52 protein-coding genes (2 of these 52 cut by a window edge) are annotated in these 57,218 nt (G+C 68.1%); 27 read left to right on the forward strand and 25 right to left on the reverse strand.

The genetic code is table 11. From position 1 onward, the window contains the following. A protein-coding gene (gcvPB, locus tag BW41_RS01105) for an aminomethyl-transferring glycine dehydrogenase subunit GcvPB (protein WP_037530455.1) crosses the window boundary here: on the forward strand, positions 1–990 show its 3' portion. 588 nt of this gene lie to the left of the window's left edge; only the last 990 of its 1,578 coding nucleotides appear in the window; its start codon lies beyond the left edge, outside the window; it ends in the stop codon at positions 988–990. Between the two features lie 51 nt (positions 991–1,041). On the opposite strand, the gene BW41_RS01110 is transcribed toward gcvPB, so the two are convergent. Continuing rightward, positions 1,042–1,263, reverse strand: coding sequence for a hypothetical protein (locus BW41_RS01110; RefSeq protein WP_037530458.1), 222 nt, complete (start codon positions 1,261–1,263; stop codon positions 1,042–1,044). 84 nt (positions 1,264–1,347) lie between these two features. On the opposite strand from BW41_RS01110, the gene BW41_RS01115 reads away from it, so the two are divergent. Genes BW41_RS01115 through proS form a run of 3 tightly spaced genes read left to right on the forward strand, consistent with a single transcriptional unit; the run spans position 1,348 to position 3,826 of the window. After that, complete coding sequence (locus BW41_RS01115; RefSeq protein WP_037530460.1) at positions 1,348–1,854, forward strand: CcdC protein domain-containing protein; 507 nt, start codon at positions 1,348–1,350, stop codon at positions 1,852–1,854. A 45-nt stretch (positions 1,855–1,899) separates the two neighbouring features. Further along, complete coding sequence (locus BW41_RS01120) at positions 1,900–2,241, forward strand: hypothetical protein (RefSeq protein WP_037530462.1); 342 nt, start codon at positions 1,900–1,902, stop codon at positions 2,239–2,241. 55 nt (positions 2,242–2,296) lie between these two features. Further along, the gene (gene proS, locus BW41_RS01125) at positions 2,297–3,826 is read left to right on the forward strand and encodes a proline--tRNA ligase (RefSeq protein ID WP_037530464.1); all 1,530 of its coding nucleotides are present in this window, start codon (positions 2,297–2,299) and stop codon (positions 3,824–3,826) included. A 146-nt stretch (positions 3,827–3,972) separates the two neighbouring features. On the opposite strand, the gene trhO is transcribed toward proS, so the two are convergent. Further along, positions 3,973–4,896, reverse strand: a complete 924-nt coding sequence (gene trhO, locus BW41_RS01130; RefSeq protein WP_037530465.1) for an oxygen-dependent tRNA uridine(34) hydroxylase TrhO — start codon at positions 4,894–4,896, stop codon at positions 3,973–3,975. A gap of 79 nt (positions 4,897–4,975) precedes the next feature. Here trhO and BW41_RS01135 point away from each other — a divergent pair, with 79 nt between their 5' ends. From BW41_RS01135 to BW41_RS01145, 3 genes are all read left to right on the forward strand, one after another. Continuing rightward, positions 4,976–7,315: a ribonuclease R family protein gene (locus tag BW41_RS01135; protein WP_037530466.1), complete on the forward strand. Its 2,340-nt coding sequence runs from the start codon at positions 4,976–4,978 to the stop codon at positions 7,313–7,315. After that, entirely contained in the window at positions 7,312–7,641 is a 330-nt protein-coding gene (locus BW41_RS01140; RefSeq protein WP_037530468.1) for a hypothetical protein, read from the forward strand. The genes BW41_RS01135 and BW41_RS01140 overlap by 4 nt, the downstream gene beginning before the upstream one ends. A gap of 164 nt (positions 7,642–7,805) precedes the next feature. Further along, positions 7,806–10,325 carry a TonB-dependent receptor gene (locus tag BW41_RS01145; protein WP_051583154.1) on the forward strand — a complete coding sequence of 840 codons (2,520 nt, stop codon included), beginning with the start codon at positions 7,806–7,808 and terminating at the stop codon, positions 10,323–10,325. A gap of 65 nt (positions 10,326–10,390) precedes the next feature. On the opposite strand, the gene rpsI is transcribed toward BW41_RS01145, so the two are convergent. The 3 genes from rpsI to BW41_RS01160 form a co-directional block, all read right to left on the reverse strand. Continuing rightward, positions 10,391–10,936 carry a 30S ribosomal protein S9 gene (gene rpsI / locus BW41_RS01150; protein WP_037530471.1) on the reverse strand — a complete coding sequence of 182 codons (546 nt, stop codon included), beginning with the start codon at positions 10,934–10,936 and terminating at the stop codon, positions 10,391–10,393. Further along, positions 10,936–11,415 (reverse strand): 50S ribosomal protein L13, encoded by a 480-nt coding sequence (gene rplM / locus BW41_RS01155; protein WP_037530473.1) that lies wholly within the window; start codon positions 11,413–11,415, stop codon positions 10,936–10,938. The genes rpsI and rplM overlap by 1 nt, the downstream gene beginning before the upstream one ends. A 136-nt stretch (positions 11,416–11,551) precedes the next feature. Beyond that, entirely contained in the window at positions 11,552–12,589 is a 1,038-nt protein-coding gene (locus tag BW41_RS01160; RefSeq protein ID WP_037530476.1) for a COX15/CtaA family protein, read from the reverse strand. A 430-nt stretch (positions 12,590–13,019) separates the two neighbouring features. Here BW41_RS01160 and BW41_RS01165 point away from each other — a divergent pair, with 430 nt between their 5' ends. The 9 genes from BW41_RS01165 (at position 13,020) to BW41_RS01205 (ending at position 27,661) form a co-directional block, all read left to right on the forward strand. Then, positions 13,020–14,087: an NAD(P)H-dependent flavin oxidoreductase gene (locus tag BW41_RS01165; RefSeq protein ID WP_037530478.1), complete on the forward strand. Its 1,068-nt coding sequence runs from the start codon at positions 13,020–13,022 to the stop codon at positions 14,085–14,087. Between the two features lie 141 nt (positions 14,088–14,228). Continuing rightward, the gene (locus BW41_RS01170; protein WP_081792820.1) at positions 14,229–17,246 is read left to right on the forward strand and encodes a TonB-dependent receptor plug domain-containing protein; all 3,018 of its coding nucleotides are present in this window, start codon (positions 14,229–14,231) and stop codon (positions 17,244–17,246) included. A gap of 201 nt (positions 17,247–17,447) precedes the next feature. Beyond that, positions 17,448–19,931, forward strand: coding sequence for a glycoside hydrolase family 9 protein (locus tag BW41_RS01175; RefSeq protein ID WP_235199450.1), 2,484 nt, complete (start codon positions 17,448–17,450; stop codon positions 19,929–19,931). Continuing rightward, positions 19,931–22,027, forward strand: coding sequence for a right-handed parallel beta-helix repeat-containing protein (locus BW41_RS01180; RefSeq protein ID WP_037530480.1), 2,097 nt, complete (start codon positions 19,931–19,933; stop codon positions 22,025–22,027). Before BW41_RS01175 ends, BW41_RS01180 begins: the two co-directional genes overlap by 1 nt. Before the next feature lie 74 nt (positions 22,028–22,101). Further along, a complete protein-coding gene (locus tag BW41_RS01185) occupies positions 22,102–23,217 on the forward strand; it encodes a Gfo/Idh/MocA family protein (protein ID WP_037530482.1) in 1,116 nt (371 codons plus the stop codon). 111 nt (positions 23,218–23,328) lie between these two features. After that, positions 23,329–23,973 carry an energy transducer TonB gene (locus BW41_RS19905; protein ID WP_081792821.1) on the forward strand — a complete coding sequence of 215 codons (645 nt, stop codon included), beginning with the start codon at positions 23,329–23,331 and terminating at the stop codon, positions 23,971–23,973. A gap of 106 nt (positions 23,974–24,079) precedes the next feature. Continuing rightward, positions 24,080–26,386, forward strand: coding sequence for a GH92 family glycosyl hydrolase (locus BW41_RS01195; protein ID WP_037530483.1), 2,307 nt, complete (start codon positions 24,080–24,082; stop codon positions 26,384–26,386). Between the two features lie 89 nt (positions 26,387–26,475). Next, entirely contained in the window at positions 26,476–26,943 is a 468-nt protein-coding gene (locus tag BW41_RS01200) for a sterol desaturase family protein (protein ID WP_037530485.1), read from the forward strand. 7 nt (positions 26,944–26,950) lie between these two features. Continuing rightward, positions 26,951–27,661, forward strand: coding sequence for a fatty acid desaturase (locus BW41_RS01205; protein WP_037530486.1), 711 nt, complete (start codon positions 26,951–26,953; stop codon positions 27,659–27,661). A gap of 6 nt (positions 27,662–27,667) precedes the next feature. On the opposite strand, the gene BW41_RS19910 is transcribed toward BW41_RS01205, so the two are convergent. From BW41_RS19910 to BW41_RS01220, 3 genes are all read right to left on the reverse strand, one after another. Continuing rightward, positions 27,668–28,684 carry an MlaA family lipoprotein gene (locus BW41_RS19910; RefSeq protein ID WP_051583157.1) on the reverse strand — a complete coding sequence of 339 codons (1,017 nt, stop codon included), beginning with the start codon at positions 28,682–28,684 and terminating at the stop codon, positions 27,668–27,670. A 132-nt stretch (positions 28,685–28,816) separates the two neighbouring features. Further along, the gene (locus BW41_RS01215) at positions 28,817–29,446 is read right to left on the reverse strand and encodes a hypothetical protein (RefSeq protein ID WP_037530488.1); all 630 of its coding nucleotides are present in this window, start codon (positions 29,444–29,446) and stop codon (positions 28,817–28,819) included. A 29-nt stretch (positions 29,447–29,475) separates the two neighbouring features. Beyond that, positions 29,476–29,781, reverse strand: coding sequence for a hypothetical protein (locus BW41_RS01220; protein WP_037530491.1), 306 nt, complete (start codon positions 29,779–29,781; stop codon positions 29,476–29,478). A 152-nt stretch (positions 29,782–29,933) separates the two neighbouring features. Here BW41_RS01220 and BW41_RS01225 point away from each other — a divergent pair, with 152 nt between their 5' ends. Further along, positions 29,934–31,127 carry a DUF2252 family protein gene (locus BW41_RS01225; protein WP_200870315.1) on the forward strand — a complete coding sequence of 398 codons (1,194 nt, stop codon included), beginning with the start codon at positions 29,934–29,936 and terminating at the stop codon, positions 31,125–31,127. A gap of 3 nt (positions 31,128–31,130) precedes the next feature. Here the strand turns inward: BW41_RS01225 and BW41_RS01230 are convergent, their stop codons facing one another. From BW41_RS01230 to BW41_RS01240, 3 genes are all read right to left on the reverse strand, one after another. Beyond that, a complete protein-coding gene (locus BW41_RS01230) occupies positions 31,131–31,481 on the reverse strand; it encodes a thiol-disulfide oxidoreductase DCC family protein (RefSeq protein WP_037530494.1) in 351 nt (116 codons plus the stop codon). 100 nt (positions 31,482–31,581) lie between these two features. Next, positions 31,582–34,659: a TonB-dependent receptor plug domain-containing protein gene (locus tag BW41_RS01235; protein ID WP_037530497.1), complete on the reverse strand. Its 3,078-nt coding sequence runs from the start codon at positions 34,657–34,659 to the stop codon at positions 31,582–31,584. A 221-nt stretch (positions 34,660–34,880) separates the two neighbouring features. Further along, on the reverse strand, positions 34,881–37,931 hold the full coding sequence (locus BW41_RS01240; RefSeq protein WP_051583158.1) for a glycosyl hydrolase family 28-related protein: 3,051 nt from the start codon (positions 37,929–37,931) through the stop codon (positions 34,881–34,883). 212 nt (positions 37,932–38,143) lie between these two features. Between BW41_RS01240 and BW41_RS01245 the strand changes: the two genes are divergently transcribed. Then, entirely contained in the window at positions 38,144–38,680 is a 537-nt protein-coding gene (locus BW41_RS01245; RefSeq protein WP_081792822.1) for a gluconokinase, read from the forward strand. 98 nt (positions 38,681–38,778) lie between these two features. On the opposite strand, the gene BW41_RS01250 is transcribed toward BW41_RS01245, so the two are convergent. Together BW41_RS01250 and BW41_RS01255 are read right to left on the reverse strand one after the other, a co-directional pair. Next, complete coding sequence (locus tag BW41_RS01250; RefSeq protein WP_037530502.1) at positions 38,779–39,456, reverse strand: FadR/GntR family transcriptional regulator; 678 nt, start codon at positions 39,454–39,456, stop codon at positions 38,779–38,781. 21 nt (positions 39,457–39,477) lie between these two features. Further along, positions 39,478–40,824 carry a GntT/GntP/DsdX family permease gene (locus BW41_RS01255; RefSeq protein WP_037530503.1) on the reverse strand — a complete coding sequence of 449 codons (1,347 nt, stop codon included), beginning with the start codon at positions 40,822–40,824 and terminating at the stop codon, positions 39,478–39,480. A 332-nt stretch (positions 40,825–41,156) separates the two neighbouring features. Between BW41_RS01255 and BW41_RS01260 the strand changes: the two genes are divergently transcribed. The 9 genes from BW41_RS01260 (at position 41,157) to BW41_RS01300 (ending at position 48,390) form a co-directional block, all read left to right on the forward strand. Continuing rightward, entirely contained in the window at positions 41,157–41,429 is a 273-nt protein-coding gene (locus BW41_RS01260) for a response regulator transcription factor (protein WP_081792838.1), read from the forward strand. A gap of 58 nt (positions 41,430–41,487) precedes the next feature. After that, positions 41,488–44,487 (forward strand): glycosyl hydrolase family 28-related protein, encoded by a 3,000-nt coding sequence (locus BW41_RS01265; protein WP_235199452.1) that lies wholly within the window; start codon positions 41,488–41,490, stop codon positions 44,485–44,487. A 198-nt stretch (positions 44,488–44,685) separates the two neighbouring features. After that, complete coding sequence (locus BW41_RS01270) at positions 44,686–45,768, forward strand: catalase family protein (protein WP_037530504.1); 1,083 nt, start codon at positions 44,686–44,688, stop codon at positions 45,766–45,768. 104 nt (positions 45,769–45,872) lie between these two features. After that, a complete protein-coding gene (locus tag BW41_RS01275) occupies positions 45,873–46,442 on the forward strand; it encodes a type 1 glutamine amidotransferase domain-containing protein (protein ID WP_037530506.1) in 570 nt (189 codons plus the stop codon). After that, a complete protein-coding gene (locus BW41_RS01280; protein ID WP_037530508.1) occupies positions 46,442–47,203 on the forward strand; it encodes an SDR family NAD(P)-dependent oxidoreductase in 762 nt (253 codons plus the stop codon). The genes BW41_RS01275 and BW41_RS01280 overlap by 1 nt, the downstream gene beginning before the upstream one ends. 251 nt (positions 47,204–47,454) lie before the next feature. Continuing rightward, positions 47,455–47,691: a YozE family protein gene (locus BW41_RS01285; protein ID WP_037530868.1), complete on the forward strand. Its 237-nt coding sequence runs from the start codon at positions 47,455–47,457 to the stop codon at positions 47,689–47,691. Further along, a complete protein-coding gene (locus BW41_RS01290; protein WP_235199453.1) occupies positions 47,688–47,945 on the forward strand; it encodes a hypothetical protein in 258 nt (85 codons plus the stop codon). The genes BW41_RS01285 and BW41_RS01290 overlap by 4 nt, the downstream gene beginning before the upstream one ends. After that, positions 47,942–48,208, forward strand: coding sequence for a hypothetical protein (locus BW41_RS01295; protein ID WP_037530511.1), 267 nt, complete (start codon positions 47,942–47,944; stop codon positions 48,206–48,208). The genes BW41_RS01290 and BW41_RS01295 overlap by 4 nt, the downstream gene beginning before the upstream one ends. Beyond that, the gene (locus tag BW41_RS01300) at positions 48,205–48,390 is read left to right on the forward strand and encodes a hypothetical protein (protein WP_037530512.1); all 186 of its coding nucleotides are present in this window, start codon (positions 48,205–48,207) and stop codon (positions 48,388–48,390) included. The genes BW41_RS01295 and BW41_RS01300 overlap by 4 nt, the downstream gene beginning before the upstream one ends. 71 nt (positions 48,391–48,461) lie before the next feature. Here the strand turns inward: BW41_RS01300 and BW41_RS21330 are convergent, their stop codons facing one another. The 12 genes from BW41_RS21330 to BW41_RS01355 form a co-directional block, all read right to left on the reverse strand. Then, positions 48,462–48,626: a hypothetical protein gene (locus tag BW41_RS21330; RefSeq protein WP_161773107.1), complete on the reverse strand. Its 165-nt coding sequence runs from the start codon at positions 48,624–48,626 to the stop codon at positions 48,462–48,464. A gap of 55 nt (positions 48,627–48,681) precedes the next feature. Continuing rightward, positions 48,682–49,083: a hypothetical protein gene (locus BW41_RS01305; protein WP_037530516.1), complete on the reverse strand. Its 402-nt coding sequence runs from the start codon at positions 49,081–49,083 to the stop codon at positions 48,682–48,684. After that, positions 49,080–49,664 carry a lysozyme gene (locus tag BW41_RS01310; RefSeq protein WP_200870316.1) on the reverse strand — a complete coding sequence of 195 codons (585 nt, stop codon included), beginning with the start codon at positions 49,662–49,664 and terminating at the stop codon, positions 49,080–49,082. The genes BW41_RS01305 and BW41_RS01310 overlap by 4 nt, the downstream gene beginning before the upstream one ends. Beyond that, positions 49,651–49,923, reverse strand: a complete 273-nt coding sequence (locus tag BW41_RS21410; protein ID WP_051583161.1) for a DUF7940 domain-containing protein — start codon at positions 49,921–49,923, stop codon at positions 49,651–49,653. The genes BW41_RS01310 and BW41_RS21410 overlap by 14 nt, the downstream gene beginning before the upstream one ends. Positions 49,924–49,962: 39 nt before the next feature. Continuing rightward, positions 49,963–50,217, reverse strand: a complete 255-nt coding sequence (locus tag BW41_RS01320) for a hypothetical protein (protein WP_037530519.1) — start codon at positions 50,215–50,217, stop codon at positions 49,963–49,965. Continuing rightward, entirely contained in the window at positions 50,214–50,483 is a 270-nt protein-coding gene (locus tag BW41_RS01325; protein WP_152542037.1) for a hypothetical protein, read from the reverse strand. Before BW41_RS01325 ends, BW41_RS01320 begins: the two co-directional genes overlap by 4 nt. 64 nt (positions 50,484–50,547) lie before the next feature. Then, a complete protein-coding gene (locus BW41_RS19915; protein ID WP_051583162.1) occupies positions 50,548–52,056 on the reverse strand; it encodes a hypothetical protein in 1,509 nt (502 codons plus the stop codon). 37 nt (positions 52,057–52,093) lie between these two features. Then, entirely contained in the window at positions 52,094–52,828 is a 735-nt protein-coding gene (locus tag BW41_RS01335) for a hypothetical protein (protein WP_037530524.1), read from the reverse strand. Continuing rightward, positions 52,828–53,133, reverse strand: a complete 306-nt coding sequence (locus BW41_RS01340) for a hypothetical protein (protein ID WP_037530526.1) — start codon at positions 53,131–53,133, stop codon at positions 52,828–52,830. Before BW41_RS01340 ends, BW41_RS01335 begins: the two co-directional genes overlap by 1 nt. After that, on the reverse strand, positions 53,130–56,261 hold the full coding sequence (locus BW41_RS01345; protein ID WP_037530528.1) for a phage tail protein: 3,132 nt from the start codon (positions 56,259–56,261) through the stop codon (positions 53,130–53,132). Before BW41_RS01345 ends, BW41_RS01340 begins: the two co-directional genes overlap by 4 nt. Then, the gene (locus BW41_RS01350) at positions 56,262–56,654 is read right to left on the reverse strand and encodes a DUF6950 family protein (RefSeq protein ID WP_037530529.1); all 393 of its coding nucleotides are present in this window, start codon (positions 56,652–56,654) and stop codon (positions 56,262–56,264) included. Continuing rightward, positions 56,651–57,218, reverse strand: partial view of a hypothetical protein gene (locus tag BW41_RS01355; RefSeq protein ID WP_152542039.1) — the 3' portion only. Its footprint extends 8 nt past the window's final position; the window shows 568 of its 576 coding nt (coding positions 9–576); its start codon lies beyond the right edge, outside the window — the gene reads right to left on this strand; its stop codon occupies positions 56,651–56,653. The genes BW41_RS01350 and BW41_RS01355 overlap by 4 nt, the downstream gene beginning before the upstream one ends.

The following is a 57,218-nucleotide window of genomic DNA, read 5'->3' on the forward strand; positions in this document are numbered from 1 at the left end:
GCGCACGGCACCAACCCCGCCACCGCCGCCTTCGCCGGCTTCGCGGTCGAGGACATTCCCGCCACCGCCGACGGCCGTGTCGACACCGCGGCGCTGATCGCGCGGCTCGGGCCGGACGTCGCCGGGGTGATGATCACCAACCCCAATACCTGCGGCCTGTTCGAACGCGACCTCAAGACGATCTCCGACGCGGTGCATGACGCGGGCGGCTACGTCTATTGCGACGGCGCCAATTTCAACGCGATCGTCGGCCGGGTGCGGCCGGGCGATCTCGGCGTCGATGCGATGCACATCAACCTGCACAAGACCTTCTCGACGCCGCACGGCGGCGGCGGGCCGGGCTCGGGGCCGGTGGTCTTTTCCGAGGCGCTGACGCCGTTCGCTCCGCTGCCGTTCGTCGAGAAGCAGGGCGAGCAATTCGTGCTGATCGAGGAGGAGAATGCCGGCGAGCATCACGCCGGCAGCTTCGGCCGGATGGTCGCCTTCCACGGCCAGATGGGCATGTTCACGCGCGCGCTGACCTATATCCTCAGCCACGGCGCCGACGGCCTGCGCCAGGTCGCCGAGGATGCGGTGCTCAACGCCAATTACGTGCTGCGCTCGCTGGAGGGCACGCTCGACGCGCCCTTCGCCAAGGCCGGACCGTGCATGCACGAGGCGATCTTCTCCGACGCCAATCTCGCCGAGGGCTTTTCGACGCTGGATGTCGCCAAGGGGCTGATCGACGAGGGCTTCCACCCGATGACGGTCTATTTCCCGCTCGTCGTCCACGGCGCGATGCTGGTCGAGCCGACCGAGACCGAATCGAAGGCGGCGCTCGACCAGTTCGTCGGCGCGCTGCGCTCGGTGGCGGAACGGGCGAAGGCGGGCGATGCCAGCCTCAAGACCGCGCCGCATTTCGCGCCGCGCGCGCGCCTCGACGAGACGCAGGCGGCACGCAAGCCGGTGCTGGTGTGGAAGGACGCGCCGCTCGCCCAGGCGGCGGAGTAGCATCCGGTCCCCCGCCCGGGCGTGACGGGCGGGGGCGACCGTATCGGGCGGTCAGTCGGCGGGCTCGGTTTTCTCGACTTCATATGAATAGAGCCGCATGATCATGCCGATGATCGAGGTCGTCGCGCCGCAGACGAGGCACAGGGCGAGCGCGGAATCGCGGCTGGCGCTGCGCCAGGAGACGATCGCCAGAAGAACGACGCTGAAGGTCGAAATGACGTAACCGGTCGCTTTGATTTTTGCGCTGCGGGGCAGGGAAGGCCAGGCTGTCATCGTCCGGCGCTAGCTAATGGGTTGCTTCATGTCGCCGATGTGCAGGCGACTGAACTCAAGTTTGGACTGGCGGGGCGGAGAGCGATGGACTGGATCAACTATGCCCTGCCGCTCGTCGTCGTCGCGGTGGTGATGGCGATCCGCTGGCGGCGGATGAAGCGGGTGCGGCCGCTCAAGCTCGAACATCTCTGGGTCCTGCCCGCAGTTTATGCGGCGGTGATCGCCGTCACGTTCAGCCGCTTTCCGCCGCGCGGCCTCGGCTGGCTGTTCTGCCTCGTCGCGCTGGCGCTCGGCGCGGCGCTCGGCTGGCAGCGCGGCAAGATGATGCGGATCACGCTCGATCCCGAGACGCACCGGCTCGGCCAGACCGCGTCGCCGGCGGCCTTGCTGTTCATCGTGCTGCTGATCGTCGTGCGCAGCGGCGCGCGCGGCGCGATGACATATGCGGGGCCGGCGGGGCTCGATCCGATGGCGATCACCGACCTGTTGATGGCGCTGGCGCTCGGCCTGTTCAGTGCGCAGCGGCTGGAAATGTATCTGCGCGGCAAGCGGATGCTCGCGGCAGCGGGAAATCGGACGCCGCCGATCTGAGCCCCCGGTGATCTTTCTATAAGAGAGAGATCGACTGGGGGGACTATGTTCATCACTTGGGGATCGAAGACGGTCAGCCGCGATCTGGGGCCGGACGGGCGCAGACATTGCCCGACCTGCGAATGCCAGCGCGGTTTCTACAAGCATCTGGCGTATCGCGTGCATCACATCATGTGGCTGTTCCGCTGGCCGACCGGGGTGCGCTACGCCAGCCGGTGCGATCAATGCGGCCATGGCGCGCCGATCGATGCGGTGCAGGTGCGCGCGGATCTCGGCAAGTCGCCGGTCGCGTGGATCGATCGCTACGGCTGGCTGCTCGGCATCGCCGCGGTCGCCGCCTTCTTCCTGTGGGCGATCCTGTCGGACCCGCATCCGCCGGTGCGCTGATCCGCGATCGTGCAGGGGGTGACGGACGCGGCGGCTTTGGCTAGGCGTCCCACGCATGAAGCACGCTCTCTCCGTCACCCGCGCACAGGATTTCGCCGCCTGGTATCAGACCGTCATCGCCGAGGCCGACCTCGCCGAGGAATCGGGGGTGCGCGGCTGCATGGTCATCCGGCCGTGGGGCTATGGCATCTGGGAGCGGATCCAGCGGCTGCTCGATGACCGGATCAAGGCGACCGGGCATGAGAATTGCTATTTCCCCCTGTTCATCCCGCTCTCCTATTTCGAGAAGGAGGCGGAGCATGTCGAGGGCTTCGCCAAGGAGATGGCGGTGGTCACGCACCACCGGCTGATCGGCGACGGCAAGGGCGGGCTGGTGCCCGATCCCGCCGCCAAGCTGGAGGAGCCGCTGGTCGTGCGCCCGACGTCGGAGACGGTGATCGGCACCGCTTTCTCGCGCTGGGTCCAGTCGTGGCGCGATCTGCCGGTGCTGATCAACCAATGGGCCAATGTCGTGCGGTGGGAGATGCGCACCCGCATGTTCCTGCGCACCAGCGAGTTCCTCTGGCAGGAGGGCCATACCGCGCACGCCACCGCCGACGAGGCGCGTGACGAGACGCTCAAGATGCTCGAAGTCTATCGCAGCTTCGCCGAGGAGTGCCTCGCGCTGCCGGTGGTCGCGGGCGAGAAGCCGGAGAACGAGCGCTTCCCCGGCGCGGTCGCGACCTACAGCATCGAGGCGATGATGCAGGACGGCAAGGCGCTGCAGGCGGGCACCAGCCATTTCCTCGGCACCAACTTCGCCCGCGCGCAGAACATCCGCTTCCAGAACGCCAGCGGCGAGCTCGAACTCGCGCAGACGACGAGCTGGGGGGTGAGCACGCGGATGATCGGCGGCGTCATCATGGTGCATGGCGATGACGACGGCCTGCGCGTGCCGCCGCGGATCGCGCCGTGGCAGGTGGTGATCGTGCCGATGCTGCGCGACACGCCCGAGGACGAGGCGCTGATCGCTTATGCCAAAGAGGTGCAGGCGGCGCTCGCCGGCCTGTCCGCGCTCGGCGAGCCGGTGCGCGCGCTGCTCGACCTCAAGCCCGCCAAGGCGGCGACCAAGCGCTGGGGCTGGGTCAAGAAGGGCGCGCCGATCGTCGTCGAGATCGGCGGGCGCGACATGGCGGGCGGCAACGTCTCGGTGATCCGCCGCGACCGGCTGTATCGCGAGGACGGCAAGCTCGATTCGCAGGTCCTGCCGCGCGACGGTTTCGTCGCGGAGGTGCCGGCGCTGCTCGCCGCGATCCAGCAGGCGCTGCATGACGAGGCGCGCGCGCGGCTGACCGCGGCGATCGTCCCGGCGGCGGATTTCGCCGCGGTCGAGGCGCATTTCGCCGAGGGGGCGGTCAACCCCGGCTGGGTCGAGGTGCAATGGTCACGTCCGACCGGCGCGGCGCTCGACGCGGTGGTCGAGCGGTTGAAGGCGCTCAAGCTGACGATCCGCAACGCGCCGTCCGATGCGGCGGCGGCGGACGGGACGTGCCTATTCACCGGCGCGCCGGCGGTGGAGCGGGTGTTGCTGGCGCGGGCGTATTGAGGGGCTTTCGCTAACGTCCCGCTCCCGTCCTCCCCCTTCGCGGCTACGCCGCTTTTCCCCCTCCCGCCGGGAGAGGGAAGAGGTCGCGCAGCGACCGATAGGGTGAGAGCAGGGCGTGACGCTTGTGGCCTTAACCGCCCTAAGCCCTACGCTTCGTATGTCGCGCCGACGTGCGCCTCGCCCCGTGCCTCGGCGAGCTGGACCTGGCGGTGGCGTTCGGCGGCGCGCGCCCTGGCGGCGTCGTCACGCGTGGCGTGGCAGCGCGGGCAGCTCACGCCTTCCGCATAGAGCGGCGACTGGCGATCGTCGGCGGAGACCGGCATCCGGCACGCCCGGCACAGGCCGTGGCTGCCCGGCGCGAGACCGTGGCCGACCGCGACGCGCTCGTCGAAGACGAAACATTCGCCCTGCCATGCGCTCTGCGCGGCGGGTATCTCCTCCAGATAGCGCAGGATGCCGCCCTTGAGGTGGAAGACGTCGGCGACGCCCTCCGCCTTGAGGAAGGCGGTCGCCTTTTCGCAGCGGATGCCGCCGGTGCAGAACATCGCCACCTGCTTGCCGCCGGCAAGCAGTTCGTCGCGATGCGCGCGGAACCAGGCGGGGAAGTCGCGGAAGCTGTGCGTCTGCGGATCGATCGCGCCGGCGAAGCTGCCGACCGCCACCTCGTAATCGTTGCGCGTGTCGATCACCACCGTCGCCGGATCGGCGATCAGCGCGTTCCAGTCGGCGGGCTCGACATAATGGCCGGCGGCGAGCGGATCGACATCTTCGACGCCCATCGTCACGATCTCGCGCTTGAGCCGCACCTTGGTGCGGTGGAACGGCATCGTCTCGGCGCGCGCCTCCTTGACGTCGAGCGTCGCACAGCCGGGAAGCGCGCGGATATGCGCGAGCACCGCCGCGACCCCCGCGTCGGGACCGGCGATCGTACCGTTGATCCCCTCGGGCGCGAGCAGCAGCGTGCCCTTCACCCCGGCGGCGAGACAGGCGTCGAGCAGCGGGCCGCGCAAGCCGGCAGGATCGTCGAACGGGGTGAAGCGATAGAGCGCGCAGACGCGGAACGGCGACATGGCGGCGCTGTAGCGGCTCGCGCCGCCCGGCGCAAAGTTGGGGCATGACGTTGCCGGGTCCAATCCCTATCTTCGCTGCGTGAAACATAAAAACAGACCCGGTCTGCCGACGCAGGCGCAGATCCTCCAGTTCATCGAAACCTCCGACGTGCCCGCCGGCAAGCGCGAGATCGCCAAGGCGTTCGGGCTCACCGCGCAGGAGAAGATCGCGCTGAAGGCCTTGCTCAAGGACATGGCCGACGAGGGGCTGATCGACAGCGCGCCCGGCCGCGCCTTCCACAAGATGGGGGGCTTGCCCAAGGTGACGGTGCTGCGCGTCGCCGACGTCGATGACGGCGGGACGGTCTGGGCAGTGCCCGATCGCTGGGAGGCAGAGACGCCGCCGCCGCGTCTGCGGGTGCGCGAGCGCAAGCGTGGCGCGCTCGGCATCGGCGAGCGCGTGCTGGCGCGCACCGAGCAAGCAGGCAACGGCTGGATCGCGCATCCGATGAAGGTGCTCGCCAAGGCGTCCGAACAGGTGCTCGGCGTGCTGCGGCGCGAGGGGGAGCGCTTCTGGCTGACCGGGGTCGAGAAGAAGGACCGCCGCGAATTCCCCGTCTCCGATACCGGCGGTGCCGAGGCGGGCGATCTGGTGATGGCCGAAATGACCGGCCGGCCGCCGCGGATCAGCGTGCGCGTCGTCCAGCGGCTCGGCGATCCGTTCGCACCGCGCAGCTTCTCGCTGATCGCGATCCACAAGCTTGGCATCCCCGACGTGTTCACCGGCGATACGCTGGACGAGGCGGCGCGCGTCTCCGAACTGCCGCTCGGCGACGATCGCGAGGATCTGACGCACCTGCCGATCGTCGCGATCGATCCCGCCGATGCGCGCGACCACGACGATGCGGTGTGGGCCGCGCCCGACGACGATCCCGCCAACAGCGGCGGCTGGCAGGCGGTGGTGGCGATCGCCGACGTCAGTTTCTACGTGCGGCCGGGATCGGAGATCGACCGCGAGGCGCGGCGTCGCGGCAATTCGGTCTATTTCCCGGATCGGGTGGTGCCGATGCTGCCCGAGATCCTGTCGGCCGAGGTATGTTCGCTCAAGGAGGGCGAGGATCGCGCGGCGCTGGTGTGCCATCTGCAGATCAGCCGGTCGGGGGCGCTGAAGAGCTGGCGGTTTACGCGCGCAAGGGTGCGGATCGCGGCGAACCTGGCGTATGAAGAGGCGCAGGCGATTTCTAACTCATTCCTCCCCGGCACGGGGAGGGGGACCAGCGAAGCTGGTGGAGGGGGGGCGCCATCAGCGACACCGCCCGAGGAAGCGCCCCTCCACCACGCCGCTGCGCGGCGCGGTCCCCCTCCCCGTGCCGGGGAGGAATTGCGCGAATCCCTCCGCCACCTCTGGGACTGCTGGCGTGCGCTCGCCAAGGCGCGCGACGCGCGCGAGCCGCTCGATCTCGATTTGCCGGAACGGCGGGTGGTGCTCGACGAGATGGGGCGGATCATGTCGGTCGCGCCGCGCGAGCGGCTCGATGCGCACCGGCTGATCGAGGATTATATGATCGCCGCCAACGTCGCCGCCGCCAAGGCGCTGGAGGTGAAGAAGGCGCCGGTGATGTACCGCGTCCACGAGCCGCCCAGCCGCGAGAAGCTCGTCGCGCTCAAGGACTATCTCGAAACGTTCGACGTGCCGCTGGCGCTCGGGCAGGTGATCCGCCCGGCGACCTTCAATCACGTGCTGGCGCGCGTCGGCGATGCCGACTTTCGGCCGCAGGTGATGGAGCAGGTGCTGCGCACCCAGACCCAGGCCTATTACGCGCCCGCCAACCAGGGGCATTTCGGCCTGTCGCTCGGCTCCTATGCGCATTTCACGTCGCCGATCCGGCGCTATGCCGATCTGCTCGTCCACCGCTCGCTCGTCGCCGCCTATCGGCTCGGCGAAGGCGGGCTCGGCCAGACCGACGCGGCGGCGATGGACGTGATCGGCGAGACGATCAGCGGCTATGAGCGCCGGGCGATGGAGGCGGAGCGCGATACGATCGACCGCTATGTCGCCGCCTTCCTCGCCGAGAAGGTCGGCGAGACGGTCGGCGCGCGGATCACCGGCGTACAGAATTACGGCTTCTTCGCGACGGTGGAGGGGATCGGCGGCGACGGGCTGATGCCGGTGCGCGATCTCGGCGGTGAATATTTCCGCTTCGACGAGGCGTCGCGCACGCTGGTCGGCGAGCAGAGCGGCGAGGCCTATACGCTCGGCCAGCGCGTCGAACTGCGGCTGGCGGAGGCGAATCCGGTGTCGGGGGCGCTGCGCTTCGAACTGCCCGGCGGCAAGGGGGCGGCGCCGGGTGCGCGGCACGTCTCGTCATCGCGCAAGGACCGCGTCATCAAGCACCGCGGCCGGCCGGCGAACATCCGCCATCAGGGCAAACGGCGGTGACCGCGCGGCTGACGCGTGAGCCGTCGCGCGGCACGGTGCGCGACCGCTATCTCGTCCGCGGCAGCATCGCGCCGCAATTCGTCGCGGCGCATGCGGTGACCGCGGACGATGCGATCGCCTTCACCCCGCGCGACGCGCGCGAGGCGCGCGCCTTTGCGGCAATGATCGCCGACGGATCGATCCGCATGCCGGCGGCCGGGCGCTTCTGGTTCGACATGGATGCCTATGAGACCGCCGCGGCGGCGAGGCGGGCGCGGCGCGTCCCGGTGCTCGTGCTGGTCGCGCTGCTGATCGCGGGCGTGGCGGTGGTATTCTATCGCGGGTGAGTGGGCATTCGGTCGAATCGCCGCCTGCCGATGCCACTAAGTAAGTGAATCCGTACGGCTTCCGAAGAGAACCTATAATTGCTGGCGCGATCTTCCCAATTCTGCCTACGATAAGAGACTGCCGATAGTCGGGCAGGGGCAACAAAGCTCTTGGGGAGGGGCGGATGCGGCGGTGGTTCATCGGGGGAATCGCGCTCGCGATACCGGGCGGCAGCGCGGCACAAACCGCAGCGCATGCACCGCCCGGCGATATCGTCGTCGTCGGCGAGAAGCTGCGCGGCTCGGCGATCGGTGACAGCGCGCCGGTGGCGGTGCTCGATGCGCAGGCGATCAAGGCGCTCGGCGCGAGTCGGATCGACGATCTGCTGCGGCTGCTCAAGCCGCTCACCACCTCGAACAGCGGCGCCGATCCGGTGTTCCTGCTCAACGGGCGGCGCATCTCGGGCTATGAGGAATTGCAGACGCTGCCGCCCGAGGCGATCGAACGTACCGAGATCCTGGCGGAAAGCGACTCCGCGCGTTTCGGTTTTCCGCCGACGGTACGGATCACCAACTTCATCACCAAACGCCGCTTCCGTGCACTCGAGGCGAGCGAGGACTCGTCGACCACGACAGAGGGCGGCGGCAGCGCGGCGACCTTCCTGCTCGGGTCGACCCGGCTCGACAAGGATCGCCGCACCTCGGTGACCCTGTCGTACGAACGGCAGGATCCGCTCCTCGCATCGCGTCGCTCGCCGGCGCCCGACCCCGGCGTGCTCTATGATACGATTGGTACGATCGCGGCGCCGGCGGGCGGATCGGTCGATCCGGCGCTCGATGCGCTCGCCGGACGGCCGGTGACGAGCGTGTCGGTGCCGGGCGATCCGGGCGCGCGGGCCACGCTTGCCGGTTACGCCGCCGCGGCGGCGGGGCCGCGGCGGATCACCGATCTCGCGCCCTATCAGTCGCTCACCAGCCGCGACCAGCTGCGCGTCAATGCGACGCACGCGATGCCGATCGGCAGGACGGTGACCGGATCGCTCAACCTGTCGATGGATGCGCAACGCGGGATGGGCCTCGCCGGCCTGTCGACCGCGGCGCTGCGCGTCCCCGCCGGCAATCCTGCCGCGCCCTTCGCCGGCGACGTGCTGCTCTACCGCTATCTGCCCGAGGCGGGGGTGCTGGCGCAGCGGACGCGCGCGCTGACGCTGCACGGCGGCGCGACGTTGCAGGGCAGCCTGCGGCGCTGGCTGTGGTCGGTGACCGGCAGCTACGACCGGAGCCGGACCAGCGCGATGGTCGATCTCGGCGTCGATACCGGCGCGGCGCAGGCGGCGATCGATGCCGGCGCCGATCCGTACCAGCCGTTCGATGCGGCGTGGCTGCGCCAGCGCGAGGTCAGCCGCAGTCGCACGCTCGCGCGGACCGTATCGGCCAAGGCCAACGTCACCGGGCCGCTGCTCGCGCTTCCCGCCGGCGATGCGCGCGTCACGCTGACCGCCGACGCCGCCCGCACGTCGAGCGCGGGGCGCTCCACCGCCGCCGCGACGCCGCCTTTGCGCCGCGATACGGAGAGCGCCAACGTCGCCTTCGAGCTGCCGCTCGCCTCGGCGGAGCGCGGCATCCTGTCGCCGCTGGGGACGCTCACCGCCAATGCCGGCATCGGTATCGCTGCCGTGTCCGATTACGGCAGCCTCGCCAGCCGCAACCTCGGGCTGATCTGGGCACCGCGCAAGCGGGTGCAGATCACCGCCTCGACCAGCGTCAGCCGCACCGCGCCGGAGATCGCGCTGCTCACCCAGCCGGTGGTCGCGGTGCCCAATGCCCCCTTCTTCGACTTTCTCACCGGCACCAGCCCGCTGGTCACCGTGGTCGCCGGCGGCAATCCCGCGCTCGGCCCGCAGCGGCGGCAGATCGATACCGCGGGTATCGGCTGGCAGCCGTTCCGCGGCAAGGAGTTGCGGTTCAACCTCGACTATATCGAGACGACGACCGACGGCCAAGTCAGCTATCCGGTCGGCGGCACCGATGCGTTGCAATCCGCCTTCCCCAACCGGTTCGAGCGGGATGCCGCCGGCCGGCTGGTGCTGGTCGACCTCCGCCCGCTCAATCTGGCGCGCGAGCGCGAGCGCAAGCTGCAGGCGCGCGTCTCGCTGTGGACGATGCTTGGGGCGAAGCCGCCCGAGCCACCGCCGCCCGCCAAGGAAGCGCCACCGCCTCCGCCGCCCAAGCCGCGACCGTCGCTCTATACGTTCGTCACTGCCACCGCCCGGATCGATGATCGCCTACTGCCCCGGGTGGGACAGCCTGAGCTCGATCTGCTCGCGGGGGAGTCGGTCACCGGTAACGGCGGACGAACGCGCTACGAGGTGCAGGGCACGCTCGGTGGCTCGGTGGGTGCGGTCAACGGCGGCGTGTTCGGCATGTGGCAGGGGGCGACGCGCATCCGCAGCCCGATCGCCGCGTCGGACCTGTCCTTTTCGGGACGGACCTTCCTGGCCCTCTACAGCACGATCGATGCGCAGAAGATCGCGAACGGCGCGGCCTGGGCGAAGAGCCTGAGCTTCCAGTTCAACGTCAACAACCTGCTCAACACGCGCACCGTCGTGCGCGATCGCAACGGCATGACGCCCTATCGCTATCAGCGCGCCTTCCTCGATCCCTATGGCCGGATGGTCAAGCTGACGGTGCGCAAGCTGTTCTGAGCGGCCACGAAAAAGGGCGGCCCGTTGCCGGACCGCCCCCTTCGAACCCCAAAGGGCCGGATCGCTTAGCGCTTCGAGAACTGGAAGCTGCGACGCGCCTTGGCGCGGCCGTACTTCTTGCGCTCGACGGTGCGGCTGTCGCGGGTCAGGAAGCCTGCCGCCTTGACCGGCGCACGCAGCACCGGCTCGAAGCGGGTCAGCGCCTGGCTGATGCCGTGCTTGACCGCGCCGGCCTGGCCCGACAGGCCGCCGCCCTTGACGGTGCAGACCACGTCATACTGGCCCTCGCGCTCGGTGATGCCGAACACCTGGTTGATGACGAGGCGCAGCGTCGGCCGCGCGAAATAGACTTCCTGATCGCGACCGTTGATCGTGATCTTGCCCGAACCCGGCTTGAGCCAGACACGTGCGACGGCGTCCTTGCGGCGGCCGGTCGCATAGGCGCGGCCGTATTTGTCGAGCATCTGCTCACGCAGCGGCGTGACGGGCAGCACCTGCGTCGGCGCGGCGGGGGCGTCGCCCTCAGCAGCGGCGGCGGGCGCACCGGTGGTCGCCGGAGCGGCCTGGGTCAGCGACGCGAGGTCGGAAAGCGACTGGCGATTGTCGGTCATTACGCGCCCACCTTGTTCTTGCGGTTCATGCCCGCGATATCGAGAACGTCCGGGTTCTGAGCTTCGTGCGGATGCTCGCTGCCCTTGAAGATGCGCAGGTTGCGCATCTGCTCACGGCCGAGCGGGCCGCGCGGGATCATGCGCTCGACGGCCTTTTCGAGCACGCGCTCCGGGAAGCGGCCGTCGAGGACCTTGGCGGCGGTGACGCCCTTGATGCCGCCGGCATAGCCGGTGTGCTTGTAATAGACCTTCTTCGCGGCCTTGTTGCCGGTGAAGCGGATCTTGTCGGCGTTGATGACGATGACATTGTCACCGCAGTCGACGTGCGGGGTGAACGACGTCTTGTGCTTGCCGCGCAGGACGTTGGCGATGATCGTCGCCGCGCGACCGACCACCAGGCCGTCGGCATCGACGATATGCCACTTCTTCTCCACCTCGTGCGGCTTGGCCGACTTGGTGGTCTTCATGAGCGCCTTCATGGCGTTGGACCTTTCGGTTTGAAACGAGGCACGCCGCCCGTCGCCGGGCGGCGTGATTGGTCGCGCTACTGCTGGAACGACCCCCAAAAGTCAAGCAAAGCGCGGCTTTGCTGACGGGTAAAATGATACCTGAGGGTCAGGCGGGGCGGCGGCCGACCGCGTGGGCGGCGCAGACGGTGGCGATCAGCAGCAGTGCGGCATTGGCCTGATGCGCGACGGCGAGGTCGATCTGCACGCCGCTGAGCAGGGTCGCGATGCCGAGCCCGATCTGCAACGCGACGAGGCCGATCACCCAGCGTCCCGCGCCCGAGCCCATCCGGATCGCGCGCACCGCGAGCCAGACCAGCCCGGCGGCGGCGGCGAACGCCCACCAGCGATGGATGAACTGGACGACGACCGGATTGTCGACCGCGTTGCGCCAGCCGGGATCGACCATCGGCACGCCGGCCGGAAACAGCGCGTCGCCCATCAGCGGCCAGCTTGCGAAGGCATAGCCGGCGTCGAGCCCGGCGGTGAAGGCGCCATAGATCAGCTGGACGACGAGCAGCGCAAGCGCGACCGCCGCGATCCGCGTCAGCCGGGCCGGTCGGGCGAGCGGGTTGTGGTGCAGCGCGATGAGGTCGAGCGCGGTCCACACGATCCCTGCGAGGATGGTGAGCGCGGTGAGCAGGTGCACCGCGAGGCGGACGTGGCTGACGTCGGTCCGCACCGACAGGCCCGAGGCGACCATCCACCAGCCGATCGCCCCCTGCAAGCCGCCGAGCGCGAGCAGCGCGACCAGCCGCCAGCCGTAACCGGCGGGGATGCGCCGCCGGATCGCGAACCACAGCAACGGCAGGCCGAAGGCGGCACCAATCACCCGGCCGAGCAGGCGATGCGTATATTCCCAGAAGAAGATGCGCTTGAACCCGTCAAGCGTCATCCCCTGGTTGAAGGCGGCATATTCGGGAATGCGCTTGTAGCCGTCGAACTCGGCCTGCCATTGCGCCTGCGTCAGCGGCGGGATGATGCCGCTGATCGGCTTCCACTGGGTGATCGACAGGCCGGATTCGGTCAGGCGGGTGATGCCGCCGACGACGACCATGGCGACGATCAGCGCGGCGACGACGATCAGCCAGCGCGCGACGCTGCGCGGCCGGACAGGCGAGAGGAAGGCGGCGCTGGGTTGAAGCATGGCAGCGTCATACGCCTTTTGGCGGCGGCTCGCCAGCAGCGATCGGATTGATCGCGCGCGATCGGAGCAGGCCTTCAGACCCGAGCGGTGCTTCCCCCGGCGATGGCATGCTGTAAGACAATCGTCCGCATCTTGGCGGCGGCGGCCGTGGGTCGGCGGGGTGCCCGTTGCAGATTGGTACGAGGCGACGGCGGCGCTCCCTCGCCATGCCGAAGCCGTTCCCGCATCCACGGTTCGGCAAAAGCACAAGCCGTTGATTGCGCGGCGCAGTGGACCCCGGAACACGCCCGGGGTGACGATTGGTCGAGGGGCGCGCACACGTCGTTGAGATTCCCATGGTGGCAGACGGTTGGCACCGCACCCGCGTCGATGCATGGCGCTAGCGCAACCGCGATGATAACCGTGACCGGCAAGTGCGGGAGGACGAGCGATGACGTGGTTCGATCGGTTCGGCTGCTCGGTGCCGCTGATCCAGGCACCGATGGCGGGGGTGGCGACGCCCGCGCTCGCCGCCGCGGTAAGCGAGGCGGGTGCGCTGGGATCGATCGGCGTCGGCGCGACCGATGCCGCCGGGGCCCGCGCGATGATCGACGCGATACGCGCCGCGACCGATCGGCCGTTCACCGTCAATCTGTTCGTCCACCGCACGCCCGACGCGGATGCGGCCCGCGAGGCGGCGTGGCTCGCCGCGCTGGCGCCGGTCTTCGCCGCCTATGACGCCGAGCCCCCCGCGCGTTTGCATTCGCCGTATCGCAGCTTCGCCGATGATGTGGAGATGCTCGCGATGCTGGTCGAGACCGCGCCGCCGGTGGTCAGCTTCCATTTCGGCCTGCCGCCCGCGGCGGCGATCGCGGCGTTGCGCGCGGCGGGCAGCGTGCTGCTCGCCACCGCGACCAGCCTTGCCGAAGCGCGCGCGATCGAGGCGGCGGGGATCGACGCCGTCGTCGCGCAGGGGATCGAGGCGGGCGGCCATCGCGGCAGCTTCGATCCCGCCGCGCCGGACGATGCGCTCGGCACCGTCGCGCTGACCCGGTTGCTGGTCCGCGACGGCGGGCTGCCGGTGATCGCCGCCGGCGGTCTGATGGACGGCGCGGGCATCGCCGCCGCCTGTGCGCTCGGCGCGGTGGCGGCACAGCTCGGCACCGCCTTCGTCGCCTGTCCGGAATCGGCGGCGGACGAGGGCTATCGCGCCGCGCTGGCGGGCGAGGGGGCGTGGCATACGCAGCTGACGACGCATATCTCGGGGCGGCCGGCACGCGCGCTGGCCAATCGGTTCACCGCGTTCGAGCCGGACGTCGCGCCGCCCGACTATCCGATCGCTTATGCCGCCGGGAAGGCGCTTCACGCAGCCGCCCGGGCCCACGGCGAGCATGGTTATGGCGCGCATTGGGCGGGGCAGGGTGCGCCGCTCGCGCGGGCGATGCCGGCCGCCGACCTGGTCGCGACGCTACGGCGGGAATGGCATGCGGCCGGCGCGGGACGTGAGTCGCCTGCATAGGACAATGTCAATGTCACTTCTTTGCAACATACCGCAACATTTTGAAACGCGCTGACATTTACGATTACATCAGGCGCCCTGGCCGGTTAGCTGCGCGGCAGCAGGACAGACTCGTTGTCCTTCCAGTGCACAGGGTATCTCATGTTAGCAGCGTATCGTCACCGCCTCCTTGCCACCACTTTGCTCGTCGGCGCCGTATTCGCCGTGCCGGCCCAGGCGCAGGATAGCGCGCTGCCGACGCAGGGCACCCCCGCCGACACCACCAACGATCAGGCGGCGAGCCCCGCCGCGACCGGCGTCACCCCCGCCGGCGACGATGCGACCGCGCCGGGCGCGCCGGCGCCGGGCGGCGACATCGTCGTCACCGGCTCGCGCATCGCCTCGCCCGCCGCCGCCAGCGCCTCGCCGTTGCAGGTGATCGGCGCCGAGCAGATCCAGCAGCAGGGCGCGATCAACGTCCAGGAAGTGCTGTTGCAGAATCCGGCGTTCGGCACGCCCGGCATCAGCCGCACCAATTCGTCGTTCGCAACGCAGGGCGCCGGCGCCGCGACGGTCAATTTGCGCAACCTCGGCGAGGATCGCACGCTGGTGCTGGTCAACGGCCGCCGCTTCGTCTCGGGCCAGCCGGGCAGCCAGGCAGTCGACCTCAACGTCATCCCGACGCAGTTCATCGACCGCGTCGACGTGCTGACCGGCGGCGCCTCCGCGGTCTACGGCTCGGACGCGGTCGCGGGCGTGGTCAACATCATCTACAAGAAGAATTACGAAGGCCTCCAGGCGGATGGTCAGGTCGGCATCTCGCAGCGCGGTGATGGCGCCGACCGTCAGGTCAGCCTGCTCGGCGGCAAGAATTTCGCCGACGGCCGCGGCAACATCATGCTGTTCGGCAGCTATTCGAAGCAGGGCACGGTGCTGAAGCGCGACCGGTCGACCGAGGCGGGGTCCAGCGCGGTCGATTCGACCAGCCTCGCGAACCTGACCGGCGATCTTGGCGATCTGTTCACGCCCGCGCGTCCAACTCTGTCGAGCTATGCGCCGGGCGGCCGTGTCTTCGCCGGCGACCAGACCTTCAGCTACAACACGGGTTCGCTCGTCAACTGCTCTGACATCAGCTGCGGCGGCTTCAACCGGTCCGACTACCGCTATCTTGCGGTGCCGGTCGAGCGGTACGTCGCCGCCGGTCGTGCGACCTTCGAAGTATCGCCAGCCGCGAACCTGTGGGTCGAGGGCAATTACGCCAAGACCAAGGTCAACACCGTGATCGAGCCGTTCCCGCTCGATTCCACCTTCAATGTCGTCGGGGCCAGCGGCCAGGTGCCGATCCAGACGGTCGTCGGCGGCGTCACCTATCGCAACCCCTATGTGCCGGATGCGATCTTCAACGCGGCAACCGATACCGATGGCGACGGGCTGCGTGACATCAGCTTCGATCGTCGGCTTGCCGACTTCGGCAACCGGACGAGTTCGGCGGACCGCGATCTGTTCCGCATCGCCGGCGGCCTGACCGGCAAGTTCGCCGGCGATCGCTGGGGCTATGAGCTTTACGGCATCTACGGCCAGAGCAAGGAGCATCAGGACGGGACGGGCCAGTTCAACACGCTGCGCTTCCAGCAGGCGCTCAACGCCTATACCGATCCGGCGACCGGCCAGGTGGTCTGCGCCGATCCGGCGGCGCGCGCGGCCGGCTGCGTTCCCGCCAACATCTTCGGCATCGGCACCTTGGCGCCCGCGGCGGGATATCTTGCCGCGCCGACCTTCCTCGATGCCAAGGTGACGCAGACCGTGTTCGGCGGCAACGTCACCGGCAAGCTCTTCTCGGTGTTCGGTGCCGATCCGGTCGGCGTCAACATCGGCACGGAATATCGCCGCGAAACCAGCAGCAACTCCTTCGACCTGCTGACGCAGCAGGGTCTGAACGGCAACAATGCGCTGCCCGCGACCAGCGGCCGCTTCCACTTGTGGGAAGGGTTCGGCGAGGCGATCGTGCCGCTGTTGCAGGACCGGCCGTTCTTCCACTCGCTCAGCTTGCGTGGCGCGGTTCGCGTGTCCGACTATTCGACGGTCGGCACCACGGTCAGCTATAACTACGGCGGCGAGTGGGCGCCGGTGCAGGACGTCCGCTTCCGCGTGATTGCGGCGCGATCGGTCCGGGCGCCCAATATCAATGAGCTGTTCCAGCCCGCGCAGCAGGATTTTCCGAGCGGCCTGCTCGATCCCTGCACCGGCGTGACGCTGGCTTCGACGGGCACCTTGGCGACCCAGTGTCTCGCCGCAGCGGGCGTTCGCGCCAACATCGCCGCCAACAACGGGACGTTCACCGTCAATCAGAGCGATCGCCAGGGCATCACCAGCTTCGGCGGCGGCAACATCAACCTGCAGGAAGAAAAGAGCGACAGCTTCACTGCCGGCGTGGTGATCAATCCCCGTTCGGTCAGCGCGCTGCGCAACCTCGTCCTGACGGTCGATTACTTCAACGTGCGGATCCGCGATGCGATCATCTTCACGCCGCTGCAGTTCACGCTGTCGCAATGCTATGATCAGGGCAACCAGGATTACTGCACCCAGGTTGTGCGCCGCGCCGCCGCGCAGGGCGGCAACAGCGCCGGCTCGATCGATCAGGTCAACACCACCTATCGCAACAGCGGCGGGACCAAGACGTCGGGCGTCGACACGACGGTGACCTGGCGTCAGAATCTCACCGACTGGGGTCTTGCCGGCACGTTGAACCTGCACGGGTCGTACACGCATCTCATCTCCGGCTACACGGTGCCGGTGCCGGGATCGTCGCGCGACTATTTCGCGGGGGAGATCGGTGCATCGCGTGACCGGTTCACCATCAACGGCTCTTACGATCTCGGTGGCGTCGGCCTGACGATGACGGGGACTTGGCTCGGCCAGGCGAGCGTCGACGATCAGTTCACCGGTGAGCGGCCGGGGTCCGACCCGCGGGTTCGCGTCCGCCCGCAATTCTACCTCGACTCGCAGCTGCGCTTCCGCACCAACGACAAGTTCGAGTTCTTTGTCGGCGGCGACAATCTGCTCGACAACAAGCCGCCGTACCTCGCAGACGTCAGCAGCTCGGCGGGGCAGGACACCGATGCGGGCACCTACGACCCGCTCGGCCGCCGTTACTATGCGGGTGTGCGCATCGCCTATTGAGCGAGATTATTAACCTGCCACGCAAAAGGGGGCGGTCGCTGCGGCGGCCGCCCTTTTTTGTCGCCCGGCATCGGGGCGAGGGCGTAATCACCGGTTGTCGGATGGTAGCGCTATCGATAAGCTTCGGGAAAACAAGGGCTTGGGGATACTCCCCGGCTCGCACCGCCGGCGGCAGACCGGCACCCAGTGGAGACGATGCCTGTGACCCGATGGAACCGGACCCTGTTGCTTGGCGTGGCGAGCGCCGCGATGCTCGTCGGCATCGGCCATGCCCAGACGCTGACCGTCACGCCGGCGGAGACGCTCGAGACGCAGGGCCTCACCGTCATCGTCGACCAGAATCACTTCAGCCCGATCTTCTTCGACGAGAAGAATGCCGGCATCCAGATGGTGCTGCACGGCGAGCGGATCGCCACCGACGGCGCGGTGCGGCTCGACCGCACGCCCGAACAATGGGCGCCGGTGCCCGAATTCGTCAGCCGCAGCCTCGGCAACGAACCCAATCAGGTCGTCGTCCGCTCGGCGTTCAAGCAGCAGCAGCTCGCCTATAGCGTCAAGGTCACCGCCGAGCCGGGCGGCTTCCGCATCGCCGTCGACCTCGATCAGCCGCTGCCTGCGGCGCTGGCCGGCAAGGCGGGCTTCAACCTCGATTTCCTGCCCTCCGCCTATTTCGGCAAGACCTATCTGACCGATACGGCGCCGGGGCTGTTCCCGCGCCACCCGACCGGGCCGATGGCCAAGGACGGATCGGGCGATCCGCTGCCGCTGGGGAGCGCTACCAAGGCGATCACGCTGTCGCCCGAGGACCCGCTGACCCGCGTCAGCATCACCTCCGACACCGGCCGGCTCGACCTCTATGATGCACGGGCGCGGGCGCAGAACGGCTGGTTCGTCGTCCGATCGCTGATCGCGCCGGGCGCGCAGAAGGATGCGGTGGTCTGGCACGTCCGGCCCAATGTCGTGAAGAACTGGACGCGCGATCCGGTCGTTTCGTTCAACCAGGCGGGCTATACGCCCGGCCGCGCCAAGGTCGCGCTGATCGAGCTCGACCCGAACTTCAAGGCGCCGGCCGAGGCGGAGCTGGTCCGCCTCACCGCCGACGGCACGCAGTCGGTGCTGCGCGCGCGCACCCAGACGCGCGGCCATTGGACGCGCTACGACTATGCCGCCTTCGACTTTTCGTCGGTGCGCGAGCCGGGCCTCTATGCGATCCGCTATGCCGGCCGCACCACCAACCCGTTCCGCATCGCGCCCGACGCCTATCAGCGGCTGTGGCAGACCTCGCTCGACACGTTCATCGCCGAACAGATGGATCACGTCGGCATCCGCGAACAATATCGCGTCTGGTCGTCGCCCTCGCATCTCGACGACGCGCGGCAGGCGCCGCCCAACATCACCCATTTCGACGGTTACAAGATGGGGCCGAACCTCGATTCGCCGTTCAAGGCGGGCGAGCATATCCCCGGCCTCGCGGTCGGCGGCTGGCAGGACGCCGGTGATTACGACATCCAGACGCCCGAGAATGCCGCGGTGACGCGCGATCTGGTCTGGGCGCGCGAATTGTTCGGGCTCGACTGGGACGAGACGAGCATCGACGAGGCGGCGCGCAAGGTCGAGATCCGCAGGCCCGACGGCATCGAGGATGCGGTCCAGCAGATCCGCCACGGCACGCTGCAATTGCTCGCGCAATACAAGGTGTTCGGACACGCCATCGTCGGCATCGTCGATCCGTCGCTGCGCCAGTACGCGCATCTCGGCGATGCCGGGTCGCAGACCGACAACCGGCTCTATGACGCGAAGCTCGGCAAGGACGAGATCAGGGGCAATGCCTCGGGCACGCCCGACGATCGCTGGGCCTTCACCACCGATCTGCCCGCCAACAACCTCGCCGTCGCGGGCGGGCTTGCCGCCGCCAGCCGGGCGCTCGCCGGCAGCGACCCGAAGATGGCGGGCGAGGCGCTCGCCGCGGCCAAGGTGCTGTGGAGCAAGCAGCAGGGCGGGGTGGTCAAGGCCGGCGACGGCCGCGACGATTCCTCGTCGCCGCGCTCGGCGGAGGCGGCCAATGTCGTCGCGACGGTCGAGCTGCTGCTCACCACGCGCGATCGCGTCTATGCCGATCGCCTGCGCCAGTTGCAGCCGGTGATCGCGCAGAACTTCCCGTGGCTCGCCGGTGCGGCGGTGCGGGCGATCCCGCTGATGGACGCAAACTATCGCGCCGCGCTGGTACCGCTGGTGCAGGACATGAAGGCCAAGGCGGACGGGCCGATGACCGCCAATCCGTTCGGCGTGCCGATCAGCGACGGATCGTGGGCGGGATCGAACCAGGTGGTCAGCTTCGGCACGACCATGTACCTGCTGCACAAGGCGTTTCCGGAGATCGTCGGCACCGCCTACACGCTCAACGCGATCGACTATGTGCTGGGGCGCCACCCCGCCAACAATCTGTCGCTGGTCTCGACCGTCGGCACCGCGTCGAAGCTGATCGGCTATGGCCATAACCGCGCCGATTACAGCTTCATCCCGGGCGGGATGGTGCCGGGCGTGCTGATCGTCAAACCCGATTATCCGGAGGCGAAGACCGACTGGCCGTTCCTGTGGTTCGAGAACGAATATACCGTCAGCACCACCTCCGCCTATATCCTCGCCGCGCGGGCGGCGGCGGTGGTCGCGGCCGAGACGCAGTGATGCGGCGCCGCGGTGGCGGACTGGTCGCGGCGGTGGGAATCGCGCTCGCACCCGCCGCCGCCGCGCAGTTGCCTGTCGGGCCGGTGCTGCCGCGGGTGGCGCCGCCAATCCCCTCCGATGCGCCGCACCGCATCGTCATCCCCAACCGGCCCGATCCGGTGCCGGTCGTCCTCCACGTCGCCGGCACCGGCAGCGACGACGGCGACGGTTCGGCCGCGCATCCCTTCGCGACGCTGCTGCGCGCGCAGGCGGCGGTGCGGCGGCTCAACCGCGATCACGATGTCACCGTGCGGATCGCCGCCGGTGCCTACCGGCTCGCCGCGCCGTTGCGCTTCACCGCCGATGACGGCGGGCAGAACGGCTATACCGTGCGCTGGGAAGGCGCGGCGGGCGCCTATCCGATCGTGTCGGGCGGCGTGCCGGTCACCGGCTGGACGCGCGCCGACCGCGGTCGCGACATCTGGGTCGCGGCGATCCCGCGCGGCAGCGATCCCTTGCAGCTCAGCGTCGCGGGCCGGCTCGCCAGCCGCGCCGCGATCGAGATCCCGCGCGCCGCAGTCGCCTTCACGCCGGCCGGGCTGACGATCACCGATCCGGCGTGGCGGGCGCTCGCGCAACTGCCCGATCAGCGCCGGATCGCGGTCGAGGGGATGAGCTGGTTCACGCATCGCCATGCGATGGTCGAGCGGATCGAGGGCGACCGCATCGTCATGCAGCAGCCCGGCTGGCGCAACAATCTGGTCGGCTATGACACGCTGGCGCGGCCGGTGTCGGCCGAGGTGGCGCGGCTGTTCCTGGTCAATGCGCTCGCCTTCCTGCGCGAGCCCGGCCAATTCTATGCCGATCCCGCCGCCGGTCGCCTCTATTACAAGCCGCGCGCCGGTGAGGTGATGGCGCGCACCGCGGTGGTGATGCCGCGGCTCGAATCCCTGCTGTCGATCGCCGGGAGCCACGACCGTCCCGTCGCCGACCTGCAATTCCGCGGCCTTTCATTCAGCGATACGAGCTGGCTGCAACCGGCGAGTGCCGAGGGCTATGCCAGCCAGCAGAGCGGATCCTATCTGTCCGGCGAGCTGCCCGACTATCCCGCCGATCCGATCCGCGACTGCAGCTGGGGCTGCCGCCCGTTCGAGGCGATGCGTAACCGCTTCCGCCAGCAGCCCGCCGCGGTACAGGTCGCGGCGGCGCGGCGCATCGTCTTCGACGACGACCGGTTCGCGCAGCTCGGCCAGGTCGCGCTCGGCATCGGCAACAATCCCGACGCCAACGATGCCGGCATCGGCCTCGGCGCCAGCGCGATCGAGGTGACGCGCAGCGCCTTCACCGATCTCGCCGGCGGCGCGATCATGGTCGGCGGGGTGCAGCCCGATGCGCATCACCCGCAGCGGCCCGAGATGGGGCTGCGCGATATCGTCATCCGCAACAACCGGATCAGCCACGTCTCGCGCGATTACAAGGAACAGTCGGCGATCCTGGTGACCTATGCCTCGGGCACGATCATCATGAACAACGACGTGTCCGACGCCCCCTATGACGGCATCGACGTCGGCTGGGGCTGGGGGACCAACGATCCCGGCGGCAGCGCCGAATACTGGCGCGGCCAGCGCGGCTATTACGACGCGCCGGGCAATCGGGTCTATGACACGCCGACGACGTTGCGCGACACGGTGATCGTCGGCAACCGCGTCGCCCGCGTCAAACAATGGTTTCCCGACGGCGGCGCGATCTACCATCTGTCCGCCGATCCCGGCGCGCTGATCGCCGAGAATTACGTCGCCGATGTCGCCGGATCGGGCGGCATCGCCATCTATCTCGACGAAGGCTCGCGCTACGTCACCGTCCGCAACAACGTCATCGATCGCGTCGGCGGCGTCTGGCTGACGCTCAATTCGCAGGACCATATCGCGCCGCGGCGCACCGCGATGGACAATCGCGCCACCGGCAATTGGTATAATTCGGGCCGGTTGCAGGGCGGCTGGACCGACTATCTCGACAATCGCGCCGAGGCGAATGTCGCGGTGACCGGCGACGCCTGGCCGGCCGCGGCGAAGGCGGTGATCGACAGGAGCGGCGTCCAGCCGGCGGCGGCGCGATAACGACAGGGGGTGCAACAATCGCGCGGACGCTTCGTTCGTCGCGCATCCCCCCTGATCGATACGAAAGGCCGATTATGTTCGGACTCACCAAGAAGGTGCGCTACGCCGTCGTCGCCGGCGGCCAGATCTCGCAGCAGGCATTCATGCCCGGCGTCGCGCGCACCAACAATTCGGAGATGGTCGCGCTGGTCACCGGCGATCCGGTCAAGGCCGACAAGCTCGCCAAACAGTATAAGCTCAAAGCCTATACCTACGAGCAATATGACGAACTGCTGCGGTCGGGCGAGATCGACGCCGTCTATGTCGCGACGCCCAACTTCCTCCACATGCAATATGCGGTGCCGGCGCTGGAAGCGGGCATCCACGTGCTGCTCGAAAAGCCGATGGCATCGAGCGTCGAGGAGGCCGAGCAGATCCTCGCCGCGCAGAAGAAGAGCGGCGCCAAGCTGATGATCGCCTATCGCCTGCACCACGAGCCCGGCACGGTCGAGATGGTCGCGCGTGCGCGCGGCAAGGAATTCGGCGAGCTGCGCAGCTTCGTTTCGGCCTTCTGCCAGAATGTCGCCGAGGCCAATTCGCGCGGCCACAACGGCTATTGGGGCGGGCCGGTGCCCGACATGGGCACCTATCCGCTCAACGCCGCGCGCAACCTCTTCTCGCTCGAGCCGATCGCGGTCCATGCCGTCGGCACCACGACGCCCAACCGCGGCTTCAACTTCCACGATACCGTCGCGGTGACGCTGACCTTCCCCGGTGAACGGCTCGCGCAATTCACCGTCAGCTACGCCACCGCCTCCGCCGAATTCTTCGAGTTGGTCGGCACGCGCGCGAGCATCTACGCCTCGCCCGCCTTCATGTTCGGTCCCAAGGTCGGCATCCGCTATGTCGAGAAGACCGAGGATGGCGAGAAGACGCACAGCTTCGATCCGGTCGAGCAGTTCGGCAACGAGACGCAATATTTCTCCGACTGTATCCTCAATGATCGCGAACCGGAGGCGAATGGGGAGGAAGGCTTGCTCGACATGCACGTCCTCGCCGCGGTCGAACGCTCGCTCGAGACGGGCGAGACGGTGACGCTGCCGCCGCGCACCCGCGATCGCCGCATCGACCCGAAGCAGGCGCTGACGCTCAAGCCGGCGAAGGAACCGGGCGAGGACGAGCTGATCAGCGTGATACCCCAGTCGGCGTAACGGGGCAGGGCTCCGGTCCCCTTGGATCGGTGGGCGACCCGCCATCGGGCCGCCCGGATTGCATGCACCTCCGTGTTGGGGCACATCGTTCCCCACGGGGGTGCGCGCGCGTTGATCGAGCTTCTTTTCGCCGCGGGGTCGATGGTTGCCCAATCCGTCTCACCCGCCACCGCGGCTGTGGCGCCACAATTGCGCAATGCCGAGGATGTCATCACATATTCGGATTATCCCGAAGAGGCGTTGCGTCGGCGCGAATATGGCATCACCTCGATCGTCCTGCAGGTGACGGCACAAGGTAGCATCTCGGCCTGCGCCGTTACGGAAAGCAGCGGATCACCAACACTCGATAGGAAGACCTGCGCCGTCTACGTCAAGCGGGCGCGGTTCACTCCGGCAACCGATGCGACCGGCCAGCCGATCGCTGCCGAGTTTCGGGTCGGAACGAGTTGGGGTGTCGAAGACCATCAGCCCAGTACGTTGATGTCCGTGCCGCTGCTGGTGAAGACGCTGCCACCCGAGTATCGTGATCCGGTCAAGGCGCGATTGCTGTTCGACGCGAGCGGGCGTGTTGCGCGCTGCGATGTCACTACGACGAGCGGCAGCGGCGCGGCGGATCGCGCGGCGTGCACCTATATCAGGACCATCCTGATCGTGACCCCGCCGAAGGCCGCAACGTCGGACGTGGCGCCGGTGGCCGTCCGCTATCTGACGGCAAGCTATCTCGTCCAGCCGGGCGAGACGGCCGCGCCGCGGTGATCGTCTGCCACCGCCGCACGCTGTCGGGCGGACGGTGGCGCGTCGATCAGAGGCGCTGACGATCGGAGGGCTTCCGCCGCGCCACCGCACCTGCTTAACTCACGCGATGCGTTACCTTTTATCCATCGCCATGCTCGCCGCCGCGCCCGCTTTCGCGCAGACCGCCGGCGCACCGGTCGACGCGGTCGATCCGCTGATCGGCACCGCGGGGGAAGGGCATACCTTTCCCGGCGCCACCGCGCCGTTCGGCATGGTGCAGCTGTCGCCCGATACCGATACCGGCTGCGAGATCCGCGCCTGCTACGGCCATGCCGCCGGCTATCACTATGAGGACCCGACGATCCAGGGGTTCAGCCACACCCACTTCTCGGGTGCCGGCCATTCCGATCTCGGCGACGTGCTGGTGATGCCGATGGCGGGGACGGTGCGGCTCGATCCCGGCGATCCGGCGCGGCCGGGATCGGGTTATCGGTCGCGCTTCGATCACGCCAGCGAGACGGCGCGGCCCGGCTATTATGCGGTGACGCTCGCCGACAGCGGTATCCGCGCCGAGCTGACCGCGGGGACGCGGATCGGCGTGCATCGCTATCGCTTCCCGGCGGGCAGCGCCGCGCATCTCGTCATCGACCTGCGCTCGTCGCTCTACAATTATCCGGGCAAGATCCTGTGGTCGGGGCTGCACCTGCGCGGCGACGGCATCCTCACCGGCTTTCGCGAGACGCGCGGCTGGGCGCCGGGGCGCAAGCTCTTCTTCGCGATGCATTTCTCCGCACCGCTCACCGACCATGCCTTCGTCGATCGTGATACCGCCGTGCCGTACAAGGGCTTCCAGGGGCCGGGGCGGGGCAGCGAGGCGCTCGCGGAAAAGCTGGGGCGGGCGCTCGAGGCGCGGCTCGATTTCGGCAGGCTTGCCGCGCCGCTCGAGGTCAGGGTCGCCTTATCTGGCGTCGACGAGGATGCCGCGGTCGCCAATCTCGCCGCCGAGCCGGGGGATTTCGACGCGATCCGCGCCGCCACGACCGCGGCGTGGAACGACGCGCTCGGCGCGGTGGCGATCGACGCGCCCGCGCCGATGCGCCGCACCGTCTATACCGCGCTCTACCATGCCCTGCTCGCGCCGAGCGTGTGGAGCGATGCGGACGGCCGGTATCGCGGGCCGGACGATCAGGTGCACAAGGCGGAGGGCTTCACCTTCCGCTCGACCTTCTCGCTATGGGATACGTTTCGCGCCGAACATCCGCTGCTGACGCTGATCCAGCCGGCGCAGACCACGGTCGACGTCGTCCGCTCGCTCGTCGCCAGCCGCGCGCATAGCCCCGACGGCATCCTGCCGGTGTGGCAGTTCGCCGGGCGCGAGACCTGGACGATGATCGGCTATCATGCCGCGCCGGTGATCGCCGACGCCTATCTGAAGGGTATCCGCGGCTTCGATGCCGATGCGGCGCTAGACGCGATGGTCGCGAGCGCGACCTATGCGCCCTATGGCGGGCTCGGCGACTATATGGCGCACGGCTATGTCCCGATCGACAAGGAGCCGGAAGCGGCGTCGAAGACGGTTGAATATGCCTATGACGACTGGACGATCGCGCGGATGGCGCGGGCGATGGGGCGGACCGCGATCGCCGACCGGTTCGACGCGCGCGCCGGCAACTGGCGCAACAGTTTCGACGCCAGGACCGGCTGGCTGCGCGCGCGCCTGTCGAGCGGCGCGTTCCGCACGCCGTTCGATCCGACCGCGATCAACTACGGATCGGATTATACCGAGGGCAATGCCTGGCAATATAGCTGGTTCATGCCGCAGGATCAGGCCGGCCTGTTCCGCCTGCTCGGCGGCGACGCCAAAGCGATTGCCAAGCTCGATGCGATGTTCGACTATGACACGAGCAAGCTCGACTATAGCCATGCCGAGGATATCGCCGGGCTGATCGGCCAATATATCCATGGCAACGAACCGAGCCATCACGTCGCCTATCTCTACAATTATGCCGGCGCGCCGTGGCGGACGCAGGAGCGGCTCGCGCAGATCGTCGCCTCGCAATACAGGCCAACGCCGGATGGGCTCGCCGGCAACGACGATCTGGGGCAGATGTCGGCATGGCTGGTGTTCACCGCGCTCGGTTTCTATCCGGTCGCACCGGGATCGAACGAATATGTCATCGGTCGCCCGTTCGTCGACCGCGCGGTGATGCGCCTGCCCGACGGCAAGAGCTTCACCGTCGTCGCCGATGGCCTGTCGCCGACGAACCGCTATGTCGCCGCGGTGACGCTCAATGGCAAGGCGCTGACCCGCAGCTTTCTGCGCGATGCCGAGCTGCGCGCGGGCGGCGAATTGCGCTTCCGCATGGCGGCGACGCCCGACCGCAGCTGGGGCCGGAGCCGTGCCGCGCGCCCCTATTCGCTATCGACGCGATGACCGCGCGCCCTTGTCTGCCGGCGCATATCGCATAGATAGGAGCGAGCGTCGCAGCCCGCGCGATGATCGGCTGCGACAGGGAGTGGGCGATGGCCTGGTATGAGAAGCTGGCCATAGTCGTCGGCATGGTGCTGTTCATGGAGTGTTTCGCCTGGGCGACGCACAAATATGTCATGCACGGCTGGGGCTGGGGCTGGCACAAATCGCATCATGAGCCGCATCAGGGCGCGTTCGAGAAGAATGATCTGTATGCGATCACCTTTGCGGTCATCGTGCTGGTGCTGTTCGTCGTCGGCCTGCGCTGGCCGCCCCTGTGGTGGGCGGCGCTCGGCATCACCGTCTATGGCGGCATCTACGCCTTTGTCCACGACATGATGGTGCATCAGCGGTTCGGCATGCGCTGGGTGCCGCGCCGCGGCTATTCGAAGCGCCTGCTGCAGGCCCATCGGCTGCACCATGCGGTCAAGGGCAAGGAGGGCGGGGTGAGCTTCGGCTTCCTGCTCGCGCCCGATCCGGTGAAGCTCAAGCGCAAGCTCGCCGAACGTCATTCGCGATGAGCGGGCGATGACCCGCGCCGCGACGACGCGGACCAGCCTGCTGCTGGCGCTGGCCATCGCCGGCGGCTGGCTGGCGATCCATATCGGCGGCATTTTCTTCTGGCGCTGGCAGCCCGCGACGCTGCCGGTCGCGGCGCTGCTCATCCTGGTGCAGGCATGGCTGAGCACCGGCCTGTTCATCATCGCGCATGACTGTATGCACGGATCCTTCGCGCCGGGGCGGCGGCGGTGGAATGCACTGGTCGGCACCGCCTGCCTCGGCGCCTATGCCGGCCTGTCGTATCGCGCGCTCTACCCGATGCATCACCGGCATCACGCCGCACCCGGCACCGAGCACGATCCCGATTTCCACGCCGGCGCGCCGCGGCGTGCGCTGCCGTGGTTCGTCCATTTCTTCCGCGGCTATTACACACACGGCCAGATTCTGCGGATCACCGTCGCGGCAATCGTCTACATGCTGCTCGGCGCGTCGCTGCTCAATATCGTGGTCTTCTGGGCGCTGCCGGCCCTGCTCGCGCTGGCGCAGCTCTTCCTGTTCGGCACCTATCTGCCGCACCGCCATGCCGATACGCCCTTTGCCGATGCCCATAATGCGCGCAGCAACGGCCTGTCGCCGCTCGCCTCGCTCGCCACCTGCTTCCACTTCGGTGCCTATCACCACGAACATCACCTCAGCCCGCAGACGCCGTGGTGGCAATTGCCGCGGGTGCGGCGCTAGGCGGCGTCAGGGCGCGGTCTTCACCTCGCGGCCGTGGTCGTCGATCGCCGCCTTGGGGGCTTCGGACATCGGGCTCGAACTGCCGGTGCCGCGGCCGCGCAGATGATCGATCTCCGCCTGACGGCGCTGGAGATAGAAGGTGCGCGTATTGGCATAGGGGTCGGCGGCATTGTCGTGCAGCTCGTGCAGCGTGTCGTCGAATTCGGCGCGATGGTCGAGCACGCCGAGCACCGCCGCGGGGACGACGAAGGCGGGCTTCGTCACCACGCGCCCGGCGGCGAGCGGCAGCACCAGCCGGTCGACCGCGCCGCCGAACAGGTCGCGCACCGTCGTCGGCCCGACCAGCGGCAGGAACATGAACGGCCCCGGCTTCACGCCGTAGAAGCCGAGCGTATCGGCGAAGCCATTGCCGCGGCGCGGCAGGCGGAAGGGTTTGCGCTTGGCGATGTCGAACGCGCCGAGCAGGCCGACGGTGGTGTTGATCCCGAACCGGCCGACCGTCTCGATCGCCTTGCCGATCTTGTGCTGGAGCAGGAAGTTGAGGAAGACGACCGGCTCGCGCAGATTGTAGAGGACGTTGTGGACGCCGTCGCGGAACGGCTTGGGCGCGGTCTTCTTATACGCGCGCGCGACCGGCGCGATCAGCGCCTTGTCGACGGCCTCGGTCGCCTCGAACGAGCGTTCGTTGACGGCGCGGAAAGGATCGATCTTCGCATCGCTGCGCCCGGTGATGACGATATCGGCCGGTTCGGTGATCGGTCCGGCAGGCAGCGGCTGCACCGTCTGCGGCAGGGCCGGCGGCGGCGTCTCCGGCGCAGCCATGGGCACCGGAACGGCGGGTGCGGCCTGATCGGCGGGTGCAACCTGATCGGGGGTCGGCGGAGCGGCCGGCGGCGCGACCGGCACGATGACGGGCGCGGTGTCGGTCGGGACGGTGGCGGGCGGGACTTGTGCCGGCGGTGTCTGCTGGGCGGGCGCAGAGGCGAGCGCCGAAACCGTCGTCCACACCACCCAATTCAGCATAAAACCCCATCAGCCGCGTTCGTGACTTTATAGCGGACGCGGGCCGATCAACCACAATTGCGCTTAACAAGCCACCAAGAAGCTGAGGACAGGGGCAAAAAGCGCCCGCCGACGGGCGGGCGCTTTTCCGGATCAGAGTCGCGACGCAGTGGTGTAGCGGGTGCGCTCGTTTTCAACCTGATCGGCGGTATAGGCCGGGGCGGCCTCGTCGAAGCCGGTCCAGCCGCTGTCGCGATAGGCAGCGCCGCGGGTCTGCGCGTCAACCGAGCGGTTGCGCTGGAGCACCGCCTCGGCCTCGCTCACCATATCATCCGGGACCCGCGCGCTGACCAGCGAGCCGCCGCGGCGGACGCCTTCGGCATAGACGTGCGCGTCGGCATCGTCATGGCCCGCATTCTTGAGCGCGCCGACGATGCCGCCGGTCGCCGCGCCGCCGGCCGCACCGATGCCGGCACCCGCTGCGGTCGCGGCGAGCCAGCCGGCGGCGACGATCGGGCCGAGACCCGGAATGGCGAGCAGGCCGAGTCCGGCAAGCAGGCCGCCGGCACCGCCGACGACCGCACCGGTCGACACGCCGCGGCTGACGTCGCCGTGATCGTCGACACCGTCATGATCCTGTTCGACATGCTCGCCGTGGCGCTTGTCGGCGTTGCTCGCGACGATGCTGATGTCGTCGTGCGACACGCCGAGCGATTCGAGTTCGCGTACCGCGGTGGTCGCATCGGCATAATCGTCGAACAGGCGGGTGATGGTCTGGGTCATGGTGTCTCTCCTGAAGGGTAGCGCGTCGGTCAGCGGGCGGTGATGTTGCCCTTGTAGTCGAGCATCACGGTGGCGCGCTTGCCGCCTTTCATCGCGCTGCCCTGCCACAGGCCGTCGCGCTTGGTCAGCTTGGTGACACCGGTATAGCCCGCCTTCGCGAAGCGGCCGCGCGCCTGGTCTTCGGTGAAGGAATTGGCGCCCTTGGCCGGCGCGGCGATGGTGTGCGGCGCACCGTTCTTGACCGCCGGATTGTGCGATCCTGCCTGATGGGACTGGGCCATCGCGCCACCGGCGCACAGGGTCATGGCGGCTGCCGCGATCACAAAGCGTTTCATGCAAACTCTCCTCTTCCGATCGGCGCCCAACGCGCGGCTTGGCGAAATGGAAGCAAGCTACTGAAAAGGTTTGGCAGTCAGGCCGGTCGGGTAGCTTTGTACCCAAGGCCGCGACACATGCGTTACAGACTATTGCTGATCAAAGGACCGCGATGCGCATTCCCCAGCCCGCCGAGCGCGGTGCCATTCTGAACGCCAAGCGCCAGCTCAAGATGGCGCGATCGACCCACGCCTATGTTCGCGGCAATACCGTGAAATTCTACGACTGGCTGGCGGAGTCGGCGGCGGCCAGACGGGTGCCGGCGGGGCCGGCGATCTGGATCTGCGGCGATTGCCATCTCGGCAATCTCGGCCCGATCAACGATGGCGACGGGCGCATCGCGATCCAGATCCGCGACCTCGACCAGGCGGTGATCGGCAATCCGGCGCATGACCTGATCCGGCTGGGCCTGTCGCTCGCCACCGCGGCGCGCGGCTCGGACCTGCCCGGCGTCACCACCGCGCATATGATCGAGGAGATGGCCGAGGGCTATGCACGGGCGATGCAGGACCCGGCGAGCGGCGACAGCGGCCCGGAACCCGACGTGGTGCGCAGCGTCCGCCGCCGCGCGCTCGGCCGGCGCTGGCGGCACCTTGCCAAGGAGCGGCTGCGCACCACCGAGCCGACGATCCCGCTCGGCCGCAAGTTCTGGCCGCTCGAGCCCGCCGAACGCGCCGCGCTCGCCGAGGCGCTCGCCGCGCCCGAGGTGTCGGCGATGGTGCTCGCGCTCGACGACAAGGACCGCGACCGTACCGTCCGGCTGGTCGACGCGGCCTATTGGATGAAGGGGTGCAGCTCGCTCGGCCTGCTGCGCTTCGCCGCGCTCGCCGGACTCAAGAACGCCAAGGGCCGCTCGGATTATGCGCTGATCGACCTCAAGGAGGCGACGACGCCGATCGCGCCCGCCGCACGCGGTGCGCGCATGCCCGCCGATCAGGCGGAGCGCGTCGTCGCCGCGGCGCGCGCGCTGTCGCCACACCTCGGCAGCCGGATGGTCGCGACTCGGCTGCTCGACCGCTCCTTGTTCGTGCGCGAATTGTCGCCGCAGGACCTCAAGATCGAGGTCGAGCAGTTCAGCGCGGGCGAGGCGGTCAAGGCGGCGCGCTATCTCGCCTTCGTCGTCGGCAAGGCGCATGCCCGCCAGCTCGATGCGGACGGCCGCGCCGCCTGGGCAGAGGTGATCGGCGCGGATCGCCGCGGGCGTATCGATGCGCCGGGCTGGCTGTGGGAGAGCGTCGTCGCCCTCGCCGGGCGGCATGAGGCGGGCTATCTCGACCATTGCCGCGACTATGCGCTGGCGAGCTGACGGTCAGCCGAGCCAGCGTTGCAGGCGGGGGCGATAGCGCAGGAAGCGACGATAGCCGCGCTCCAGCCAGCGCAGCGCTATCGGATGGCGGGCGACGAGGCCGAGCGGGCGAAGCAGCGGGATCGCGCGCCACATCGCCGCAAAGGCGGCGGCGCCCGACAGCAGCACGCCATCCTCGCGGGCATGGAATCGGTCGAGCAGGGCGGCGCGATCGATCGGGCAGGCGGTGTCGGGATCGGTCGCGTCGACGAAGCGGATCGCGCCGCGCGTATCGAGCCGCCGCATGAGGGCGATCTCGCGTCGGCACAACGGGCAGGCGCCGTCATGCCAGACGGTGAGGCGGGGTACGGTCATCCGCTTCCAATGAACGGCGGGCCGTTCCGGTTGCTCCGGCACAAATTCCCCGCCACGCCGGACCGGCGTGACGGGGCAGGTTGGGGGCAGGGGAAACGGCTTAGAAGCGCGCGCGGACGCCGAGACGATAGAAGCGGCCGAGCGTGTCGTAGAGCGCCGGATTGACGTCGAGCCCGGTGTTGGTCTGCGGCGAGGCTTCCGGATCATGATCGAACAGATTGTCGACCTTGAAGAACATGCTGACCTGCTTGGTCACGTTGAGCGAGCCGCCGATGTCGAAATAGAAGGCGCCCTTCATCTTGTTGTAGTCGATGGTCGGATTGTTGGCGGTCGAGACCGGGCAGTTGGTCGAGCAGACGATATATTGATTGCCGAAGACGCCGTCGCTGAACCAGCGCTCCTGGAGCAGCAGGCTGAACCGGTCATTGTCGTAGGTCTGGACCGCCAGCCACTTCCAGCTCGGCGTCGCCCCCGAATTGGCGCCGGCGCTGTCGACCGGGATGGTGCCGGGCAGGCCGGGATCGGTGATGAAATTGATGACATGGGTGCCAAGGCCGCGCAGCGTGAAATTGCCGCCGAGGCCGAGCGGATTGCGCCACTGGTAGCTCGCCTCGATGTCGAAGCCCTCGGTCTTGATCGAGGCGAGGTTGAATGACTGGACGTTGACGAACGCGGTCTGGTTGCTGCCGACCGGCACGTCGAGATTGAATGCGCCGCAGGTGTCCGGCAGGTTGGAGATATAGCAGAGGTTGACGATCTGCTGCGCCGACAGGCTGGAGACGACGTCGCTGACCTTGATCTTGTAATAGTCGAACGACAGGCTGAGCCCCGGCAGCCACGACGGCCGCGCATAGACGATGCCGGCCTCGGTGCTGCGCGCGGTTTCGGGGCGCAGATTGGGGTTGCCGATCGTATTCTGGATGATCAGCAGCTGGCGCCCGTTGGGATTGGCCGTCGTCTTGCGCGGATCGGTGAAGTTGGGAACGGTGGTGGTCGTCGGTGCGGCGAACAGTTCGGACAGGTTCGGCGCGCGCACGTCGCGCGACGTCACCGCGCGCAGGCGCAGGCCGTCGAGCGGCGTGTCCCAGGTGCCGCCGACCTTCCACGCGTAGATCACGCCCGAGGTCGAATATTTGGTCGCGCGGCCCGCGCCGTTGATGCTCGCCTTGCCCAGCGCCGCCGAGTCGAGGATCGGCAGGTTGAGTTCGAGGAAGCTTTCGTAGACGTGATACTTGCCCGAGCCGTTCTTGTAATTGCCGGCATACCAGTTGCTGCCGACCGTCGAATTGAGGATCGGATCGGCGGGATAATCGGCCGAATTGGGGCTGATATCCGAGACGCCGGCGCCGTACGGATCGGCATTCACGCGATAGGCCTCACGCCGGTATTCGACACCCATCGCGATGGCGAGCGGACCGGCCCACAGGTCGATCGGCGTGCCCGAGATGCTGGCGGCGGCGGCATCCTGCGTCTGGCGGGTATGCTGGAACGGCCCGTTTTCCGGCACGATATAGGCGAGCGCCGCGGCGGACGGCGTCGCACCGCCGAAGATGTTGATCGGCTGGCAGCCGTTGGCGCGCGCGGTCGCATTGGCGCAGACGATCTGGCCGTTGAGCGTCGTTGCGTTGATCGCCTGGTTGTACCGGCCGTTCAGGCTGATGTTGTCGACATTGATGTCGGTGATGTTGATGCCGTGCTCGTAATAGATGTCATAGGTCCAGCTGGACCCGACCAGATCGGCCTTGCCCTTCAGACCGCCGACGAAGCGATACTGGCGGCGATCGGTGTTGACCTTGATGTTCGGCAGGATCGCGTTGCTGAGGCCATAGCCGAAGGTGGTGATGCCGTTGGCGGCGCAGGCGGCGCTGATCGACGCGGGCAGATAGGGATTGGAGCACTGGATGGTCAGCCCGGTCTTCGAGGCGCCGGGGTTGGGCTGGTTGTTGGTCTTGACCTGCGCGATATTGGCGGTGACGTACAGCTCGGTGTCCGGCGCGATGTCATAGCCGACGCGGGTATAGCCGTTGATCCGCTGCAACGCCGATTGCAGCGACGTGCCCGAGCCGACGTGGCCCGACTGATCGCCGCCGACGCAGAAGCCGACATAGCAGCCGATGACGTTGCCGCCCGCGGTCTTCGACGGCACGCCGTTCGATCCGTACTGGAACGGGAAGGGGTTGCCGTTGACGTCGAACGCCGTGCCCTGGAGCGGGCCGCTGCTGATCAGGCCGTATTTCGTATATTGATAGGCCTGTGCATGGTCGCGATAGAGGAATTGCGGCGTGCCGCCGGCGCGGTTGCCGGTGTCGACCAGGGTCGAGGCGCGATACCAGTCGCGGCTGCCGGCGAGGTCCTCGCCGAAATTGCCCGGGCCGACGCCCTGATCCTTGGCATATTCGCCACTGAGGATGACGTGGAGCCTCTCGCCTGCGAACGCCTTGCCGACTGCGAGCTGCGCCAGCACCTGACCATCGTCGCCATAGGTCGTCACGCCGGTCTGCAGATTGCCCTTGACGCCGGTGAAGCGGGTGTCGGTGATGAAGTTGACGACACCGCCGACCGCATCCGATCCGTAGGAGGCGGAGGCGCCGCCGGTGACGATGTCGACGCGCTTGATTAGCAATTGCGGGAACTGGCTGATGTCCGTCACGCCGGTGACGTTGGCGCCGATGACGCGCTGTCCGTCGAGCAGGGTCAGGGTGCGGATCGTGCCGAGGCCGCGCAGCGACAGCGAGCTGAGACCCTGCTGGCCGCTCGAGGTGCTGAACGTCCCCGTCGTCGCGCCGGTCGATCCCTGCAGCGAAGGCAATTGGACGACGGTGTTGAAGATGTTCGACTGGGCGTTCTGCTGGATCTGCTGTTCGCCGATCACCGTCGTCGGGGTCGGCGCGCTGAAGCCGTTGGCGGTGATGCGCGTCCCGGTGACGACGATGTCGCTCGCCGGCGTCTCGACCTGCGGTGCGTCGGCGGTGCCGTCGGTGGTGGTGGTCGGCTTGGTCAGCTGGTCGGGCGCGGCGGGGTCGGCGGAGCGGGTCGAATCGGGCACCGCCGACTGGTCCTGCACCAGCGGCTGCGCGACCGCCGGCATCGCGATCAGCATCGCCGCGAGCGCCATCGCGCTGGTAGCGCTACCCGACATTGCCGTGAAACGCCGTCGCGTGCGCGAGACCTTGCTCATCGTCCATCCCCTTGCTGACAGGCTAGTGCCGACCGTTCCGGCCTGATCCCTGATCTTGGCTTCTGCTTACGCAAAGACGGGGGCGACGGCATCTACGACCAAAGTCGATCAAGCCGGCAGGGACATATGGTAGCGCCGTCGCCCGAGACGCGCGGACGCACGTTTCGCGGGCAGGAACCGCCCCCGACATGCGCGCTGCCGCGCATGCCGGTGAAAGGACGTTACGGACGCGCGGTGTAGAGCGCGTGGTGGGTGACGATCAGCAGCGTCCGCCCGTCCGCGCCGCCGAACAGCAATTGCAGCGGCCGGTCGGGCACGTCGATCCGCCCCGTCTCGCGGCCATCGGCGGCATAGACGAAGATCTGTGCGTTGGCGACGTAGACGCGGCCGTCGGGGCCGGCGACGACGCTCTCGCCGCCGCGCGGCGCGAACGGCTTGAGGTCGGTGATCGCGCCGCCGGCGCCGACGAGGCCGCTGTAGGTGCGGTCTTCCGAACCGTTGGGCACATAGAGTCGCTCACCGGGTTTGGCGGTGACGAGGCCATAGGTGTCGAGCGTATCGGAGAAGCGCCAGCCGCGATGATCCGCCGGCCCCTGCTGCCAGACGCGGAACGCCGGCAGCGCAAGGCTGCCGTCGGGCGAGACATATTCCCGCGCCTTGGGCTCGGCGACGTCGCGCGCGAACATTTCGGCGAGCGTGGTGAAATGGTCGGTCGCGGGGTCATATTGATCGCGGAACTCGCCGTTGACCCACAGGCTGGCAGGCAAGGCGAGGCGCGGATGCGGCCTGGTCGGCGTCGCGGGCAGCACGGTGATCGCGGCGGGGTGGGCGGGATCGAGGCTGTAGACGGTGCCCGCAGCACCGGCCGAGGACAGGACCATCAGCTTGCCCGACCGGTCGACCGCGAGGTTGACCGCGTCGAGCGGCGCATCGGCGACCACCGACAGCCCGTCGCCGGCGGTCCAGCGGTGGATCCGCTGCATCGGCCGATCGACGAAGTAGAGCGCGCCCGCGGCATCGACCGCGCCGCCGCCCAGAGCGTGAAAGCCCTCGGCGACCCTGGTCACCGCGACGCCGGCCGACGGTGGGGCGACCGGCGCGTCGCCGACATCGAGCACGGCGAATTCGCGCTCGCGGACCTCGGTGCCGCGGGTGATATCGCGGATCGCGTTTTCGTACGGGTATTTGCTCGCGCGCAGATAGGTGCCGCAGCCGGCTTCGTCGCAGGTCGCAAAGCCGCTTTCCGCATTAACATGCACGTTGCGGAAGCGGATGTTGCTCGATCCGGTCAGCGTGATCGCATCCGGCGCGGCTTGCAGCGAGCGGGTGACGCGATAGGCGTGGAGATTGGCGAACAGGATGTCGCGCGAGTTGCGGATCTCGAACGCCACCGTATCGCGGCTCTCGCCCGCTTCCTCCTCGGTCTGCGGCGCGAGGAACTCCCAGTTGCGCACATGGTCGAGGACGATCTCGGCGCGGCGATGATGCTCCGCCGACATCTGGTAGACGTGACCCGGCGTGGCGGTGTCGGTGACGAGCAGGCCCGCCGAGGCATAGGTGCTCGGCGTCCACAGCCCGTTGAACGTGCCGCCGCCGCCGTCGGTCACCCACAGGCTGGCGTTCTGCCCGTCCCAGCGCTGGAGCGGATCGGGGTCGCCGCTGTGATCGGCGTTATAGGGATCGAAGCGGCTGCCGTCGGCGCGGAAGGTGCCGTGCCCGCCCTGGAACTTGACGTCGTCGACCAGCGAGCGTTCGCCCGCCCGCCACAACAGGGCGGTGGCGCGCGGATTGCGTCCGCCGGTGGCGAGGCCGAGGCCGGAGACGATCGCGTCGCCACCGCGCGCGCTTGCGATCAGGGCATGCGGCGCGCCGATGCCGCGATAGGCGGGGCTGTCGTCGGCGAGCACGATCTGGGTGAGGCTGGGGTGGAGGCCGATCAGCACGCTGTCGGGACGCAGCGTCAGCGTGTCGCTGACCCGGTAGAAGCCGGCGGGGAAATAAAGCACCTTGCGGCTCGCTATGGCCTTGCGCAGTGCCTCGGTATCGTCGGTGCTGCCGTCGCCGGTGACGCCGAGATCGCGGACGTTGGTCCAGCTCGCGACCGGCGGCAGCGCGCGGATCGCCGGCGCCGGCCGTTTGGCGCCACCGGTCAGCGGCACCGCATCCATCCGCGTCGCGAACGTCCCCATCGCGCCGAGTGCCGGCAGCGTCAGGCCGTAGGTGAAGGCGCGCACCCGATAGCGCGCCGCCGGGCCTGCCACCGTCCGGCCGCTGTCGCGGAAGCGCGCGAACACCGGCGTTCCGGTGGCGGTCGCATCCTCGAAGCCGATCTGCGTATAGGCATTGCCTTCGTTGCTGATGATGACGCCGGCCTTGGCGACATTCTCGAACCGGACCTGCTTGCCCCACAGCCAGTCGCCATAGCCGCGGTCGATCTCGATCCCGACGGGCACGTTGCGGAAGACGGTGTTGACCAATGTCAGCCCCGCCTCATGCTCGCGGATCGCCGCGTCGCGCTGACCCTCGAAGGTCGCGTCGAGCAAGGTGTAGGGCCAGGCGGGGGAGGGCTTTTCGGTGAGGATGCCATAGCGGCCGCCGAAGAAGCGCAGGTCCTGCCCGACGTTGCCGACCTGATAGATGCCGGCGAGCGCGGAGCCGAGATGGAAGTCGATATGCGACAGATAGGCGTTCTGCGCGGCGTGGAAGCGGACCGCGGTCGCCGCCGGATTGCCCTCGCCGATGACGAAGTCGACGTTGGCCATCGACGAATAGAAGGTGCCGGAATTGGCGTCGGCGATGGCGGGATCGAACGGCACGCTGGTCGGCGGCGGCACCGGCACCACGCGCGGCGTCTCACCCGACTTGGTCGGCAGCGTGCCGGTGAAGAACACCATGCTGCCGACCCCGGTCTGGAAGCCGGGCGTGTTCGCCGCAAGCAGGATCACCGGCCGCCGCTTGCCGACGCCGAACAGCCGCACGCCCGGTCGCATGAACAGCGTGCGGGTGATCCGGTAGCGCCCTTCCGGCAGGAAGACGATGCCGCCGCCACCCTGCGCGGCGACCGAGTCGATCGCGCGCTGGATCGTCGCGCCGTCGTCGGCGATGCCGTCGCCCGTCGCGGCGACGGTGACGGCGCGCGGATCGGCCGGCGCGGCGGTCAGGCTCGACACCGATGGCGTCGGCGCGGCGGCGAACAGCGGCGCGGCGGTGCCGGCGAGCAGCAGCATGGCGACGGGGGGAAGGCGGCGCGCCGCGCGGGGCCTGATCGTCATCACGGCGAATTCCTTGTCAAAACGGGGCCGGAGCGCCGGTGCGCCCGAAGTAGGAGCGGCTGCGGCAGGCGACGATTGCGACAAAGGTCGTAATGGTCAGCCGGGCACGGACGCGGGATAGCAGCGTTATCCACACGCCGGCGCTCGGCCGGCGTCGAACGCAAAGGTAGCCGGTGCAGGGGCAAGCAGGGCGGACATATGCCGTCGTCGTCATGGGCGTGAGCGGCAGCGGCAAGTCGACCCTGTCGACGCGGCTCGGCTGCGCGCTCGCCTGCCCGGTGCTCGAAGGCGATGCCTTCCACTCCGCCGCCAGCGTCGCCAAGATGCAGGCGGGCCATCCGCTCACCGACGACGATCGCTGGCCGTGGCTCGACCGGCTCGGCGCGGCGCTCGGCGAGGCGGCGCTGGCAAGCGCGGGCGGCGTCGCGGTCGCGGCCTGTTCGGCGCTCAAGCGCAGCTATCGCGAACGCCTGTCCGCCGCCTCGGCGGTGCCGTTGCTGTTCGTGCTGCTCGACACCGGCGCCGCGGAGATCGCGCGGCGGATGGAGACGCGCTCGGGCCATTACATGCCGCCCAGCCTGCTCGGCAGCCAGCTCGCCACGCTCGAAAAGCCGACCAGCGACGAGGCGGCGGTGACGCTCGATGCGGCGCGGCCGGTCGAGACCTTGGCCGCCGAGGCGCTGACGTGGATCGATGCGCAGCACGGTGCGATCCTCGGAGCCGATCCGATATCCCGCCGGTCGCACTAGGACTGTCGAAGGGCGGTGAGTCTCGGGCCCCTCGACAGGGTCAGACCAAGCGGCTGAAACAGGGGAGTCTGCGCCGATTTCGGTCGGTCCGGCCCGGCTCACGGCATCAGCCGCTTGCGCCCCTGCGACAGGTGCCAGCGCATCGCCAGCGCCGCGCCGTCGGCATCGCGCGCGCGGATCGCATCGACGATTGCGTCATGTTCGTCCATCATCGCGCCGATCACCTCGGGCGGGCGCGAGCGCGAGATGTCGACGCCGGCGCGCAGGATGCGCATCACCTCGTCCTGCAGATGGCCGAACACCGGCACGAAGGCGGAATTGCCCGTCGCCTCGACGATCGCGCGGTGGAGCAGCCAGTCCTCCTCATGCGCCGGCGCGTTTGACAGCAGCGCGCTGCGCAGCGCCGCCAGCGCCTGTTCGATCACGTCGAGCTGGTCGGGCGAGCGCCGCTGCGCCGCGAGCCGTGCCGCCTCCGATTCCAACACGAAGCGGACCTCATATGTGCCGAGCGTCTTGGCGAGCGCGTCCATCGGCATATGCGTGCTCAGCCGCTCGGACGGGCGGCGCTGCACATAGGAGCCGGCGCCGCGCCGCGCCGCGGTGATCCCGTCCGAGGCGAGGCGGGCGAGCGCCTCGCGCACGATCGTCCGCGACACGCCGAACGATTCGGCGAGCCGCGCTTCGGAGGGCAGCCGATCGCCGATCGCCAGGCCATCGTCGTTGATGATCGCGACGATCGCCGTATAGGCGCGGTCGACCAGCCGTACTTCGCTCATTCTGGCTCCTTTTCCCGCCGGTCAGACGACATAACTGAGCGCGACGACCAGTGCGAGGCCGACCACCGAGATCACCGTCTCGAGCAGGGACCAGGTCTTGAACGTGTCCGCGGTGCTGGTGCCGACATAGCTCTTGACCAGCCAGAAGCCGGGATCGTTGACGTGGCTGAAGAACACCGACCCGGCGCCGATCGCCAGCACCACCAGTTCGGGCGACACGCCCGACCCGGCGACGACGCCGGGCATGATGCCGACCGCGGTGATCGTCGCCACCGTCGCCGATCCCGCGGCGAGACGGATGCCGACCGCGACTAGCCAGCCGAGCAGCAGCGGCGACACCGCATACATCAGCACCAGCCGGGCGAGCAGGTCGGACAGGCCGGCGCTGACCAGCACCTGCTTGAGCGCGCCGCCCGCGCCGATCGCGAGCAGGATCGCGCCGGCCGCGGCCATCGTCTCGTGCCACACCGCGTCCTGGATCTTCGCCTCGCGCAGCCGCCGGCCGAACAGGAGGGGGAGGGCGAGCAGGTTGGTGACGAGCAGCGCGATCACCGGATTGCTCGCCGCGACCAGCCAGCCCGCGCCCTTCAGCCCCGGCGCCATCTGGCCGAGTTCGCCGGTGGCGATCAGCAGCACCGGCAGCAGCACGATGACGAGCGAGGCGAACCGGTTCGGTGTGGCGAGATCGAGACGGTGATCGTGGAGCAGCGGCGGCGCGAGCCGGACGCCGGGCGTGACGAAGCGCGCCAGCACCGGCCCGGCGAGGATCGCGGTCGGAATGGCGACGAGGATGCCGTAGAGCATCGTCTTGCCGAGGTTCGCGCCGAGCGCCTCGACCGCGAGCAACGGCCCGGGATGCGGTGGCACCAGCGCATGGACGACGCCGAGCCCGGCGAGTGCCGGCATGATCAGCCGCAGCTTGGCGCCGTCGCGCGCCGCCGGATCGTCCCCCGCCATCGCCTCCGCCGCGGCGACGACGATCGGCAGCAGCAACACGAGGCCGGTTTCGAAGAACAGCGGCAGGCCGATGACGATGGCGATGCCGAGCGTCGCCCACGGCGCTGCCCGCGCGCCGGTCAACCGCAACGCGCCCTGCGCCAGTGCCGCCGCGGCGCCCGACAAATGCAGCATCGCGCCGAGCGACAGGCCGAGGGCGACGATGAGGCCGGTGCCGCCGATGATGTCGCCGACACCCTTCTGCACCGCCTTGGCGATCTCGGGCAGCGGCAGGCCGGCGAACAGCCCGACCGCGAACGCGCCGCACAACAGGCCGATGAAGGGATGGAGCCGCCCGCGCACGATCATCGCCACCGCCAGCAGGATCCCGGCGAGCGCCGCGGCGATCAGACGGATGTCGGCGGCGCTCATGCCGGCGTGCCCACCGCGCGGTGACGGTCGCATGCGCCGATTCGATCGGAACCGCGCCCTGCCGGTCGTGGCGCTGCGCCGCTTGCCGCGCTGCCCTGCCTGTGCCGCATCGACACCCTCCCTCCTGTGCGGCGACGCCTTCGCCTGCCGTTTCTAAACTATCTGTAGGACAGGTTTTTACGGATCGGCAAGAAAAAAGGCTTGATCCCATCGTATTAGCTGGATCATACAAGAAACCTGTCTAACCGAATCTATGCAAATGGTTCGCAAGACCAAGATGGAGCGTCCGCCATGGACGTCCGCCGGCCGTTGGCCGTTTAGGGAGGATGACGATGGAAGGGACTTCCACACTCGCTCGCCAGACCGCGCCGCGCACTGCCGCTGCGCCGGGGGTGACGCCGACGCTCGAGTCGCTGACGCCGACGCAGATGAAGGTGCTGCACGGCGTCCATTCCGGGCTGCTCAACAAGCAGATCGCTTATGATCTCGGCATCGCCGAAGCGACGGTGAAGGCGCATATGACCGCGCTGATGCGCAAGCTCAACGTGCGCAACCGCACGCAGGTCGCGCTCGCCGCGCAGACGCTGGCGCGCCGCGCCTCCTGACCCTTTCACGCGGCCCGCCGGGTCGCGCCGCACGATCGAACCCCCGGGGAGACTGGCCTTGAAGCATATCTGGCTGCTTGGCGCGGCGGCGCTGGTCGCGCCCGCGCCTGCGGTGGCGGCGACGACCTCCGTCTATCTCACCGCGCCCAAGGACGAGCGGGCGATCACCGTGCGTGGCGTCGGCGACGGCCGCGCCGACGACAGCGCCGCGATCCAGCAGGCGATCGACGCGGCTGCGGAAAGCGGCAAGGGCGGCGTCGTCTTCCTGCCCTCGGGCCGCTACCGGGTCAGCCGGACGATCTTCGTCCGCTCGGCGGTGCGTATCTTCGGCGTCGGCGCGACCCGGCCGGAGATCGTGCTCGGCGACAATAGCGCCGGCTTCGGCGAGGGCGTCGCGGCGATGCTCGCCTTCACCGGCGAGGATCAGTATCGCGTCGGCAAGGCGCCGGTGCCGCCGCGGACCAGCGTGCCGTTCGATCCCGCGATCTTCGACGCGACCTCCAGCACCTTCTATTCGGCGATCAGCAACGTCGATTTCCGCATCGGGGCCGGCAATGCCGGCGCGGTCGCGGTCCGCTTCCGCGTCGCGCAGCACGGCTATATCCGCCATGCCGACTTCCATATCGGATCGGGGCTCGCCGGCGTCTATCAGGCTGGCAACGAGTTCGAGGACCTGCGCTTCTTTGGCGGCCGCTACGGCATCATGTCGGAAAAGACCTCGCCCGCCTGGCAGTTCACGCTGATCGACAGCGATTTCAGCGGCCAGCGCGATGCGGCGATCCGCGAGCATGAGGTCGATCTGACTTTGGTCAACGTCGCGATCCGCGACACGCCGGTCGGTATCGAGATCGACCGCGGCTATTCGGATTCGCTGTGGGGCAAGGACGTCCGCTTCGAGAACGTCTCGCAGACCGCGGTGCTGATCTCGGAAGAGAAGAGCGTGTTCACCCAGATCGGCTTCGACAACGCGATCGGCATCAACACGCCGACCTTCGCCCGCTTCCGCGACAGCGGCGCGACGGTGGCGGGCAAGGGCGCCCGCTATCGGGTCAGCGACTTTTCCTATGGGCTGAAGCTCGCCGGGCTCGGCACGATCGGCGATTATGCGACCGACGTGACGATGGCGCCGCTGGCGCGGGTGCCGGCCCGGCCCAGGCCGGCGATCGCCGCGCTGCCGCCGGTCAAGGCCTGGGCGAATGCGCACGACCTCGGCGTCAGGGGCGACGACACCACCGACGACACCGCCGCGCTGCAACGCGCGATCGACACGCATCGCGTCGTCTACCTGCCGATGGGCCGCTATCGCGTCACCGATACGATCAGGCTGCGCCCCGACAGCGTGCTGATCGCGCTCCACCCGAGCCTCACCCACGTCTATCTGCCCGACGAGACGCCCGCCTTCATGGGCGTCGGCAGCGCCAAGGCGCTGATCGAAAGCGCCAAGGGCGGCAATGCGATCGTCCACGGCCTCGGCCTGTGGACCGGCGGCGTCAATCCGCGCGCCACCGCCTTGCTGTGGAAGGCGGGCGAGCGGTCGATGGTCAACGACGTCAAGATCCAGGGCGGCGGCGGCACCGTGCTGACCAAGGGCAGCCCGATCGGCTTCGGCGATCCGCGCGCGCGCTTCGACGGCCAATATCCCAGCATCTGGGTGACCGACGGCGGCGGCGGCACCTTCGCCGCGCTCTGGTCGCCCAACACGCTGGCCTCCGCGGGATTCTACGTCTCCAACACCAAGACGCCGGGCCATGTCTACGAACTGTCGGCCGAGCATCACTATCGCCACGAGATCGTCCTCGACCATGTCGAGAATTGGGAATTCCTCGCGCCGCAGACCGAGCAGGAGGTCCGCGACGGCGTCAATGCGGTGTCGACCGAGTTCCGCAACTCGCGCAACATCCTGTTCGCCAATTACCACGGCTATCGCGTCACCCGCACGATCAAGCCGATGGACACCGCGGTGCGGCTGTACAATTCGGGCGAGATCCGCTTCCGTAACGTCCATGTGAATGCGGAGAGCGGCTTTGCGAGCTGCGACGCCAAGGGCTGCGGCACCTATACGCGCGCGAGCAAATTCCCCTTCGAGAATGCGATCAAGGACATGACGCGCCAGCAGGAGGTGCGCGACCGCGAATTCGCCCGGCTCGACGTGCCGGCCGCGCCGGCCAGCGCCGCGACCGCACCGGCCATCCCCGTCTCGGCGGGGGTGCGCAAGCTCGCGGACGGCTTCTATTCGATTGCAGGCGCGGCGACCGATGCCAACGGCAAGCTCTATTTCATCGATCGCTTCTTCCAGCGCATCCATGGCTGGTCGGCGGGCGAGGGGCTGACGACGGTGTCCGACGCGCCGCTCGATCCGGTCAATCTCGCGGTCGACCGGTCGGGATCGTTGCTCGTCCTGTCGTCGGCGGGGCGCGACGGCAGCGTCTACAGCATCGATCCGCGCGATCCGGCCGCGGTCCGCGTCATCCCGCCGACGCCGGTGCGCGCCGGGCGCAAGGCGGCGACGCTGCTGCCGGTCAACGTCTGGGCGAACGGTGAATTCGCCGACCGGATCGACCCCAAGACCTATAGCTACCCGCCGCTCAGCGCCTTCTTCACCGGCAAGATGGGCGAGGCGAAGGCGCAGGAATATGTCTCGCCCGACGGATCGCTGGTGCTGCCGGCGTTCCGCGTCTGGAACCAGGGGCCGGACGATCATCAGGGCTGGCGCTGGTCCGACACGCTCGATTCCTACGGCTTCGTCGCGGCGCCGCAGGGCGGCCGGGTGACGCTGACCAACGGATCGGAGAACCGCACCTACAGCGGTCTCGTCGGCGAGGGCGGCCAGGTCACCGACCTCAAGGTGGTCGCCGATCGCGGCGGCGAGAGCGTTGCGCGCGATGCGGCGGGCAACCTCTACGTCGCCAACGGGCAGGTGTTCGTCTACGCGCCCGACGGCACGCAGACGCGTCGGATCGACGTGCCCGAACGGCCGCTGCAACTGGTGATCGGCGGGGCGGGGCAGAAGACGCTGTTCATCCTTACCCACCATGCGCTCTACGCGGTGGAGCTGTAGGGCGGGCCGTCGCCGGGCCCCGATCCGGTGCGATCGATAAGCGGCGCCCGCCCCCTGCCGGCCTGATCGCGGGCAGGGGGCGGGGCGGGCCGCCGCCGCTGCCACGCGCATCGGTCCGGAACCGTACCGCAACAATCGCGGCGTCCCGGGGGTTTGACGAAAGGACCTTGTCCCTCAACGCCCGCAGCGAGATGCCCGATGACCGACGCCCCGATCCGTTACCGTCCCGACGTCGAAGAGGTGAAGCCTGACGAGGCCGAGACGATCGCCGGCCTCAACCAGACGTTCGACGTCATCCTCGAACGGACCGCGGAAGATTACGGCCACGCCGTCCGCTCGGTTCACGCCAAGGCGCATGCGCTGCTCGAAGGTGAGATGACCATCGACGCCGACCTGCCGCCCGAGGTGGCGCAGGGTCTGTTCGCGACGCCCGGCCGGCACAAGCTGCTGATGCGCATCTCGACCAACGCCGGCGATATCCTGCCCGACGCGATCAGCCTGCCGCGCGGCCTCGCGATCAAGGTGTTCGACGTCGCGGGCGAGCGCCTGCCCGGCGCCGAGGGCGAGACGCAGGATTTCGTGCTCAACAACGGCAAGGTGTTCCAGGCGAAGGACGCCGCCGCATTCCTGTCCAACCTCAAGCTGCTCGCCAAGACCACCGACCGGCTGGAAGGCACGAAGACCGTGCTGTCGACGGTGCTGCGCGGCGTGCATAACGCGCTGGACGCGGTCGGTGCGCAGATCCCCGCAGTCGATACGCTCGGCGGCGCGCCCAATGTCGATCCGCTGGGAGAGACCTATTTCTCGGTGACGCCGTATCGCTGGGGTGATTACATCGCCAAGTTCCGCATCGTCCCGGTCGCGCCGGCCCTGACCGCGCTCACCGGCCGCATCATCGACGCGAACGGCCGCGAGGATGCGATCCGCAGCGAGGTGCGCGAGGAAATGGCGCGGATCGACGGCGAATGGGAATTCCAGGTCCAGCTCTGCCGCGATCTCGATCGCCAGCCGGTCGAGGACCCGACGGTCGAATGGCAGGAAGAGGAAGCGCCGTTCCAGCGCGTCGCGACGATCCGCGCCGCGGCGCAGGACAGCTACAGCGACGCCCACGTCCAGCAGATCAACGAGCAGAGCCGCTTCAGCATCTGGACCGGACTTGCCGCGCACCAGCCACTCGGCAACGTCAACCGCGCGCGCAACGCGACCTATCGCCATTCGGCCGATTTCCGCGCCCGCGTCAACGGCTGCCCCTATCACGAGGCGATGCGCGCCGCCGAGTGAGCGGCGCCGACTGCAAACATCTGACGGACATCCTCCCGCGGCCTTCGATACGCCGTGCACCCCGACCGTTCGGGAATACCAATAGCCATTTTAGGAGAATCATCATGACCCTGTCGGGCAAGACCATCGCCATCCTGATCGCGCCGCGTGGCACCGAGGATCCCGAATTCGCCAAGCCCAAGGCGGCGGTCGAGGCGGCCGGCGGTACCGTCACCGTGATCAGCCTGGAGACGGGCGAGGCGCAGACCGTCAATAACGATCTCGATCCGGGCAGCAGCTATACCGTCGACAAGGCGGTCGGCGACGTCGCCGCCGCCGATTTCGACGGGCTGGTCATCCCCGGCGGTACGGTCGGCGCCGACAAGCTGCGCGGTTCGGACGCGGTGGTCGCCTTCGTCCGTGACTTCTTCGCGGCGGGTAAGCCGGTCGCGGCGATCTGCCACGCGCCGTGGACGCTGATCGAGGCCGACCAGCTTCAGGGCCGCACGCTCACCTCCTATCCGACGCTGGCGACCGACATCCGCAACGCCGGCGGAAACTGGGTCGATCAGGAGGTGGTGGTCGATAAAGGCCTCGTCACCAGCCGCAATCCCGACGATCTGCCCGCTTTCTGCGCCAAGCTCGTCGAGGAATTCGCCGAGGGTCGCCATCCGGCGCAGGCGGAGAATGCGTGATGGCGCGCTTCGCCGAAACGGTCGTGCTGATCACCGGTGCCGCGTCCGGCATCGGTGAGGGGGCGGCGCGCCGCTTCGCCGAGGAAGGGGCGACGCTGATGCTCGGCGACATCGATGCGGCGGCGCTCGGTCGCCTCGCCGACGAGCTGCCCGGCACGGTGGCGGTGCAGACCACCGACGTCTCCGACCGTGCCGCCTGCGAAGCGCTCGTCCAGGCGACGATCGATCGCTTCGGGCGGATCGACGTGCTCGTCAACGACGCCGGCGTCGATCATCTCGGCAAGCTCGACGAGGGCGAGTTCAGCGCCTTCACCAAGGTGATCGAGACCGATCTCTACGGCGTCGTCCAGATGAGCCGCGCGGCGATCCGACATCTGCGCACGTCGAAGGGCTGCATCGTCAACATCTCGTCGGTATCGGGTCTGGGTGGCGACTGGAACCACAGTTTCTATTGTGCGGCAAAGGGCGCGGTGAGCAATTTCACGCGGGCGCTGGCGATGGACGAGGCGCAGCATGGCGTCCGCGTCAATGCGGTCAATCCGTCGCTCACCTATACCGCGCTGACCGCGGGGATGAAGGAGCAGCCCGAGCTGATCGCCAAGTTCGAGGAGCGGATCCCGCTCGGTCGCGGCGCCGAGCCGGCCGACATCGCCGGCGCGATCGCCTTCCTCGCCAGCGAGGACGCGCATTATGTCACCGGGGTCAACCTGCCGGTCGACGGCGGCCTGACCGCGTCGAACGGCCAGCCACCGCTGTCGTGACATTGGAACCAATAGAGCGGGAAGACCGCTGGTGACCCCTACGAGAATCGAACTCGTGCTTTCGCCGTGGAGCCGGAAAGTCGTTTGTTTTCAACGGCCGTTGCCGCTTCCGACCTCGAAACCCGATCATTGTAGATCAATGGGTTACGGGTGCGGGGGCATCGAGCACGTCCGATCTGGCATTCACCGCTTGGAGAACAGACGCGGAACATCTATCTAACTGATGACGCGAGTCACAGGAGGATATGACCATGGCCACGGCCTATGATCACGACGACGTCGAGCGGGAGCCGTTCGGCAAATGGCTGATGAAGCAACGCGAGCGCGGCGGGTTCGTCGGCCAGCTCGCGAACAGCGCCGCGCAGGATCGCACGTTCCCAAAGAGCGGCACCTATGAGGACGCCCGCAAGTGGATGCAGGCGCAGCGCGCCAGCGGCGACGACTGGGAGGCGCTGGAGGACGCGGAGAGCGCGTGGCTGGCGTCATGATCACAGGCACCGCCAAGCATCGCAACGGCCCGCCCGATCCGCGCGAGGCGCTGGCGGCGGTGATCGACGGCAGCCGGGACAGCTATGCGGCGCTGTCCCGCATGCTCGATCGGCCGCCCCACTACCTGCGGCGGTTCGTCGTCGAGGGCAGTCCCCGCGCGCTTCGGCCCGACGAGCATCGGCGCCTCGCGGACTATTTCGGCCTGACCGAACGCGCGCTCGGCATCCGCGATCTGTGGGCCGACCAGTCGTGAGGCTGCTCACCCGCGAGCAGCTGCGGACGCAGGTCTGGGTCGCGCTAACCGTGCTCAAGCCATACGAGAAGCGCGCGCTCGGCGTGGTCGTCGAGCAGACCCGGAAGGACGTGACCGAAGATCTGGTCCTCCGGATCATGGGCGAGCCGGAGAGCGAGACGGTAATCCTCCAGCCGGATCTCGTCGGCTTCCCCTATTCGCGCGTCGGCGTGTGGAACGTCGACGAGCCCCATCCGCACCCCGACATGGTGAGGCCCCGATGAGCCGCTGTCTCCTGTGCACCAGCAACGACGATGATGCCCTGATCGAGCACCTCGCCGAGAAGCTATGGGACAGCCGTATCGAGCGGATCGAGGGACCGATGCCTTGGAGCGAGGCCGGCGCGACGTGGCAGGCTGCGTTCCGCGAACTCGCCGTCGCCGCGCGCCAGGCGCTAACGCAGTAGCGCGACCGACAGGATCGCGATCCACAGCAGCAGCGCGATCGGCAGCCCGATCCGCACGGACCGCCGCCTGATCACCGCGAACACTCCGCCGGCGCCTGCCCGGTGGCGAGCACTGCCGAGGTGCAGCGCCGCTCAAGAGCGACGGCGACAGCGCGAGCGTTGCCCCGCTCGACTGCACCGATCGCCTCGGCGAATCGCTCGACAATCTCCGACAGGATGCTGCGGTCGATCGTCACCAGCTCGCCGGACGGCTTGGCGGTGAGCGGCGTCAGGCGTTCCGTGCGGGTCAGGTCAGCCGACAGGGCCGGCAGTGCCGCCCGCTCGGTTCGCGCGATCGATGTCGGCGTTGAGCGCGTCGCGCAGGCGGTCGACAGGAGCGGCAGGAGCAGGAGCGCCGGCAGCAGCAGGCGGGACGGTATCGATCGCATCGCGGAGATCCTTGATGGTGGCCTTCACGGCTCGGGTGGAAAGGTCGTCGGCACGGGCGACGCGCTGGCTGATCGAGTTCGAGACGACGGCCGCCGCCCGCTCGTCGGCGCGGGCCTCGGCGACGCTGTCGGCATGCTGCCGCTCGACCGCCTGCGTCACCTTGGCCTCGCCCGCACGGCGGCCGATCCGACCGATGACGAGGGCGAGCGCGCTGATGACGAGGAGGAAGATGAGCACGACGAGGAGGGAGCGCCGCCACGTCATGCCGCCAGCCCCTGCACGCAGATCGCTCGCTCGCGCTCGCGACGCTTGGCAAGGCCGGCCACGGTCCTGCCGCCAGCCTTGTTGAACAGGAGGAAGCGGTCGCATCCGGCCCGCCACTGCCCGGCGTTCCACACGCGGGCGATGCTCGACCGGCAGAAACCCGCCGTCCCGATGTTGTAGGAGAGCGAGACCGCGGCGATCACCTGGTTCGTGCGCCCCTTCAGCGCGGGCACGCATCGGACGATCGGCTCGGCATGCGCGATCAGCTCCTCTTCGAGCAGCTCGTTGCAGCGCTCGGGGGTGAACCGCATCCCCATCTTCACGCCCTTGGTGATGCCGTCGCAGGCGGTCGGCACCTTCACGATGTCGAGATAAGCGTCGAGGTACTGCTTGCCGGCGACGTGCTCGACGGTGATGCTCTGGTCGGCGTTGACGGTCGCCTTGACCTGCCGGCCGCTCTCCTCCTTCGGCACGACGACGAACAGCGTTGCTGCGGCGACGACCGAACCGATCACCCCCGCCAGCGTCTTCTTGCCGGGCTTCGAGGTCCGCGTCGCCGCAGGGCGGTCAGGCGCCACCACTGGCCGCCTCCTCGATTTTGGCGTTGGCCTTCGGCTGCAGGATGAACCGCGAGACCAGCGTGCCGACGAACAGCAGGAACGGAATAGCGTTGCCGACCTTCTCGGGGAGCAGCGCCTGCACGTCCGCCGGCAGCGTGTTCCACGCCTGCAACAGCGCATCGGGCGCGAGCGCGGCCCACCCCATGAGGATGGCGCCGATCGCGGACAAGCGAACGGACCAGAGGCGCCATGCCTGGCGCCAACCGTCGATCAGTTTCATCGATGTCTCCTTGGATGGCGGCAGCCGGCCGCCCGCGGATCAGTGTGTTCGACGTTTCCGGAACAGGGATCGCCGCTGCCACCGGCGCAGCTCAGCGCTTTCGCGCGCGGCGTCGGCGGTGATGATCAGCCGCTCCAGATCCTGTTGCGGCGGAGGCGGCGGAAAGGCGCGGCGCAGCACCGGCTCGACGAGTTCGGTGCGCACCCAGCGGCGATTGGCGAGCACGCGCTCGACCGGGCCGATCGCCAGCGCCAGCGCGCCGATGAGCATCACGATCAGGCCCCCGTCGATCATGGCGCCTTCTCCGACTTGGGCGGCGCCATCATCTCCAGCTTCACCTCGATGCGCGCGAGGCGGAGATCGAGCTGCTGGAGCATCTCGGTCCGCGTCTTGGCGTCGGTTCGTGCATCGGCTTCCAGCTGATCGATGCGTCGGGTGTGGTCCTTCAGCGTGGCGATGTAGCCGCCGCTCGCCAGCACGACGCCGGCGATGACGATGATCAGCGAGATCACCGGGACGAATGGCGCCCACCATGGCGGTGGGCTCGATGGCACGCTCACGTGCCTGCCGCCTCATCCGCGGCTACAACGGCCGCGGAGCTGCTGTTGATCATGGTGGTGCCCCTCAACCGTGCTGGACGTCGACCCATGGCCGACCGTCGCGGATCGCCCAGACCTTGCCGAGGCGACGTCGATATTGTTCGAACGTGATGTCCGTCTCAGCAACGGCAACAGCCCGGATGCCGCTGCCCTTGGCGACGGCAATGAGGTAGTCGCCGACCGCGAAGTCACCGATTGCGTTAACGGGCACCTGCCCGGCGAAAGCGATCCGGTCGACGCACTGGCGCGCCGCTTCCTGTTTCGCCTCCCAAACCGGCAATTCGGCCGCATACCGCTCCGATGCCTGATCATAGGCGACTTTCGCCACAGCGTAGGCAGCGCACGCCGTGCCGTACGCCGTAGCGGCGGCTTGACGATCGTCATCGGTAGCATCGCCGGGCAGCGACGGAGGCTCAGGCTCAGCCGGAGCTTCTCCGGGTTCGGCCGGCCGCGGTGGCAGATGCAGAGCCCAACTATCGCCGCCGACGTAAGCGGGATCGGTCGACTTGACGACGAAGCTGCTCGCCGCAGCCCAGCTTTTCGTCAGCTTGCCGTCGGCGTCGACGCCGCAGACATCGCCCTTGGCAATTTCGCCACAGCCATCCGCCTTGACCATGTACTCGGCATAGTCCGCGCCGCTGGCATTGATGGTGCCGCTGGTTGCTAGTGATCGACCGGTGCTCGACTTGCCGATCTTCATGGCAGCATTGGCGGTGTTCGCGCTCTCAACGCCGTTGAAGTCAACGACGTAAACAGCTGCGACCACCACCGCGCCGGGTTGCGTGAAGGAAATGATAGGCGAGGCGTTGGCCGTGCTGGTGCCTTGAATGGTATGTGCACTGCCGGATGTAGTGCCAACGAGCAAATTACCTGCCGCAGTAATGCGAACCCTTTCAGCGCCACCTGTTCCCAATAGAAGCGTCGCCGACATTTCGTTCATTAGGTAGAAGCTGTCATCGCCACCACCATAGCCCATAAAGGCTTTGCGCCCGGAACCGTCGTAGAAGGCGGCGAAGCCATTGCCGCTACCCCGAGCTGCATTCCCCTTGATAGCGAAAAGCTCACTGGTAGTGCCGTTTACACGAGCGCCGGTTGCGTCCGCGACTACGCGAGCGACGCCGCCCGTAACAAGCGCCAATTGGTTTTCACCCGGACGGCTGATGCCAGTGTCTTGATCCGCCAAAAACGAAATGCCGGGAGCTGCAAGGTTACCATCACCAAAGCGCCCAGATAGCGCGCCAGAGACCCAGCCACTTACCTGCGTCAGAAACTCCGTGAGCCGTGTCGCCGCGGTTTGCGCAAATCCCTGATTCGGCTGCACCGAATATACCTGCCCAGCAGCCGTGCCGCCCAGATACACCGAACCCAGCGTCAGCTGCGTAGTGCTGTCGACCGACAGCACCTCGTAGGCGCGCCCATCGGGCAGGTTGATGGCGTGTCCTGCTTGGACGTTGGCGACGAAGGAAGTGCCGGCGCCGGTGACCACGGCAGAGCCGTTCGTCACCGTCACCGAACCGGCGCGATACCAAGCCATTCTTGTGCTCCTGATGAGTAGCTGATTGCGGGCGGCGTCAGCCGAGCCCGGTGAGATCCACGATCATGCCGCGCGGGGCGCGGTAGGTCTGCGGCGCATCGGTGTCGTCCGCGGCGGCCAGCTGGATGTCGCGCGTGTAGCGGCGGACACTGACAGTCCCACCCTCGGAGAAGGCTCCCCACGTCTCGTAGCGGACATAGACACGGCCGCCTTGGGATGACGAGCCTTGGAACGTGCCGCTGCGCGCTAGGCCGCCGACCTGCATCAAAGCGCCCCAGGTGCGACCGGCCGGCACGGCGACGGAGAAGTCGCCTTCGGTCAGCCCCTGCCGCAGCATCATCGGCCGGCAACCCGTATCGAAGATGACCGCAGCGCCGGCGTCATCCCAGAACTCCAGCGCCGCGCCGCTGCTGCCGCGACTGGTGCCCGGATGGAGGCCGAAGAAGTATAGCGATCCCGCGCTACCGGCGAGCCCTACAAATTGGCAGCGCCAGACGCCGTCCGAGGGGTCACGGTAGACTGCGATCTCCGTCGGCAGCTTCGATCCTGTCACGGCGACCTGAACCGCTCCGGCGAACGCCTGAACGGTGCATATCTCGATCGCCGTGGAGTAGTCAGGCGCCTGACCGTCCTGCTGTCGCGCCGTCGTGACTGCGCGGGCGCCGATGTTCGCGCCGATGTCGCGCTTGCCGAGGTAGATGTACGGCGGCCGGACGCTGCTGAACTGCAAGAGGTCCGTGTCGTAGGTGTAGAACTCGCAGCCGTTCGGCATCAGAAGAACCCGTATTCGAGAATGACGGGGCGGGCCGGCGACTGGAACCGCACGTTCGACGGTGACCAGCTGACGGTGATCCCGTTGAGGGTCACGTTCGGCGAATAGTTGCTCGCCGTAGTGATCCCGCCGGCGGGGCGAACCATGTAGCCGAAGGTGTAATTGGGGTCGCCAAGCTCTGGAATGGCGACGCTACCGCTGTCGTTGGCGCCGATCAGGACTTCGCCGGCCTTCTTGAACGCGCGGTCGGTGACGCCGAAGGCGACCGAGCCGTCGTCGTTGTAGATCTCCAGCCCGACCGTCATCCCCACGATCCGAGACGGAAGGTCAGTTTGCCGTTGGCCTTCACACCCGAGATCAGCTTGTTGGTGATCTTCAGTCGCTCGCCCTCACCGTCGAGGCCGACCGCAATGTTCGTCGCACGGACGCTGCGCATCTCGATCACGCCGTCGTCCGCAACGGCGAACACCACTGTAGCACTGCTGCCGTTCGCCTTGGCGATCTTGAAGGTGTCGACGACGAAAGCGGCGTCCGTGCGTCCCGAACCATTGTTGAGGGCAAAGCCGGTGATTACGCCGTTGGCATTGAACTCGACGCCCCACTTCGAGCTCAGGCCGTCGATCGACTCGCCGTAGACCCTCAGGGTGTTCGTATTACCCGCTACGGTCGACGTGAGCGACGTCACCATCCCCGCTACCGAGGTGTTGATCCCAGATTGAGCGACTAGCACCTGATTGACTTGAGCGAGCGATCCATTCGTCGCTGCCTTGTATGTGGCGAGGTCGCTCGCGATGGCTTGGTCGCCTTCGATCTGAGCAGCTTGGACGCGACTTACGTTCGCATTCACTGCACCGATCTGCACTCCTAATTGCAGCGATAGCGACGCGATCGCGCTCGTGATGGTGTCCGTCTTTGCCGTCAACTCCGTCTTTGCCGTGGCGATGGCAGCAAGTGCAAACTGGCCGGCGTCAAACGCGGCCAACGTCGCGAGGATATCGTTCGCACCTCCAACATCGCCGTCTGGTATGAAGCGACGACTTGCGGTCAGCGTGGTCGCAAGAGAAGCTCCGTCGAACGCGTTCAAGGTCTGCTCGGCGAGCGTAAGCCGAACGCCCATCTTGTCGACCACCGTCTGGCTGACCTTCGTCTCGACGACCGCTTTTAGCGCATCGAGCGACTGGTTGATGGAGGTGACCGAGCCTTGAAGCCCGGTAACCACAGTGGCGTCGGCTTTTAGTTGGATCGCCCCCTGAAGGCCGAAGACATTGGCTTCTGCTGAGGTCAGTCGAACGAGGATCGAAGACAAGTCAATGTCGCTGCCGTCCAGCTTGGCCTGTAGGATCGCCTCGTTGACGTAGTTGACGGATGCTTTCAGTTCGATCGACGACAGTGCTGCGTTTAGCGTTACCGAGAGCTTGCTAAGCTGCTCCGCCCGGCTCTCGATTGCAAACAACTTGGCCACGCCGGACGCCGGATCGGCATACAGGCCGGCATCCCGGAAAACGTTCTGAACGATAGCTTGCCCGGTTGCGAGCTGCGCGACGGCCGCCGAGAGAGAGGCGAGATCCATTTCGAGCTGGCGACGCGCCGTGTCGTTCGCTGCACCAAGATCAATGAGGTTGATCTTGCCGAGGGGGCGGACGGTGTCGCCGATCGACACGACGAGGGTCCCATCCGGGCGAAGATCGACAGCACTATTCAGTACCTCGCCCGGATCTACTAAATCACCGACGTCCGTGAAGAAGTTCTCGCCGATAACGGCTCCGACCGTCGCGTTGTCCTCCGGCTTTCCTTCGCCGACGATCGCGGGCCATTCCGCAGTCCGGCCCGCCTCGTCGATGGCGACGATGATCGGGAGGAGCAGCGGGTTAAATTCGTTCGGCTCGGCCGCCTGCACGGCAGCACGCTCGTCCCGGTCCCAAGCGTAGATCGCCTGATGCTCCTCGACGAGCACCAGCGGCACGACGCCGGTGGGATCGATGACGCCTTCGCTGACCCGGAACAGCTTCCTGTCGAAGCCGAGCGCCGAGAACGTCAGCCGAACGATGTCGCCGTCCTTGACCGCCCACCCGCGGGCGTTGAACTCGGCCGAGAAGGCACCCTGGTACTGCGCGCGCTGAAGGCGCTGCTTGGCGAGGCGCTGCCCCTGGCTCGGCGATTGGACGAGCGCGAGATCCACGCTGTCGATGCGCTCGATCCCGTCGACGGACGCGATGCGTACCGCCGGGAAGTCGACGAGCTGATACAGCGATGCCGGATCGGTCAGCCGCCCGCGCACGACGTTGCGCCGGTCGTTAAGGTTGTTGCCGGCGGACCAGTTGAAGTCGCCGAGGACGTCGTCGTCAGTGAAGTCGACGACCGGGGTCGCCAGGTCGTTGTGCAGGACCTGCAACGCGAAGCGGCCGGTGCTGTCGCGCAGCTTGCCGTTCATGCACGCCTCGAACCCGGCGATGACCTGCGCGGGATCGTCCTCCTCCGAGAAGGTCCCATCGCACCGATAGCGGGGCTCCGTCGTGCCGTCGGCTCGCGTTACCGGCTCGTCGCAGAGGTTCGCCGCGGTGATGAAGCTCTCGACGTCGATCCGATCGATCGGCACGCCGCGCCCCACGGCGAGCTTCCACTCGCGCGTCACCGGGTTCTGGATGCGCCAGCCGATGAGATAGAACAGTAGTGCCAGGGCGGGATTGCGCCCGCTCTCGTAGCCGTTCGGCGCCCACGCCCACGTCGTCTGATCGGCGAGCCGAACGGCTCCGGCACCGCCGAGCGTGCTATCGAAACGGGGATCGGGAAGACGTGCGCCCTTGCCGACGACCGTGACGCGCGAGGTGATGGTCGACGAGAACGGGCTCTTGCCCTTCTTCCCGTTGCCGGTGACCTTGAACTGCAAATACAGGGTCGCGCAGCCAGCGAACGCGGCGTTGGGACCCCAGCGTCCGGACCAGCCGGCGTTGAACGTGCTGCCGGTGACCGCCTGAGCATGGATCGCGACGCCGAGATAACCAGCGAACTCGCCAGTGACCCCGCCGGCCGCGCTCCAGGCGAGCTTGTCGTCGAGCCAGATCTCGTCGATCGATTCGCACCAGTGCGACGCCACGACGAAGACTTGACTGCAATACTCCTGATCGCGGCCCCACCACTCCTGATAGCGCAGATCCGTGTTGAGCGCCGTCCGGCCGAACACCATCTTGCGCGGCGTGTCCGTGACGAGGCTCGCGTTGAGGCGGTCGGTGGTCGATCCCGACAGCTTCGGCCGCTTGATGAGGGCCTGCCCGACCGCCTGCAAGGCCGCACCGGCGAACAGCAGCGTGCTCGCGCTGATCCCGCCGATCGAGACGGCGCCGGCGAGCGCGGGCGCGGCGATGGCACCGATGCCGGTCGCGGCGAGCGCGACCGCGCCGACGATCACGCCGACGGTTGCGACGACCTTGCCCACTCAGACCCTCCAGGCCCGCGCCCATTCGGCGCGCGCGATCCGGATCAGGCCCTGCTCGCCGGCGAACATGGCCTCCCCACCGATGCAGACTCCCACCGAGCCCTGCGCAAGGACGAGATCACCGCGGCGCGCGAGCGCGGGCGGAACTTCGTCGAGATGGCGGTCGAACGTCGCCTCCAGCGTGCCCGCCCCGTACTTCCTGAGCGCGCGCGCCGATCCCGTCGCGGTCGAATATCGCCCCCTGAACGGCGTTCCATGGTCGACGCCGGTCTGCGCCAGGACGGCGTTCGCGCCATGAAGCGCGCAGTCGTGCTGGCCATAGACGTGCGGTGCATGCAGCACGCTTTCGAGGTAGCCGGCGAGCCGGGTCTCCCAGTCGGGCAGGCGGTTCATCCGGTTTTGGCTCCATTGGCGACGGCGAGCGTCAGCGCTGCTGACGAGTCGGTCGGATCGAAGTCCGACTGATCGAGGTACGTGCGATTCGACGCGGAGGTGAGCGAGGCGAGATAGCTCTCGATCTCGACCTTGGCGGTCTGTTGCTTGGCCGATCCGGAGATCCCGAAGCCGACCATCCGGCCGGTATAGTAGGGCACGACGGCGCCGACGCGGTCGCCGGCGGCATTGAGCGTGAGGAACCACAGGCGCGCGACACGGCCCTTCCAACGCGTCTCGTCGCCGAGGACGTTGAGGAGGTCGCTGTCCGGCCCAACGATGCCGGACAGCAGGGCCGTCACGGTGTCGGAGCCGCCGGTCGCGCGCTTCACGGCGCTCACCGAGCCCATCGTCGGGCTGATCGCGGAGAACAGCTGGCCGTCGAGATCCGGGTCGCCGGTGCCGGTCAGCCGCAGCGAGGTCTCCCAGGTCGTCGCGCGGACCGGATCGCCGTCGATGTCCAGCCACGCGAGGAACGGCGGCCGAACGACCTCCGCGCCGAGCATGGAGAGGGTGGCGGGATCG

It is taken from the genome of Sphingomonas sp. RIT328 (assembly GCF_000632225.1).
Classification (GTDB): Bacteria; Pseudomonadota; Alphaproteobacteria; order Sphingomonadales; family Sphingomonadaceae; genus Sphingomonas; species Sphingomonas kyungheensis.

What these genes read in the sequence shown, in the direction of transcription:
- BW41_RS01110 (WP_037530458.1), bottom strand. Translation starts at nt 1,263, where the DNA reads ATGACAGCCTGGCCTTCCCTGCCCCGCAGCGCAAAAATCAAAGCGACC.
- BW41_RS01115 (WP_037530460.1), top strand. Translation starts at nt 1,348, where the DNA reads ATGGACTGGATCAACTATGCCCTGCCGCTCGTCGTCGTCGCGGTGGTG.
- BW41_RS01120 (WP_037530462.1), top strand. Translation starts at nt 1,900, where the DNA reads ATGTTCATCACTTGGGGATCGAAGACGGTCAGCCGCGATCTGGGGCCG.
- proS (WP_037530464.1), top strand. Translation starts at nt 2,297, where the DNA reads ATGAAGCACGCTCTCTCCGTCACCCGCGCACAGGATTTCGCCGCCTGG.
- trhO (WP_037530465.1), bottom strand. Translation starts at nt 4,896, where the DNA reads ATGTCGCCGTTCCGCGTCTGCGCGCTCTATCGCTTCACCCCGTTCGAC.
- BW41_RS01145 (WP_051583154.1), top strand. Translation starts at nt 7,806, where the DNA reads ATGCGGCGGTGGTTCATCGGGGGAATCGCGCTCGCGATACCGGGCGGC.
- rpsI (WP_037530471.1), bottom strand. Translation starts at nt 10,936, where the DNA reads ATGACCGACAATCGCCAGTCGCTTTCCGACCTCGCGTCGCTGACCCAG.
- rplM (WP_037530473.1), bottom strand. Translation starts at nt 11,415, where the DNA reads ATGAAGGCGCTCATGAAGACCACCAAGTCGGCCAAGCCGCACGAGGTG.
- BW41_RS01160 (WP_037530476.1), bottom strand. Translation starts at nt 12,589, where the DNA reads ATGCTTCAACCCAGCGCCGCCTTCCTCTCGCCTGTCCGGCCGCGCAGC.
- BW41_RS01165 (WP_037530478.1), top strand. Translation starts at nt 13,020, where the DNA reads ATGACGTGGTTCGATCGGTTCGGCTGCTCGGTGCCGCTGATCCAGGCA.
- BW41_RS01170 (WP_081792820.1), top strand. Translation starts at nt 14,229, where the DNA reads ATGTTAGCAGCGTATCGTCACCGCCTCCTTGCCACCACTTTGCTCGTC.
- BW41_RS01180 (WP_037530480.1), top strand. Translation starts at nt 19,931, where the DNA reads ATGCGGCGCCGCGGTGGCGGACTGGTCGCGGCGGTGGGAATCGCGCTC.
- BW41_RS01185 (WP_037530482.1), top strand. Translation starts at nt 22,102, where the DNA reads ATGTTCGGACTCACCAAGAAGGTGCGCTACGCCGTCGTCGCCGGCGGC.
- BW41_RS01195 (WP_037530483.1), top strand. Translation starts at nt 24,080, where the DNA reads ATGCGTTACCTTTTATCCATCGCCATGCTCGCCGCCGCGCCCGCTTTC.
- BW41_RS01200 (WP_037530485.1), top strand. Translation starts at nt 26,476, where the DNA reads ATGGCCTGGTATGAGAAGCTGGCCATAGTCGTCGGCATGGTGCTGTTC.
- BW41_RS01205 (WP_037530486.1), top strand. Translation starts at nt 26,951, where the DNA reads ATGACCCGCGCCGCGACGACGCGGACCAGCCTGCTGCTGGCGCTGGCC.
- BW41_RS19910 (WP_051583157.1), bottom strand. Translation starts at nt 28,684, where the DNA reads ATGCTGAATTGGGTGGTGTGGACGACGGTTTCGGCGCTCGCCTCTGCG.
- BW41_RS01215 (WP_037530488.1), bottom strand. Translation starts at nt 29,446, where the DNA reads ATGACCCAGACCATCACCCGCCTGTTCGACGATTATGCCGATGCGACC.
- BW41_RS01220 (WP_037530491.1), bottom strand. Translation starts at nt 29,781, where the DNA reads ATGAAACGCTTTGTGATCGCGGCAGCCGCCATGACCCTGTGCGCCGGT.
- BW41_RS01225 (WP_200870315.1), top strand. Translation starts at nt 29,934, where the DNA reads ATGCGCATTCCCCAGCCCGCCGAGCGCGGTGCCATTCTGAACGCCAAG.
- BW41_RS01230 (WP_037530494.1), bottom strand. Translation starts at nt 31,481, where the DNA reads ATGACCGTACCCCGCCTCACCGTCTGGCATGACGGCGCCTGCCCGTTG.
- BW41_RS01235 (WP_037530497.1), bottom strand. Translation starts at nt 34,659, where the DNA reads ATGAGCAAGGTCTCGCGCACGCGACGGCGTTTCACGGCAATGTCGGGT.
- BW41_RS01240 (WP_051583158.1), bottom strand. Translation starts at nt 37,931, where the DNA reads ATGACGATCAGGCCCCGCGCGGCGCGCCGCCTTCCCCCCGTCGCCATG.
- BW41_RS01245 (WP_081792822.1), top strand. Translation starts at nt 38,144, where the DNA reads ATGGGCGTGAGCGGCAGCGGCAAGTCGACCCTGTCGACGCGGCTCGGC.
- BW41_RS01250 (WP_037530502.1), bottom strand. Translation starts at nt 39,456, where the DNA reads ATGAGCGAAGTACGGCTGGTCGACCGCGCCTATACGGCGATCGTCGCG.
- BW41_RS01255 (WP_037530503.1), bottom strand. Translation starts at nt 40,824, where the DNA reads ATGAGCGCCGCCGACATCCGTCTGATCGCCGCGGCGCTCGCCGGGATC.
- BW41_RS01260 (WP_081792838.1), top strand. Translation starts at nt 41,157, where the DNA reads ATGGAAGGGACTTCCACACTCGCTCGCCAGACCGCGCCGCGCACTGCC.
- BW41_RS01270 (WP_037530504.1), top strand. Translation starts at nt 44,686, where the DNA reads ATGACCGACGCCCCGATCCGTTACCGTCCCGACGTCGAAGAGGTGAAG.
- BW41_RS01275 (WP_037530506.1), top strand. Translation starts at nt 45,873, where the DNA reads ATGACCCTGTCGGGCAAGACCATCGCCATCCTGATCGCGCCGCGTGGC.
- BW41_RS01280 (WP_037530508.1), top strand. Translation starts at nt 46,442, where the DNA reads ATGGCGCGCTTCGCCGAAACGGTCGTGCTGATCACCGGTGCCGCGTCC.
- BW41_RS01285 (WP_037530868.1), top strand. Translation starts at nt 47,455, where the DNA reads ATGGCCACGGCCTATGATCACGACGACGTCGAGCGGGAGCCGTTCGGC.
- BW41_RS01290 (WP_235199453.1), top strand. Translation starts at nt 47,688, where the DNA reads ATGATCACAGGCACCGCCAAGCATCGCAACGGCCCGCCCGATCCGCGC.
- BW41_RS01300 (WP_037530512.1), top strand. Translation starts at nt 48,205, where the DNA reads ATGAGCCGCTGTCTCCTGTGCACCAGCAACGACGATGATGCCCTGATC.
- BW41_RS01305 (WP_037530516.1), bottom strand. Translation starts at nt 49,083, where the DNA reads ATGACGTGGCGGCGCTCCCTCCTCGTCGTGCTCATCTTCCTCCTCGTC.
- BW41_RS21410 (WP_051583161.1), bottom strand. Translation starts at nt 49,923, where the DNA reads ATGAAACTGATCGACGGTTGGCGCCAGGCATGGCGCCTCTGGTCCGTT.
- BW41_RS01320 (WP_037530519.1), bottom strand. Translation starts at nt 50,217, where the DNA reads ATGATCGACGGGGGCCTGATCGTGATGCTCATCGGCGCGCTGGCGCTG.
- BW41_RS19915 (WP_051583162.1), bottom strand. Translation starts at nt 52,056, where the DNA reads ATGGCTTGGTATCGCGCCGGTTCGGTGACGGTGACGAACGGCTCTGCC.
- BW41_RS01335 (WP_037530524.1), bottom strand. Translation starts at nt 52,828, where the DNA reads ATGCCGAACGGCTGCGAGTTCTACACCTACGACACGGACCTCTTGCAG.
- BW41_RS01340 (WP_037530526.1), bottom strand. Translation starts at nt 53,133, where the DNA reads ATGACGGTCGGGCTGGAGATCTACAACGACGACGGCTCGGTCGCCTTC.
- BW41_RS01350 (WP_037530529.1), bottom strand. Translation starts at nt 56,654, where the DNA reads ATGAACCGCCTGCCCGACTGGGAGACCCGGCTCGCCGGCTACCTCGAA.